The sequence below is a fragment of the Microcoleus sp. Pol7_A1 genome (assembly GCF_036701085.1).
Lineage (GTDB): Bacteria > Cyanobacteriota > Cyanobacteriia > Cyanobacteriales > Microcoleaceae > Microcoleus > Microcoleus asticus.
Genome location: NZ_JAUBQD010000003.1, coordinates 57,672 through 101,977 on the forward strand (window position 1 = coordinate 57,672; position 44,306 = coordinate 101,977).

Consider the following 44,306-nt stretch of genomic DNA (forward strand, 5'->3'; position numbering starts at 1 on the left):
AACCACCAGCCCAACCCCCAAAAAAACACCAGCCAGAGTCCCCACAAACGAGCCCCAGACGGCCCCCAAATACCCTCCCCGCCGGCCCCACACCCTCCCCACAGGCAGCGCCAGAGGAGGCTGAAAACTCGCCCAAACACAGCCCCAGACAGCACCAACCCCCGCCCCAGCCAAAATCCTCTCCCCGACTCCCGGAGTGCTATTAATCGCGCCAAACACCGCACCGCCGATCGCCGCCAACAAAAAAGCCCCCCAAGCCGCCCCCACCAAAACTCCGCCCCACTTCCGCCAAATCTGGTTCGGCGCCAAAGTAAAAACGCCCCACATCATCCCAAAAAAACAGCCCCAAATCGTACCAACAAAAATAGCCCCCAAAATAGCCCCACCGCCCTCAGCTATTACCGAATAAATCCCCCCGATCGCCGCCAAACACAAACTCCCCCAAACACCTCCCCAAGCAGCATCCTGAAAAATGCGCTCAAACTTGCCCGCGGGAACCCGAGGCGCGGGAGTCCGACTCCGAGAAGACATCGGCAGCGGTAGCAACGGCACTGCGTACTGGCCGAGTTGACGCGGCAGCCCCGTGGCGGGCTGTAGCCGGCGCGCTGCGGGCTCCCTCACGACGGGCGGTGGTTGGGGCTTTTTACGCTTGATTTTCGCGGGCTGCAAGTGCAATCCGTTGCTGACTGCTTGCCGCGAAGGAAACGGATCGCGGCCTTTGAGGAGTTTTGCCCGATCGCACCAAGGGCAGCGATTCAGATGATTTCCGTATTTATGCTGACTGTTTTTGCTGCAAGTAATTAAAGAATCTTCCGCTTCCCGAATCGCATTCACCCAAGTTTTCGCATCCGGGCGCGCCGAAGGATTGGCGTGCCCTTCCTCAAAACAGCGGACAAACATCTGTCGCAGTCGGGGATGCAGCATCTCGAAAGGAGGCGCAGCCGGCATCGGGCGGTAGGGAATCCGCTTCGTACCTGTAGGGAAATGGCCCGATCGAATTCTCGCTTCCAAAGCCGGCGGTTCGTCGCTACCGAGATAAACTCCCGAAAACGGGTGCGTACCTTCCATCAGCAATTGAAAAATTAATACAGCTAAACCGAACAAATCGTGCTCTGGAGCTCGATCGATATCGCGGAAAGTCTGGCCCTGCAACTCCGGCGGCGTAAACTCGGGTTTACCCACGGGACACCGATAAACGTAACCCGTATAAGGATCGCGCACTTGAAACGAATCCGTGTCTACCAGCGTTACCAAGGCCGTATCCGTGACGAGAATGTTCGACTCGTTTACGTCGCCGATGACGTAACCCCTGACGTGGAGGGCGTTTACAGCCGAGGCGAGATTTCTGGCGGTACGGTGGAGGTAAAGATAGTTAAACAGCGGTTTTTGTTCGCGCCTGGTTTTGGGAGTGTAGAAAGTGTGTACCGGCATCACTTTGTTGACGCGCGGCATCACAAAACCGACAATTTTTTCTCGCCCGCCGACAGTATGCAGCAAATCGATCGGCCAAGCAATTGAAGCGTGTCCCGGTTCCGCGATCGGCGCATCCGGCGGCATACTGAACATGACTGTGAGTTTGTCGCCGTCTTCGTCTGTCGGTTTGTGGTAGATTTTTGCTACAAGGGACGAGTCTTGGGCGATCGGGTAGATGCGACCTTCACCGCCACTGGCGATCGCGGTTTTGGTGTCGATCGCAATCAGTTGTCCGCTAAATTGGCGCTGCAACTGCATAGAATTCCGTTATGGGATAGAGGATTTGGAAGCCATCACTCAATAAACTTGACTTGCACATTAAATCTTACCTTTGTTCTGACTTAGGCACGGGTGCGTCGAAACCGGGTTTTTCACCAAAAGAGGGGTTGCAGCCCGCAGATTCGGTAAAAAACCCGGTTTCTTGGGTCGGAGTGCGTCAGCCCTGTTTCTGTTGGTGGGATGGGCGTCCCGCCCGTCCGTCCATTGGTGGGATGGGCGTCCCGCCCGTCCGCCCTATCAAAATTAAATGTGAACCAGCTTCAAATCCACCGACAATAACAACATTTTATCCTCAATTTTTTGCCTGACGGCCGGTGTCACCTGACAATTATCGCTGTTGAGGCATTCCACCAGCAAGTTGTGGGCGTAGTAATACTGTTTCAGCAAAGTTTTCTGTTGGGGGCAAAAGTTTCGATTGTAGCCGATCGCAGTTTTGAATTTTGCCAGCCAACAGCGACCGCAATCTTTTCGCCACTTTTTCCAATGTTGCAAATCAGGCATTTGAGTCTGAAATTGTGCCAGCAGTTGTTTAAGTTCTGGTTCAATATCCAGCGCCAAAATGCCAACCAAGATATCCACCGCATCATTATCAAAAGCCAATTTCAGAGACTCGTTAACCGCCGCAAATTCTACATTTTTTCGCGCTTTGGCCAAACAATTCCGAAACTTGCGAACTTTCGATCTATCAAACTTCAGACTCGGATCGAGGACGCGAGTCAAAGCCAAATCGAGCACGCAAACTAAGGCAACATAAAAAGCGCGAATTTCCGCCGGTTTGAAATTCCTTTGCACTAACTGAGACTTGTGATTTGCCCAGATTAGCAACTGCTGCAAAGTTTCATCTTTAGCGGCCATACTGTCTATTTTTTGTTGCATCAGCAGCAAAAGTTCGTCAGCAGGTTGCAAAATGCTGACAACTCTCACAAATTCATTTTTCCACTTTTTGTCTGTAATCCGGCTGACCAATTCTGGCAGCGATTCTGGGTTGGCACTGTCTATCAGATATTCTGGTTGAGTGTCGGTTTCCTCTAGCAGTTCGTCAACTGCGCTTTTGATAAAGTTATCCACCAACCAGTCGCGGGTACGCGAGAAATTGCTCTCCAATTCCAGGTAATGACTGCCTAATTTTGCCTTAAAGTCTTTGGGAAAAATCTCTTTAGCCACCAACATATTTTTCCAGCGACTTAGCTGGCTGGCGTTGCGTTCGGGAAAGCGGTTGTACAGATAGTCGATCGCGATCGCATCTAGAATATCCGCACCCAGGATTTCCCGCCGTTTCACCTCGTTTTCGGGTCCTATTTGTCGCCGCCGCTGAGTTAGAGCCCGATGCTGGCTAACAGTTGGTTCAATCAAGTGCTGAATCAGCCAGTTTCCCCCACGGAAAAAATCGCGATCGAACTCCAAGTAAATCGCGCCAAACAAAGCCTCAAAAGTCTCCGCCAAAATTCTATTGTACTGACTTTCTTCTGTTTCTTTTCGATTCCAGACGCGCCTAGAGAGTTCCTTTAATTTCAAATTTTGTGCAAATTCCGCAACTTTTTTCGGGTCTGCTAAACAAGCTTTTAAGGTTGAGATAGCATCTGAATCGAGTTCTGGATATTCGCGGTACAGGTAATCGGTAACAACTGCACCGAAAATCGCTCCGCCTAAGAGTGACAGCCGTTTGTACTTAACCTCTTGCCAAGCGGGAGACTCTTCGGGGCGATCGGGGTAATCGCTGGTATAGTAACGGCAGTTCAAGGCGATTTCCAGCAGTTTTGTCTGCTGAAAGCTGCAAAGGTCGATCGCTGCTTTAACTGCGTCAATATCTACCTTTTTACTTTTTATTAGCTCTAATTCTTCTTCACATTTTCCCCACTTTTCCAACCAATCACCGCCAGCATCTTCAACATACCGATCCACAAAATCTACCCCGTAATTCATCCATTCATCCTGCATTTTTCTGGCGGCTTCCAGTTCTTCCCTGACTTTCTGCAAGTTATTTTCAACGGTGTTCGTACCTTGTACTGTCATAGTATTGATTTTGATGTATTTTGATTTTATTTCCAACAATTTCACCGCGATTAAATCAAATCTCAATTGAATTTAGGCCGTGTTGCTAGTTATTTTACAAGATTGATTTGTGCCGTAAATCTTCCCGTCGCTTAACCTTCGTATCAAACACCTGTTGCCGCCGTCTGGAAGAGCCCTCCCGGAACTCGAAAAGGGGGAGGAATAATCTTGGTCTGTTTTCCCTTTTGCGAGAAGCGGGCTGGGGGCTAGCTTTGTTGCATTGTCGAGAATTGTGCAATATGTGAGTTAGTCAAAATTTCTTTATTCACCGAGTTGGGAGCAGTCGAACTATTCTCAGCAGGATATCTGCTTGATTTACGGGAACTTGAGGTAACGACCTGCAGGCAAATTATCGCTATTATATAATGCTATGTTAACTAACTGGTTCAGGAAATTTTCATCGTTTCTATCATAACTTAAAAATAATCCTCTGTCAATCCCCCAACCTTGAAGAGTTTGTTGCCAATTTTGATATTTTTGTTCAGAGAACTCATCCGAAAGAGTAGTCACTTGGATGCAGAGGGGCTGCTGTTGGCGGTTGCTAACGATCGAATCGGTTGCCATAGAAAGATCGGCAACATATCGATACAAAACAGTGCCTTGGCGATCGACAATTCGGGCTGCGATCGCTCGAATGACGAGATCGTCAGCCGGATCGAATTTACCGGCTTTCAGTTTTTGTTTCCAGATGTAAAATTTGCGATCGTTTTCGCTCAGCCATTTAGGAAATAGATAGCTGTACCAATACCTTTCCCCCGGAGTCATTAACTCAAATGCGGCTTGCTGTTCTATTCCTGAAGGTAGAGATTGAACTGCCAGCCAAACCTGAGAATCTCGGATAAGCTGCAGCAAAAAAGCCATCACAAATTTTTTAGCAGTTAGCGAACCGGGTTTAACATCTTTCACCCAGCGATTGATTTCATCCAATCTTCTCGCCAAACTCGGATCTATTGGATCTGCTTCGCTAATTAGGGAGTTGAGCTTATCCTTAATCTCTTGTGCTTGCAAACGACGACCTACTGTACAGACTAAAGCAGAATTGTTGACACCTCGATTTTATTATAGAACCGCGCAAAATTTTCACCGCTGATTAGGTTGAACGCATTAGACTTGTTGCAAAATTCAGAATCGGAAATTTTTAACCGCAGATCGACGCCAATTCACGCAGATGGGTGTTGGCTTTGGCAAAATGTCTATTTTTAATTGTCCTGTGCCTCCGAACTCGAAAAAGTTGCTAACAATAATGTTAAGTCATCATCGGTGCGTTCGGAAACGCGAGGCGATCGCAAAAATGACTCTAATTGCTGTTTCGCATCTTCTTCTTCTTTCCACTCGCCAGAAAACCGAAACAAAGGCGCAAAAAACGGCTTGTGCGGCGTGCCTTCCGGGATTTTGAGAGCTAGCATTTGCAAGCCGTCGGAAAAAACTGCCAAGTGCCGCAGTTTTTCCCGCAGTACCTGAAATTGCGCTGTTTCGATCGCATTCGGCGAAATCAAAAAGATAGTTTCGTTGATGTATTCGCCGCAGGGAGGTACAGTCAGGGCGATCGCATTTCCTGCACTGTCACCTGCTACCGCCGCACCGTCGCCGATTTGAGCAACTGCGATTAATTCTGGCGTAGCAACAACCGCAATTAAAGTGCAGGCTAAATCTCTCGCAGCCACTTCCCGCGCAGCCGCTTCTGCTTCCACCTGCGCCCGCGCAACTTGCAGTGATGCTGTCAAGAATACCTGCCATTCGCCGTCATTTTGAGGCAGCCTTTCCTGTTGCTGGCAAATCGTTTCGACAACCGCTTCCACAGCAATTTTGGCCCCAACTTCTGCGAGTGCTGCCGAACCCGCGCCGTCGGCAACCGCTGCCGCTAAAACACCGTTTGGCAAGAGACGCCAGCAGTGGGCATCTTGACAAGGCTGCGATCTTTTTTCGTGGCTCGTACCTATCACCGATGCCGCTACAACTTGCCAATTAAAGGATGAATTCTGCATTAATTACTCTTTAACTCAAAACTTCGTAAATTCACAACTATGCAAAGTCTGAACGGGTTTATTTATCCCTAATTACAGCACTTTTCTGGGTTCGTAGGTACTAGCCCTTGTAGGGACACGGCAGTCCCGTGTCCCTACGGCACTCTTACTAATGACTAATGACTAATGACTGATGACTAATCACTAATGACTAATAACTAAACTGTTCCCCATCCGGGTGGCGGCAGTGCTACTTGTTCATCAATTTTTGAGTGAGAAACTCTCTGCATACTAGCCGATAGCCAGATGAACATCTCTCTAAAGTCTAATCCTCTCAATTTTACAGGCGTGCGCTCGACAATTTGCCCGAGACGGGCGATATTAGCACCTTCCACTCCGACTGCAAAAAATGCCACGCGCTTGTTAGTTTCTTCCTCTTTAATCCGCTGTGCTGCTATTTCCACAACATCGTCTGATTCACCTTGAGGTTCGCCGTCGGTAATCATAAATACCCACGGGCGGTAGTAGGTAATGCCGTTGTTGCGGTATTCGGATTTGCGGGCCGCAATGGTATCTAATGCTAGCTGAATCCCTGCGCCCATGTGGGTTTGTCCTTGAGCTGTCAGCAATGGCGTCTCGAACTGGTCGGCGGTCACGAAGTCTTGCACGACTTTGATATGATTGTCAAATGAAATAATCGCGACTTCGACTCGCTTTTTAGCTAGTTCGTCTTTAATGAGGTCATTCCTAAAAATTTCCAGCCCCTCATTCAAGGCATCTATGGGTGCGCCTTGCATGGAGCCGGAGGTGTCCAGCAGGAGGACGCAGGGACAGCGCGGCTCTGGGTTTTCGGCAAATTCTACGGCTTCGTCTAGTCTCATGGTTCGGGGTTGACCTGGGAGTGGCTCGATTTCTAGGTTTGTTACTTTACTGTATCAAGTCAGTAACAAATTTAAGTGCAAATTGCTAGGGCGATCGCATTTTACCATTTACCTGAATCGATTTAAGATTTTTAATTGTAGATTTGAGATTTTAGAATTGGATGTCTGCGGTCAAAAAACAAATTCATTCTTGCCTGTGGTAATATAGACTAATAGTATTACTGCAAAATAAGGAGAAATCTTATGATTGCAACAGTCAGGCAAAAATTAACCTTTGACCAATTCCTTGTAGAATGTCCAGAAGATGGACGTTATGAACTGGTAAACGGAGAAATTGTAGAGATGAATTCCACAAGAAATCATGATGATGTTGCTAATTTCATGTTATTTGGCTTCAATGATGAAATCCGGCGACTGAATTTGAATTATGTAGTCAACACTACAACCGTTATCAGAACTGTAAGTAAAGCCGGCATCGAACAAGGGCGGAGACCGGATGTCAGCGTAGTCGATCGCGATTTGTGGCGATCGAACCGTTCGGCTTATGCTGCGTTACGGGAACCAATTCAACTGGCAGTGGAAGTAACATCAACAAATTGGGAGGACGATTATGTAGACAAATTGGACGAGTATCGGCGTTTGGGAATTGTAGAATATTGGATTGTCGATTATTTAGCAATTGGCAGCAGGGAATTTCTGGGAAATCCCAAAGTTCCAACTGTATTTGTTCACCTTTTGGATGCAGAGGGCAACTATCAAAGAAGCGCGTTTAAAGGCAGCGAACGAATTGTGTCGCGGACTTTTCCAGAATTAACGCTGACAGCAGAAGAGGTGATGAATGTTTAACTTCGGTTAATCCAGCTAGCCAGACTATTCTCCATAAAAAATTACTGAAAACATGAAATCTATTTCTGATAAAAAAATTTCCGATCGAAAAGCTATTAGTCCTTGGAGTTACAAACCTTGGTGGTGTCAGCCTTGGTCGATTCTTTTAACTGGTACTAGCCTAATTAGCGGTAGTTGGTTTTTATTAAAAACTGTTTGGATAACTGTTTTAGTCGCGATTCCTTTATTAGCCTGGATGGGTTTTTTCTTGTTAGTATGGCCGAGGTTGATGCTGTCTAGCGGAGTTTTAGATTCCGATGCAGATTAGGTTTTGGTGGCGCGCACCCTATGTTTAGGGTAAGGTGGCGCGCACCCTATGTTTAGGGTAAGGTGCGCGGTGCACGCCCTACCTTTGAGTGTTTCGCAGTCTAGGTTTGCGGGTAATAGTCTTGAATTGCTTTTACTTGCATCGGGTGGGATTTGAGCGATCGAATTCCCGCTGCTGTCGCTTTGGCACCGGCTATTGTTGTAATAATCGGGATTTTGTAAGTCAAAGCTGTGCGGCGGATAAATATGCCGTCGGCCCGGGATTCTTCACCCGAAGGTGTGGTGATAATTAGTTGAATTTTCTCATTCTTGATCGAATCCAACAAATTCGGCCGCCCTTCGTGCAGTTTCAATTCCAAATCTACCTCTAAACCTTGTTCTCGCAAAACTTTGCGTGTCCCGTGGGTTGCGACTACTCTGAAACCCAATTCTAAGAATTCCTTGACAACGGGTACAACTGCTAGTTTGTCCCGATCGCGCATCGAAACCAGCACTGTTCCAAACAGCGGCATCATTTGTCCCGCGCCGAGTTGAGCTTTGGCAAATGCTTTGCCAAAATCGGTGTCAATTCCCATTACTTCACCGGTCGATCGCATTTCTGGCCCTAACAAGGTATCAGTTCCCGGGAACTTAGCAAAGGGCAATACTGCTTCTTTTACCGAAACATGAGTGGGTATAATCTCTTTAGTAAAACCCAAAGCTTCTAGAGTTTTGCCAGACATGACGCGCGACGCCATTTTTGCTAAGGGAACTCCGATCGCCTTGGAGACAAAAGGCACTGTTCGAGAAGCGCGCGGGTTAGCTTCCAAAATGAAAACTTGTTCCCCTTGAACGGCAAATTGAATGTTCATCAACCCGATTACTTTCAGGGATTTTGCTAATTCTACAGTCCAGCGGCGGATTGTTTCTAAAGCAGCGTCCGAAAGCGTTTGATAAGGGATAGAACAAGCAGAGTCGCCGGAGTGGATTCCCGCTTCCTCGATGTGTTCCATAATACCGCCGATCGTCACATTGCCAGTAACATCAGCGATCGCATCGACATCCACCTCGATCGCGTTCTCCAAGAACTTATCAATTAAAATCGGATGATCGGGTTCTACCAGCACGGCATAGGTCATGTAACGTTCCAATTCCGTATCGGAATAAACAATTTCCATTGCTCGCCCGCCCAACACGTAACTCGGCCGCACAACTACCGGATAACCGATCCGTTGAGCTACTATCAAAGCATCCTCATAACTGCGCGCCAAACCGTTAGCAGCTTGCTGAATATCCAACTCCCGCAGAATCTTTTCAAATCTCTCCCTGTCTTCAGCAGTATCAATGGAATCCGGCGAAGTTCCCCAGATTTTTGTTTGTACGTCGGGGTGATTTTCCAGGGATTTTTGTAAAGGAACCGCTAATTTCAGCGGCGTTTGGCCGCCAAACTGAATAATTATTCCCTCTGGATTTTCGGCTTCTATGATGTTTAGAACATCTTCTTTTGTTAGCGGTTCAAAATACAGGCGATCGCTCGTATCATAATCCGTCGAAACCGTCTCCGGGTTCGAGTTTACCATAATTGTCTCAAAGCCGTCTTCTCCTAGAGAATAGGAGGCGTGACAGCAGCAGTAATCAAACTCAATTCCCTGTCCGATCCGGTTCGGCCCGCCGCCTAAAATCATCACTTTTCGTTTGGTAGAAGGCAAAACTTCCGACTCCGGCGCGAGACTGTGGCCTACAGGCGAAACTTTCTTTTCTTCATCGCCCAATTCCCAAATTGCCGCTCCGGCTTCGTAGGTGGAATAATAATACGGTGTAAACGCTTCAAATTCAGCGGCACAAGTATCGACTGTTTTGTAAATCGGAATTATGCCTAACTGTTTGCGGTAAGCGCGGACTTGATCTTCCGATGTTTTGGTAGCGTAAGCAATTTGGCGATCGCTAAATCCCAACTGCTTTACTTCAAACATTGTCTCTTTTGTCAACTCATGCAACTGCGTCCGTTTCAAGAACTTCTCAGTTTCCAGCAATTCCTGCATTTTATCCAAAAACCAAGGGTCGATTGCTGTGAACTCGAAGATATCTTCCACCGACATTCCCATCATCATCGCGTGGCGGACTGTAAAAATGCGATCGGGATTTGGCGTCCGCAATCCGGCGCGAATTTGTTCCAAACTCGGCAACTTTTCCGGTTTGTCGCAGCCGAAACCCGCGCGGCCAGTTTCTAATCCCCGCAGGGCTTTTTGGAAAGATTCGTTGAAGCTGCGCCCGATCGCCATTACCTCTCCAACTGACTTCATTTGCGTTGTCAGAGTGGGTTCGGAACCGGGGAACTTCTCAAAGGCAAATCGGGGAATCTTGGTCACCACGTAGTCAATTGTCGGCTCAAAAGACGCCGGAGTTTTCTTGGTGATATCGTTGGAAATTTCGTCTAGGCTGTAACCTACCGCTAATTTTGCCGCCATTTTTGCAATAGGGAAACCAGTTGCTTTCGAGGCCAAGGCGGAGGAACGGGAAACCCGAGGGTTCATTTCAATAACGATGAAATCTCCGTTGACTGGATTGACTGCAAATTGAATGTTGGAACCGCCGGTTTCAACTCCGATTTCGCGAATAATTTTCACCGAAGCATCCCGCAGGCGCTGATATTCTTTGTCTGTAAGAGTTTGCGCCGGGGCGACGGTGATAGAATCCCCGGTGTGAACGCCCATCGGGTCGAGATTCTCGATCGAACAAATAATCACCACATTATCTGCCAAATCTCGCATTACTTCCAGTTCGTACTCTTTCCAACCAATCAAAGATTGTTCGATCAAAATTTGCGATACTGGACTGGCATCAATCCCGCCTTGTGCCATTTCTTCAAACTCTTCTTGATTGTAAGAAATACCGCCTCCCGTGCCGCCCATTGTAAAAGCAGGACGAATAATTAACGGATAACTGCCGATTTGGTGACCAATTGCTTTGGCTTCGTCGAGAGTGTTGGCAATTCCAGAAGGGCAAACGGCGACGCCAATTCGCGCCATCGCTTCCTTAAATAATAGCCGATCTTCTGCCATTTCAATTGCTGGCAACTTAGCACCAATCAACTCGACGTTGTATTTTTCTAAAACGCCATTTTTAGCGACGGCAACTGCTAAATTTAGCGCCGTTTGACCGCCCATAGTCGGTAAAATTGCTTGAGGTCTTTCTTTAGCGATGATTTGTTCGAGGATGGCCGGCGTTAGAGGTTCGATGTAAATGCGATCGGCAGTTTCCGGATCGGTCATAATCGTTGCTGGGTTGGAATTCACCAACACTACTTCAAAGCCTTCTTCTCGCAAAGCTTTGCAAGCTTGTGTCCCTGAATAGTCAAATTCGCACGCTTGACCGATAACAATGGGGCCGGAACCAATCAGAAGAATTTTTTTTAAGTCTTGACGGCGGGGCATAGGTTCGTAATTGGTAATTGGACAACGTTGAGGATTAATTTGATATTTTGCATCAGTCTTAGAAACAGGCTTTCTGAGCTGTTCCCCCAAAAGCTTACTCAAAATAGTGCAAGTTTTGTTGTTAATTTGAAATTGTGCACCATTATCAGCATTTTGGAAGCAGAACCTCGCAACTCCGGCTGACAGACACCCGCAGCCAACCAGAAATATTCATGAGAAAAGGGTGCAGTCGATCGGTAAATCAAGACTATTTTAAGTGTTGCAGTGAAATCGTGTTCTAAAATACACAATCCCTGTATTCCGCACGATTAATCATTGTAGAGACTTCGACCAAGGCGTGTCCTGACTGTGGGGAACGAGTAGAATTAACCGGGTTGGATGATGAAATTTCCCGTAGCTTGCGGGGCGGGACGCCATCGCCCTCCAAGGATGTGACAATCAGATATCCAGCCATGTAGACGCGGCGATGGAGGACAAGGCAATGCCTTGTCCCTAACGTATTTCAGCCTATTTTTAGGCTTTGCGCGATCGGCGAATGAGTACGCTTATCACTTGTCCCGGCTTTGCACCTCGCTGCGGCGGGCTCCAATCCCCGACGGCGGCAAATCCCAGTCGGTACAAGGTGTGGATGGTTTCTAACACGGCTGCGCGGGAACCGACAACCGCGATCCGCACGACTTCCTGTTCGCATACTGCTGAGTCGTCATTTGGACGCGCGGAAAAGTTATCGTCAGGCACGAATTCCTGTGACATAATATGGTCTCCTGGTTTTTGGTTTTCTAGGAAAACCCAAAAACCCAGCCGCCCCGCACGTTAACACCGAGCAGGGCGGCGACAGAGAGTGTTAAAATTCTCCATTAGCCTCCAGACTGGCGTAATCAGTTTGGCGGTTAGCTGTCCATTGCTGTTGGTAGCAGCTTTGGGCAGTGCAACTAGATTTTTGAGCGACGCGGGCTGCTTCCTCTTTGAGGAAAGCAGCCTTAATTTCACAGCGTAGCCGCAGATGGGGGCCGCCGTCAATCGATTTTAGATTTTAGATTTTAGATTTTAGATTGGGGTTTTCCTGCAATAACTCTATCGATTTTAGATTTTAGATTTTAGATTTTAGATTGAGATTTTCCTGCAACAACTCTCCGGTCTCTCCGGTCTCTCCCCTTCTCCGGTCTCTCCGGTCTCTCCCCCTCTCCGGTCTCTCCGGTCTCTCCCCCTCTCCCGTCTCCCCCTCTCCCACTCTCCCCTTCTCCCACTCTCCCCCTCTCCCTCAACCCAACCTACTAGATGAGGGAATGCGCCGAGGAAGATGTAAAATATGGAATCGTTCCAAAAGCTTAAAATCAAAAAACTAAAATACAGATATGCCTAGAACACAAGTGCGAATATTCCTTGCACCTGCTGCTTGAGGGCAACCACATCAATTTTAGATTTAAGATTTAAGATTTAAGATTGTCCTCCAACAACTCTCTCCATCTCCTATGCCTAGAACACCCAGCGAATATTCTGTGCACCTGCTGCTTGAGGGCGGCCACCGCGAAGAAGTGCGTTTCGCAACGCTGCAAGATTTTCAAAAATGGTACAGCAGTACCCTGGTGCCGAAACAAGATTCAAGAGAATTTCTTAACGTCCCGATCAAAAATATTCAAGGCGAATACATGGTAGTTCGGCCTACCAGCGTTCTCGCAATTCGCGTAGAACCGATATTTACTTCTAGCGTCGAGAGATACGATGAATAAGGAAAATCATCAATTGAGTAGGGAAAATTGGAAATTGAACAAGATTTTTCGCTATCAGCTATTAGCGATCGCCTGTTGCGTTTTGGCGATCGCTTTTTCGGTGCCCGCCGTTGCAGTTGCGCCGCTGCAACCAATTAGTCTAAATCAATTGCAAGCTGGCGAGTCGGACGATCTCGCCTTTGACTCTCAAATCTGGGGCGAAAATGGCAAACCGGGCGATCGGGAATTGCTGTTAAAGTCGATCGACAACAGCCTCCGCTATCTCGATACATCGGCCGCCGGTAGTGCTTACAGCCGCTATCCAGTAGCAGGAGTTACGCGCGATCGAGTCCGCCGTTCCCTCGATCGGTTCCGCCAATTAGTTGTCAGTTCCACAACGCCATCACAACTTCAGGAATCTGTCAAGCGCGAGTTTGTATTTTACAAATCCACGGGCAAAGACGGCAAAGGAACAGTAGCATTTACAGGTTATTTCGAGCCGACTTACGCAGCATCTCGCACGCCGAATTCCGAATACCGTTATCCCCTGTACCGGATGCCGCCGAACATGGCATCTTGGCCGAAACCTCACCCGACAAGATTGCAATTAGAAGGCGAAGATGCTTTGCAGGCAAGTAAAGGATTGCTGCGAGGATTAGAATTAGTTTGGTTGCGCGATCGATTCCAAGCATTTCTCGTGCACGTCCAAGGTTCTGCGAGATTGCAGCTAACAGATGGTAGCGTCATGACCGTCGGTTTTGCAGGCAAAACCAGTCACAGTTATACAGGAGTTGGACGAGAATTAGTTAAAGACGGAAAGTTTACTTTAGAACAGTTAAATTTGCCGAAACTAATGGAATATTTCACCAACTTTCCCGCAGATATGAACAAGTATTTGCCTAAAAATGAAAGTTTTGTATTCTTCCGGGATACTAACGGAGTTCCAGCTACAGGCAGCATTGGAGTGCCAGTAACTGCCGAAAGGTCGATCGCCACCGATAAAGCCTTAATGCCGCCCGGCGCACTAGCATTAATTACTACGAAACTTCCCTATCCGAATGCGGCGGGACAACTCGAACAAAATGCCGTGAATCGCTACGTTTTGGATCAGGATACTGGCGGTGCAATCAAAGGTGCGGGGAGAGTTGACGTATTTATGGGAACGGGGAATTTAGCGGGCGATAGGGCAGGTTATATCAACTCAACAGGAGAACTGTATTATCCGCTTTTAAAGTAGATTAATTCTACTTCATGTGATTGTTCGCTGTGCGTCGCAATCCCGGACACGGCACTGCCGTGTCCCTACAGATATCGCGGACAATCTATATGTAATCCTACTTTTGATAATTGCTATAAAATAGAAAATATCCCCCCTCCAAACCCCACAAATGCTAAACAAAATTCTGCAATTCTTCAAGCGACTATTTCAGCGAATATTCGGATACCCAACCCCACCCACCCCACCGCCGGGAAATACCGCCATCCGCCCCACCCTAACTGACGCGGAATACGAGTCAAAATTCATGGAAATTCTCGAAGGGGTGAATGCCGGCTGGAGTCGAGGGGATGTAGCGGGATTCTTAATCGCAAAACGCCTTAAAGATGGTGAATTGGCTGCTTGGTTGCGACGGTTTGGGCAAAGATTGTTAGAGGGCGAACATGATGACACCGCTGCTACGGATGCCGTGGCATCGCTTCAGGAATTGGCGCAGCGGCTGGTATTGTTAGGTAGAATTGGCAGCGGGGAATTGTCAGAGGTTGCGAGGCAAATTGGGCGGGAGATATTGACACGGTTTCCGCTGCCGGAGGTTGAAGAGGAGGATACAAAGGGGAGGGTTATTGAGGCGGTTTTTGTTGGGGATGGTTTGGGTTTTTCTGGGGAAGTGAACCGCACAGGCGCTGAGGCTGCGGAGGAAGCATCGGAAGTTAATGCAGATGCTGAGGCGTGGTGCGATCGAGGGAATGAGCAGTATAATTTAGGAAGATTTGAAGAGGCGATCGCATCTTATAACCAGGCAATTGCTCTCAAACCAGACTATCACGATGCTTTGCACAACCGAGAGGTAGCGCAACGTAAGTTAGGCGAAATTAAATAGACCAACTCGCTGGTATCCATAATTTTTGCTAAGTATTGCGATCGAGATGATACTATTAAGAATTAAGCGCAGTTTCCGTCGCTAATTATTATACACTAAAATAGGACTTCCAGGATTTAAATCCTCACTACAAGCTTAATTGATAAGGTGTACAATCCGCACCCTACAATAGGTTTATACTATTAGGATTAATCCCAAATTCTTGCATCCAAAACCCAAATCGAATGACACAAGTAATCGGCATTGACTTAGGCGGAACCGCAATTAAACTCGGCAGGTTCAGCGAAGACGGCATTTGTCACCAATCCTTAACAGTCCCAACCCCTCAACCCGCAACACCAGAAGCCGTTTTAGGCACGATGACGGATGCTATTTTACAACTGAATCCGGTCGAAAATGCTGTAAGTGCGATCGGCATCGGCACTCCTGGCCCCGCAGACGCCGCAGGCCGCATAGCCAGAGTCGCAATTAACCTCAAAAACTGGCACAATGTCCCCCTCGCTGACTGGTTGGAAGCTAAAACCGGACTGCCGACTATATTAGCAAATGATGCCAACTGTGCCGGATTGGGAGAAGCTTGGTTGGGTGCAGGAAAGCACTTTAAAAACCTAATCTTACTAACTTTAGGTACAGGAGTCGGCGGTGCAGTTATCCTAGACGGCAAACTATTTGCAGGCTATCAAGGCGCGGCCGGAGAACTAGGATTGATTACTATAAATCCCGACGGCCCGGAGTGCAACAGCGGCAATCGCGGTTCTTTAGAACAGTATGTTTCGGTGCAGGCAATTCGCCGGGAAACAGGTTGGGAACCTGTAGAATTAGCAAATTTAGCTAAGTCTGGAGATGCCAAAGCTTTAGAATATTGGCAAAATTACGGGCGCTATCTGGGTATAGGTTTGGCAAGTATAATTTATATTTTAACGCCGGAAGCTATTATTATCGGCGGCGGAATTAGTGCTGGTGCAGAATTTTTCTTACCGCAAGTTCAAGCAGAAATTCAGCAACGTGTACTGCCGAGTTCTCGCGAAGATTTGCAGTTATTGGTTGCTGAATTGGGCAATCAAGCAGGTATGGTAGGGGCAGCCAAATTAGCTTGGCAGCTTGTTCAATAGTTAAAATAAAAAAAAGCAGCGCATTTTACTGCGCTTTTTTAATATCTAATCTTAGGGTGCAACCTAAGCATTTTAGGTCAAATAAAATAAAATGAATGTGAGGAGTTACTAAACATAGTCTCCTTCATTGTTCATGCTTATAACTAAGGACTAATGACTTCTTCATGGCAGAGATTGTCCAGTCGTATTTTTAATGTAGTCCTGAATTTCTTGATAAGCTTCCGGGTTGCTTTGGCGGAGGATAACAATATTAGTTGCGCTGTCAGGCAGGCTAAAGCTTAGCCGACCGTTCTGCTCGCAAGCAAAAGAGCTTATTCGACTCATATCGATCGCAAATTCTTTGCGGTCATAATTAATTTTAATCCACGAGCCTCTAGAATTGCGGTCAATAGTTTTTTTGAGGTAATCGAGAACTTGCTTGTAAGCCTCATAATTGCCTTGGGGATTGAGGATAATCGGCTGACTGCTATTAGGCAGCCAAAAGGTGAGACGCTTGTTATCCAGTTCGCTAGAAAAAGCACTAATAGTGTCAAGGTCAATTATGTATGTACTTTTCTCATAAGTAATTTTGCTCCAATAAGCCACAAAGCCTCCTCAAACCTGTGTGTCCTGGTATTTTAGGATAGTTTGACAACTCATACCATTTTAGATTTTAGATTTTAGATTTTAGATGGGGCATGACTGATGACTATCGGGGTTTGGAACTTGCCTAAAGTTGCATTTTTTTGTGAAACTGGTATCACCCTTAAAATCAAAGCTAAAAAGTTAACTAAAAATATCAGCATTTTTACCTTCTGCTCAATGCCTTTTGCCTTCTCCCTTCGGGTACTAGCCCCCCCAACCCCTATGCTAGGGCTGGGGGATGAGGTTTTTCACTGCTTGAGAATGCTGCCCGATATCTAGTCCGGTAAGTGCGACCCGAATCCAATCCGATTGTTGGGTTGGGCGGGTGAGAGTACGATCGATAGTCTGCCTGATTTGAATGTTGTGTACTCTCACCTGCCCCTACAGACATCTAATATATCAGAACTAATCGATCGGACATGATATCAGATCAGTTTCCTGCAAGTTTCCCGGCCACCAAGTCGCGCCCCTCAACTTCTAATAAATCCTGCTTTCCCTGGAGGCTTGCTGCCTCGATAAACCCCTGAAACAAGGGGTGGGGGGCGCTAGGTCGAGATTGGAATTCGGGGTGAAATTGACAGGCTATGAAAAAGGGATGGTTGGGCAATTCGATCATTTCTACCAATCGGCCGTCGGGAGATGTCCCGGAGACTGCATAACCTGATTCTAAGAAAAGATTGCGGTAGGCGTTGTTAAATTCGTACCGGTGGCGGTGCCGCTCGTAAATCACTTCTTTCTGATAAAGTTTGAAAGCGAGGGTGTCTGGGTTGACACGGCACGGATACAAACCCAGCCGCATTGTACCGCCCAAATCGACTACATCGAGCTGTTCTGGCAATAAATTAATTACCGGATTTGCGGTATCTGGGTCAAATTCAGCGCTGTTGGCATCCTGTAGTTGGGCGATGTTGCGGGCCCATTCAATCACAGCACACTGCATCCCCAAACACAATCCCAAAAAAGGTATTTTATGGTGTTTGGCATATTCGATCGCCGCTATTTTGCCGTCTACTCCCCGAATCCCAAAACCTCCGGGTACAAGAATGCCGTTGATATCTTTGAGATAATTTTCGAGGTTTCCCGATTCTAAATCTTCTGAGTTAATCCAATGCAAATTCAGGTCGCAGCCGATCGAGATTGCTGCGTGCCGCAAAGCTTCCACCACCGAAAGATAAGCATCGTTCAACCGCACGTATTTGCCCACCAAAGCAATATCAATCTTGTGGTTGGGACTGTAAAGCCGCTTGACTAAGGTTTGCCACTGAGTCAAATGGGGTTGCCGCGGTTCGAGTTGCAGCAAATTGATGCTTTGTTCCGCTAAACCTTCCTGTTCCATCATCAGCGGCACTTCGTAGATACTTTTGGCATCTTGAGCGGTGATGACACATTCTTCGGGCACGTTACAGAATTCTGACAATTTCTGTTTCATGCCCAAAGACAGCGGGCGATCGCACCGACAGACTAAAATATCTGGTTGAATGCCGATCGACCGCAATTCCTTCACCGAGTGCTGAGTCGGTTTAGTTTTCATCTCCCCAGCCGAAGGAATCCAAGGTATCAGCGTGACGTGCATATACACAACATTTTGCCGCCCCACATCCTTGCGAAACTGACGAATTGCCTCCAAAAACGGTAAAGATTCAATATCTCCCACCGTTCCGCCGATTTCCGTAATCACCACATCGGGATTAGTATTTTTTGCTACTCGGTGAATTCGCTCTTTAATCTCGTTAGTGATGTGCGGAATCACCTGCACCGTACTCCCCTGGTACTCGCCGCGGCGTTCTTTGTTGATCACCGCTTGATAAATGGAACCCGTGGTGACGCTGTTGAGGCGAGACATGGAAGTATCGGTAAAACGCTCGTAATGCCCCAAATCCAGGTCTGTTTCCGCACCGTCTTCAGTCACAAAGACTTCTCCGTGCTGAAACGGGCTGAGAGTGCCGGGGTCAACGTTAATATAAGGGTCTAGCTTCAAAATAGAGACAGAATAGTCCCGCGACTTCAATAGGCGGCCCAAGGAAGCAGCGACAATTCCCTTGCCGATACTGGAAACCACGCCGCCGGTCACAAACACAAATTTGCTCATAGGATTTTCGACTTTAGATGTTTTAATGCCAGGTCAGACTCAAATGTGACATAGGTAATCCATAAGGGCAACCACGGGGGATTGCCCCTACACCCATTTGACCCATCATTGACGATTGTTATGTGCTTGCAACCAAGTTGTCAAATCTGACACACTGGCAAAGTCTAATAGTGCCTCTCCTAGATTCTCTAATTGCTGAGCGGATAACTGAGCGATGCGGGTTTTGATCTCCGGCGACAGCAGGCCGACACTGCGCTCCAACTGACGAACAATTAATGTCACATTTCCTTGTTTGATGCCTTGTTCGATGCCTTGTTCGATGCCTTGTTCGATGCCTTGTTCGATGCCTTGTTCGATGCCTTGTCTTATTCCTTGTTCTATCCCGATTCTGGTAGCTTTGGTAATTGCCCCGCGCTGGTCTTGAATAAAAATTTCTCGCCTTTCTAAATCCTCCAATTCATCAGGATCGAGATTTGCTTCATTGGCAATTGTAAAAGCTTTGCGGAGTTCGGGTACATTTCCCAACTCTTCCGGCACAGACCTTAACGTCCGAGCTGTTTTCATGAAATATATCCACTTATCAGTCAGAGTTTCTAATTCTGCTAAAGTCTTGTCAAATTTGGGCAACTCAACAAATACAAATTCTAATTCATCCGCCAAATAATCGACCAAGTTGTTTTTCTCTTTGATACAAAACCGCGAAATTACTGTTTCCAGATGCTCAAACATTTGGAAATCTGTAATCGTCAAGGCAATCACGGGATTTAACAGGTTGTAGTTTTCTCCGCTTTTCAATTGCACTGAGTAAGCTTTGGTAGCATTGTATAAAATTCGCTTTTCAAATGATTCTACATTCAACACCTGCATTTCAATGATCACAGTTTTGCTGCCACTAATTTTAGCTTTTACATCCAAATAAGTATCTTTGACTCCTTTGATTTTGGGAGCTAAATAAGGGTCAATAATTTCTAAATCTTCGATGACTGGCTGCGCTTCGTAGAGGATGGCATTCAAGAAACTAATCAAAATGTCCTTACTGTCAGCAGATCCGAAGATTTTTTTAAAGGCAAAGTCGGTTTTGGGGTTAATAAAATTCATGGCTTTTTCAATTTATTAGAGGTTGAGAGGTTGAGGTTAGAGTTATTTAATTATTTAACTATCATACAATTTTGTAGTTTGGCTTCGCGGACGATCGCCCCAACCGACATCACCCCAATACGGATGCAAGCCGACAGCAGTCGCCCAGAGCAATCATGGCTTAGACAAAAGTGCCAGCCCCCAGTCCGCCCCTCTGGAGTCAATCTAAAATCTCAAATCTAAAATCTAAAATCTCAACTCGACCCTACCCCCCTCAGCCATTTTTCCCAAAAAGCTAACTCAGGAACGTTTCGCGAATCGTAAGGTCATGGTAAAAAAAGCACCTCAAGTCTGCCAAAAAAACAGCTATGAAGTTTGTCTGCGTTCTATCCTCCCAACGGTTGCTTTCTGCTGGTATCGCATTGCTCGCTGCGATCGAGTGTGGCGCGTGGCTCGCTCCAAATGCGGCGCGGGCAAAAGCTCCTGGGGAAAATTATTTGTCTCTGTCGCCGAAAATCCTCGCTAGTAACGATGTTAAGTGCAATGGGGCGCGATCGCCACAAAATCGGTGTCCAGTCGGCGGTTTGTTCGTCACAACTCAAAATACGGCCAGAGAACAAGTCTTTCCTCTCAAGCAGACTGAAGTTAAAGCCAAAATTGCTGGCAATATCTCCCGCGTCGAAGTTGTTCAGAAGTTTGAAAATCCTTTTCCCGAATCTTTAGAAGCTGTTTATGTATTTCCTTTGCCCGACGAAGCGGCGGTGGACGATATGGAAATTAAAATAGGCGATCGCACTATTAAAGCTGATATCAAACTCCGCGAGGAAGCTTTGGCAATTTACGAACAAGCCAGACAGCAAGGTCGGACTGCGGGTTTGTTGGAACAAGAACGCGACAATATTTTTACTCAGTCTCTGGCGAACATCAAACCCGGAGAAAAAATTGAAGTTACGATTCGCTACACCGAAAGTCTCAAGTTTGCCGGCGGCGATTACGAATTTGTGTTTCCAATGGTGGTTGGGCCGCGCTATATTTCGGGAAATTCGACCGATGCCGATCGCATTAACCCGCCTGTCTTGCCTCCGGGAACGCGATCGGGTCACAATATCGCTGTTTCGGTAGAAATAGATGCCGGAGTGGCGATCGGCGATGTCCGATCTACTTCCCATCAAATTACAACTGACCGCAGCGGCAATATTGTGCAAGTCCAATTAGCCAATTCTGACACAATTCCCAATAAAGATTTAATTTTGCGCTATCGAGTGGCGGGCGAAAATACTCGGGCAACTATTTTGACTCAATCCGACAAGCGGGGCGGTCATTTTGCTACTTATTTGATTCCGGCATTAAACTACAAAACTAATGAAATTGTACCTAAAGATGTCGTGTTTCTGATGGATACTTCCGGTTCTCAGCAGGGCGAACCGCTGGCAAAATCTAAGGAGTTGATGCGCCGCTTCATTCAAGGGCTGAATCCTAACGATACTTTTACTATTATTGATTTTGCCAACACGGCGAAAGCACTTTCAACAACTCCTTTAGCAAATACGGCTGCCAACCGACAAAGCGCCATTAATTATATCGACAAGTTGCAGGCTAACGGTGGCACTGAACTGCTTAACGGCATTCAAGCAGTGATGAATTTTCCGGGTGCGGCAACGGGAAGGCTGCGGAGTATTGTACTAATTACTGACGGTTACATTGGTAATGAAAATGAAGTGCTGGCTCAGGTTCAGCGGAGTCTGAAACCGGGAAATAGACTTTATAGTTTTGGTGTTGGCAGTTCGGTGAATCGGTTTTTGCTCAACCGTTTGGCGGAAGTGGGAAGAGGCACGTCTCAAGTAATTCGTCAAGATGAACCGTCGGCAGAAGCGACAGAAAAGTTTTTTCGTCACATTAATAGTCCGGTATTGACTAATATTCAAATTAGTTGGGAAGGAGTGGGGGAAAAACCGGAAATTTATCCGATCGCACCTCCAGACTTGTTTGCGAGTCAGCCGCTAGTTTTGTTTGGGAAAAAGACCGATCGATCTAACGGTCAACTTCGCATCCGCGGCACTCTTGCGGGCGGCAAAGCTTACGAGCAGATTTTACCTGTCAATTTTGCTCAATCCGGCGGACGGCAGCGAGAGTCTACTTCAGTCGCAGCAACCGCTACGGATTTTGGCAATCCGGCGGTAGCTCAACTTTGGGGTCGATCGCGCATTAAAGATTTAATGAATCAAATGTTTGGTGCCGAGACTAAATCTCTGGTAGAAGCTGTAACTAATACTGCTCTGACTTATCGCTTGCTGTCGGAATACACGGCTTTTGTGGCTGTGAGCGAAGAAGTGCGAGTCGAACCAGATGGAACTCGTCGTCGCGTGCAAGTACCTGTGGAATTGCCACAGGGTGTCAGCTATGAAGGTATTTTCGACTCGGGAGGGGCAGAGTCAACTAGGGGCGGCATTAGGAACGCTACTCCGACTCGCGCCCAGGCGCCGGTGATGCCAGCTCCTGTTATGCCACCGCCGCCGCGGCAGCGAGGTAACGGTGAGTTGCAACCCTCGGAGCCAAAGGCTTCTCGCTGGGAAGTAGTTAGCGCCGAAGGGTTGGATGCCGGGGCGATCGCCGCTTTGACTCAATACCTGCAATCTGTTAATCTCCCGGCGGGGGTTAGCGGTGAAACGGTGTGGGAGTTATCGGTACAAGACGGCCGCGTTGCCCGAGTGGGGATACATACTCAAACCTCGACGCTGCAAGCAACAGACGCCGTAGAGACTCTCAAGAGGGCCTTGAGTTCCTGGCAACCTCCCGCAGGATTAAAGGGCAAGCTGCGTTTGAAGTTGCGAATTACGGTCGATCGTTAAGGAATGACTATCTATGTCAAGAAACATTAACTTTTAATTCAAAAATACCGAAAGGGGGATCGCTACCACGAGAAAGATATAAAATCTTTATTAAGAGAGCGCCTTAAAACAGAAACTAATGTTAACAGAATTTAACAGTGTGAGGCAAACGCTGAAACAGTCTAATTTCTGAAACAGTCTAATTTCTGAAACAGCCTTAAGATTAGAGATTTCTCGCTCGAAACCCCCCAATCATAGAAGGTATCACGCCCTATGGAAGTTAGCGAACTACTCAACAATTACGAAAAAGGACAAAGAGACTTTGCTGGAGCCGACCTCAGCGGGGCCAACCTCAGCGGATCAATCTTAATCGGAGTCAACCTTTCGCGAGCTAATCTTTCCGGGGCCAACCTCAGCAGGGCGTTTCTCACCAAAGCAACACTCAAAGGCGCACAGATGCAAAGAACAAATCTGAGTTTTGCCAAAATGGGCGAAACCAAACTCTCAGGCGCAGATTTGACAAAAGCGAATTTGAGCGGGGCTTTTTTGGTAAAAGCAAAATTGCCGAGGGTAAAATTAAGCGGCGCAACTTTAACGGGCGCAAACCTGCGCGGTGCTGCGTTGTGGAATGCGAATTTGTGCAGCGCCGACTTGCAATTAGTTAACTTGCTGGGCGCTAATCTGACAGGAGCTAATTTTAAATGGGCAAACCTTTACGGTGCAAGGCTCAACAGTGCAAAACTTTTTGGAGCTCAATTAACCGGAGTCAGTCTGCGGCGAGCGCAATTGACAGGGGTGAATCTCTGCGGTGCAGATTTGAGCGGCGTCAACGTGAGCGAAGCTAAACTAATGGGAGCTAATTTGGAAGGCTCGAATTTGGCGGGGGCGAATTTCAGCGCGTCTCAGTTGCGGGGGGTAAAGTTGGCGGGTGCAAACTTAACCGGGGCTAAGTTGAGGGGAAGTTGTTTGAGAGAGGCAAATCTGAATTGGGCGAAGCTGTGTCAAGCTGATTTGATGGCTGCAGATTTGAGTGAGGCGACGTTAATAGGAGCTAATTTAGATAATGCTTTATTGGCGGGAGCTATTTTGCCGGAATCTACTAGGCGCTACTTTTCCTTAGCTGGGGCGGGCCAAGTCAATTCTTGGGAAGTTAATGAGATTTCAAATGGGTAATTGGTAATTGTTGGTTATCAACCAATGACAACTAAAAACTAATATCAATTTTAAAAAGTCTTCTGACAATCCTCAATTTTATACGAATTTAGTTCGCGATCGCACTCGCCCATAAAGAAACCGGGTTTTTTAACTTTTATTGAGGCTTTTAACGGCGTGTATTTGGATTAAAAAACCAAGGTGACGGTCAACCGCGCGATCGCAAACTAGAATTATTAAAAGTGGCAGATATCCGCGCCCGAGACGGCCTTGCCCTCTCCTGACAAGAAACTACGCTCAAGGTTTTCTGTTGCAATCTATTCTTTAATCTCAAATCTAAAATCGTTATGACTGTTAATTATGGGGTGGTGCTGGTAACTGCGGCATCGGAGGCGGAGGCGGAGAATCTCGCTAAATCTCTAGTTGAACACAAGCTGGCTGCTTGTGTGAGCTTGTCGCCAATTCGCTCGATTTATACTTGGCAAGGCGAGATTCAAGCCGAGTCAGAGTGGCAGTTGGTAATTAAAACTGATTTGGCTAAATTTGAGGCTTTAAAAACAAAAGTTCAGGAACTCCATTCCTATGAAGTTCCCGAAATTATTGCTATTCCTATTATCGCTGGCAGCAATGCTTATCTCAATTGGGTGGGACAATCTTTAAGTTTGTAGCCAAGACTTTAGTCCTAAATTATCCAATAAAGAGGGACTGAAGCCCCTACTAAAAATGGTCAGAAACCTACGAATTATGACTGGTAGGGCCGATGACGCCGATTTTGTGGCGAAAACTTAGTTCGCCGCCGAACCAGCCTGTAATGCCCAGCAAGGTTGCTACGACGATCGAAATTGCTAAACCTGTATATAAGATCGGCTCAGCCGGATTTCCTTGTCGCAACACCAGGTTAATCAGGGTAAGTACCATAACCGCCACATTGCCGCCCATGTGCAACCAACCGGCACTGCGATCGCGCACTCTTTTAACTTTGAAAAAATCTAAAAAGCCCGTGATTGCTGCCAAAATCCCCGCAGCAAAACCCACACCCATCAGCCAAACCGAAGCTCTCGCCCAAAACGGATCGCTTGTCAGCCAATAACCGATGTCCGTGCCGGCGGCTCCTACTAAAAAGGCTACCGGAAAGATGACGATGATGGGGTGGATGGGATGGCCTGCAACTGAAAGCGTACTCGTAATGCCGGCGTCGCGATACTCTGCGTCGTCACTTTCGAGAATCGGCGGCAGATTGGGATAGGGCGTACTATTTCTGGGATTTGTTTCCATGATTCCTACAGATAACTTTTGTACAACTAAGCCGTTTTTATTGGATTGAAATTAATCCCAAACCCGCTCGCCATTTTCGTCAACGCGGGCCTGCCGAATTACGTCAGAAATTTCGTCGGCGTCTTTGACGTGGTGCAAAGCTTTCTTTTCCCCATCCGGTTCTTCTACAACCACATAAGTTGGAACTGTAACAACATCTCCCGTGATGTCGGGCACGTGGTCTACCGCCAGTTGCTGGGCTTTTTCTTCGATGCTTTGCGGTTCCTCGGAAATCCGATCGCCCGGATTGACAGTGCGCTCCATATCTTTGCCTGGTTTGTCGATACTCATAAAACCCCTCTGGTGTTTCTAATTTTTTGCTGACGCTGGCTGTAATTCCTACTATTGAACGAAAAATCTCCCTGCACATACATCTCCCGAGGGGTGGAAGTTTCATTTATGCCGATCGCAGGCAGCCTCTTCCTGTAGGTAGAGGCTTTTCGGCTGGTTCGGAAAAAACCTAAGGTAAAATCTAAACATGATATTTTCCTTCCCTTTGAGTTGCCCATGAAAAGTTACGATTGGATTGTTGTCGGCGGTGGCATTACGGGTGCGTCACTGAGTTACGAACTGGCAAAAAAAGGTTTTGCTGTGCTGCTTTTGGAACGAGATTCTACCATGCAAAATGCTACTCGTTTTAGTTACGGCGGCTTGGCTTATTGGTCGGGGACGACTGATTTAACTCGGCAATTGTGTGGGGAAGGTATCGAACGCCACCGCAATTTATCGGCGGAATTAGATGCTGATACTGAGTTTCGCGAGCTGAATTTGTTGCTGACAATTGATGCGGGCAGTGATGCCGAAAAAGCGGCGGCTAATTACGCGCATTTTGCGATTGTTCCACAGCTTTTGAGCGTTGCAGAAGCTGGCGAGTTGGAACCTTTGCTGAATAAAAGTGCGATCGCCGGAGCTCTGACTGTGCGTCACGGTCACATTTCGCCGACTTCCACAAATAAAGCTTATTGTCAAGGGTTTCTGCGGTTGGGAGGAACGATAGAATTTGCTGAAGTAATGGGGTTGATAAAAGAGGGAAATCGGATTTCTGGAGTCAAGACGGCGCAGGGAATTTATCGTTGTGAAAATGCTGTTGTTTGTGCTGGAGGTTGGAGTCGGAGTTTCCTAAAAGCCGCTGGTGTTTCTGTGGGAGTTTATTTTACTCGCACGGAGATTTTGGAAACTGCACCTGTGGATTTGAAACTCAGGACTTTGGTAATGCCTGCGCTATTAAAACGTTTTGAATTGGAAGCAGAATCGAGTAGAATCGAGGTGGATTTTCTTTGGGATGAACCGGGTAAAGAGTTGCTGTCGCCGATTTTAGATTCTGGTGCAATTCAGTTTAATGATGGCAGTTTGCGGATCGGGCAATTGTCGCGCACTTTGAGCGATTTGAATGCTAAAGTCGATCGCGAAACCAGCGAAAGGGCAATTCGTGCAGGAATCGCCAAGGTTTTGCCTGCTTTGGCAGGTTTACCGGCAACTTGGCACGAGTGTATTGTGGCATTTAGCGCGGATAATTTGCCCGTAGTGGGGCCGATTGCCGATCGCCCTGGATTGCACGTTTTTTCGGGTCTCAGCAATCCTTTGGCTATTGTACCTGCTTTGGCTGAGCGATTTGCTAATTGGGCGGGCGGAGAAGAAGATAGGGCGATCGAGCTTTTATCTCCCGATCGATTTATCGCAGAAGGAAGAAGGAAGAAGGAAGAAGGAAGAAGGAAGAAGGAAGAAGGAAGAAGGATAGATGACTACTAACTAATGACTACTGACTAATGACTCATTACTAAAAAAGGCAGCGCGACAATAAATGTAGTACCTTTACCTAGTTCACTTTCCACACTTATTGTACCGCCGTGCAGGTCAACTATGTGTTTGACAATGCAAAGTCCTAACCCCGATCCTTTAATCTTGCCGACATTCCCACCCCGTTCAAACTGCTGAAATAATTTCCCCTGATATTCTGCTGTCATGCCAATCCCTTCATCTCTAACGCAAAAAACTACTTGTTTACCCTCACAGCTTAATTCTAGACATATATTCCCACCATTAGGAGAATATTTTATAGCGTTTGACAGCAAATTAGTGAGGAGGTGTTGCAGCAATTTTGCATCCAGATTGGCTTGGATTTTTTCTGTTCGATTGCGGAAAGCTACTAAGTGTTTTTGAGTAGCGAGGGGTTGCATTTCTTCTAAAATAGATTTGCACAAATCAATCACATTTACCGGATTTAAGTTCAAGGAAAGTTTTCCGGATTCGGCTTTGCTGAGCATTAAAATTTCCTCCAGCAATTCACTCATATTGCTGACGGCTTTTTTAATCCGCTCGACATTTTTATTGGTCGTTCCAGGGGTTTTATGCAATTCGCTATCTTCCAACATTTCAGCCGATAGCTGTATGGTAGTTAAAGGAGTGTTTAAATCGTGGTATGCCATTGAAATAAATCGAGACCTGTTTTCGCTTTTGGCTGCGGCCAATGCAATTAGTTGTTGCATTTTAACGGCTTCTTGATGTTTGCTCAGCGCTATCTTGATGGTGGCGTGCAGTTCTCTTTGTTTAAACGGTTTGAGGAGGTAGCCGTAAGAGCCAGTCTTTTCGGCTCGCTGCAAAGTTTCGTCATCGGCATAGGCAGTTGTATAGATAATTGGGATATCTAATTGTTGATTGATTATTACTGCTGTTTCTATGCCGTCAATGTCGCCTTTGATGACTATATCCATTAAGATTAAATCTGGTTCCAATTCGCCTGCGCGCTGGATGGCATCTGCTCCTGAAGAAACGATGTCTGCGATTTGATATCCCAATTTTTCTAATTTTTGGGATAAATTTTTAGCAATTAATAGTTCGTCTTCGACAATCAAAATATTAATTGCTTTTTCTGCTAAATCCATGATTTTAGAACCTTTGAGAATAGTTTAACTCGTTAAATTTTAGGTGGAAGGCTGTGCCATTTTGTCTTGACAGTTCGATGTTTCCTTCTAACTGCTCAGTTAAAGTGCAGACAACTTGAAAGCCCATTGAGTTAGTTTTCCGAAAATCTAAGTTTTGAGGAAAGCCGATGCCGTTGTCCTTAACTAAGAGGTTGATTTCTCCATCGCCCGTTTGATAACATTCTACACTAACTGTACCGCTAGTGCCATTAGGAAAAGCGTGTTTGAGGGTATTTGAAACCAATTCATTGGCAATTAAACCGCAGGGACTAGCAGTTTCAATGTTTAGGTAAATTGGTTCAGCTAATACCTGCAACTGAATGTGATTGTCACTAATATTGTAAGAGTGAAACAAGTTACTTACTAAATCTTCGAGATATTCGCCAAAATTGATTTGCGCCAGGTTAGTCGAGCGATACAGTTTCTCGTGAATCAGAGCCATAGAGTAAAGGCGACTCTGACTTTCTTCAAACATCTTGGCTATTTGCTGGTCGGCAACTGTGTTAGATTGCAGTTCTAACAGACTGGCAACTACGCAGAGGTTGTTTTTGACGCGGTGGTGAATTTCTTTGAGCAAAATCTCTTTTTCTTTGAGGGAGTTTTTCAAATTTGCTTCCGCTTGTTTGCGTTCGCTCAGTTCAGCTTGCAGTTGCTGGTAGAGTAGAGATTGCTGAATGGCGATCGCTAATTGATTCACCAACTGGTGAAATAAATTGATTTCCCATTCTTGCCACTCACGAGGGCCATCGCATTGGTGGGCAATCAGCAATCCCCAAAGCCGGCTGTGCTGAATAATCGGCACTACTAACTTTGCCCTAACTTGAAGTTCTTTCATAAACTCCATCACACAAGGTGTAATGCTGGGAGAATCTAGTTCGGAAATCGCAGAAATTCGCCCTTGCAAATAAAGCTGATAACTTTCAAGCGGAAAAACCTCTTCGCCAAAACATCTATCCAGGAGTTGGCTGCATCCTTCTGCCACGGCTTCAGCAATGACTCGCCCGCCCTTTTTGGGTAAAATTTGATAAACCAAAACTCGATCGGCTAACAATACTTGCTGGAGTTCGGCAACCGTAGTGTTGAGAATTTCTTCTAATTGCAAAGACTGGCGGACGCGACGGGCGATCGCCTCCATGAGCCGTTCTCGCTCGAATTGCTGTTGCAGCGCGATTTCGGCATATTTAGAATTGGTGATCTCGGCGGCGTAACCAATAATTTCGATCGGAATGCCCCTGCTGTCAACCAATAGTTTCTGTTCCGTCCGCAGCCAGCGGTAAAGTCCATCTCGGTGCAGAAAACGGTACTCGCAAATGCAATTTTTACCCTCGGACAAATTAGAAAACTTTTCTAAAAATAGTCGTCGGTCTTCAGGGTGAATCCGGCTCGACCAAATTTGAGAATCTGCTAACAGTTCTTGGGGATCGTAGCCAACGATTGCCTTAACGTTGTCGCTAATGTAAGTAGTACAAAAATCTCCTGTAGGTGCGGCAGTAAAAATTACCGCCGGATTAGAAGCCAGTAAAAATTGCAGGCGTTCTTTTAACTGCTGAAATTCCATTTCTGCCCGCTTGCGATAACTGATATCTTCGATCGCCCCCATGCTGTAAAGAGGAATTCCCTCGCGGTCGCGGATCAGCGTCACCGTCAAGTTTGCCCAGATCAGCTCGCCATTCTTCTTAATTAAGCGTTTTTCGATCCCGAAGCGAGAAATATTGCCGCAGACCAACTCCTTGACTTGCTCCAATTCTGCTTGTAAATCTTCTGGATGCGTCAGTTGAGTAAAAGTCATCGTCGCCAACTCCGAATCGCTGTAACCCAACATCTGGCGGTGAGCTTCATTCACTTTGATAGTGCGGTAGTCGCGCACGCTTGTCAAACCGATCGCGATCGGAGCATCGTCAAATAAGTTGCGAAACTTTTCCTCGCTCTTTTGCAGTGCTGCTTCTGCGTGTTTGCGAGCGGTAATGTCTCGGGCTACCCACATCACCCGATCGAGATCTAGGGGCGAAATACTGGCATCAAACCAGAATAACTTGCAGCCAATTTCCATGCTGTATTCAACTCTGTGGGTTTGCCTAGATGCCAATGTTTGGCGAATGTGGCTCAGCACAAAATTAGCTTCTGCTTCTGGGAAGATTTCGGCGAGGGTTTTGCCCAGGACTTCATTAGCCTGTTTGTACAGCAATTCGGGAGCCGTGGGGGCAATTTTGAGGTAGCGGCCTGTTGCGTCAAAAACCAGCACGATATCCGTCATGGCATTAAACAGCGCCAGCAGTTCGGCTTCGGAGTTTTGGAGTTTTTCTTCGGTCAATTTGCGATCCGTAATGTCGGTGTCAGTGCCAGTCAGCCGGTAGGGCTTGCCGGAAGCCGATCGGATCGCGCTGCCGCGGGCAAGTATCCAGCAGGTGCTGCCGTCTTTGCGCAGCATCCGGTGTTCTACTTCATAAATTTCTGTCACACCCTCTAGATAAGCCTTTACTGCTTCCTCGACTGCAACTCGATCGTCGGGATGAACGTGAGACACCCAATTTTCCATGCGGTTGGGAATCTCTGCGTCCTGATAGCCCAACAAAGCTTTTAAAGACGGAGCAATGTAGATTTCGTCGGTTTCCAAATTCCAGTCCCAAACCCCCACTTTGCCTGCGGATACTGCCAGTTCGTACCATTGAGTCCGCTGCTGGACTCGCAGTTCTAACTCTGCATTGAGCTGCTGCAAAGCGATTTCTGCTTGTTTGCGCTCCGTGACATCGCGGCCTGCTGCTTGATACTCGACGATTTGTCCGCTCTGGTTGAATATAGCCCGATCGATCCACTGCTGCCAGCGAATTTCCCCGCTCGGCACAATGACTCGGTGTTCGCACGTAAAAATAGGCTTGTCGGGAGACACAAAAGTATATTGCTCTTGAAAAAGTTCTCGGTCTGGTTCTGGGATCAGGGTCATGAAGCTGTTGCCGAGCAAGTCTTCTGGTTGCAAGCCGAAATAACGGCAGTAAGCTTGATTGACAAATGTGATTTTACCGTCGGGCAGGTAGCGGCAAATCAGTTCGGTTTGGTCTTCCACAATCGCCTGGTAGCGCGCCTCGCTTTGCAGCAGGGCATTTTCGGATTTTTTGCGATCGCTGACTCGTTTTTCTAGTTCACAATTGCCGTCTAAAAGTTCGGATTGTTCCGGGAGTTTAGCCGCTTCCTTGTGCAGTGCCTCCATCCAGCTATACATTGCTGGGCGAATCCTTTTTTCGCTTACTAAACCTACGGGCTGACCCCGTTCATCCACAATTGGCAAGCAATCAATCGAGTTTTGACAAAATAGCTTAAATGCGGTGAAAATATCTCTAAATTCTGATTCTTTTAAGACAATTAAATTCCGTGTCATTGCATCGGCAACTTTCATGTCTTGCCATTCGTATTCGGCGGCTAAGTTCAGCACATCTTCCGGGCTTAACAGTCCGACTAGCTGATTTTCATCAACAACTAAGACGGAACTAATCGATGGTTTTACCGTTTCGTTTGAGTGCGGCGGTGAATTAGACAGCGGACAAGGGTCGATCGCCCCACGCATCAGGGCGATCGCATCCCCGAGGCAAGTGGAGGGCGCAACCGTCACAGGGTGGCGCTCCACAACTTGGTCGGGCGATCGTAAATTTGCCGGCAAATTAGCAAGTTGCATCAGTTTTGGCCAAAAAGTATTGCTCATTAACTTTAGCAACACTTTTTGTCATCAGCCAGAGGACTGATGACAGATGAGTTATGACCGATATTATTTTTGCCGAAGGAGAATATAAGTTTTCATTTCCCCTTTGCCTTTAACTTCAATAATTCCCCGCTCCTGAAACAAATATTTGTCTGCCACTAACTTATAAGTTGTTTCGCTGACTTGAATCCGCCAAGGCAAACCCTGAGATTCCATGCGGGAAGCAATATTTACCGTGTCGCCCCACAAATCGTAAATAAACTTCTTGATGCCAATTACTCCGGCAACAACCGGGCCGCTGTGAATGCCAATGCGGATGCTAAAATATTTATTATGGCTAGCATTAAATCGGGCTATTTCTGCTTGCATATCTAGGGCCATTTTGGCGATCGCGTCTGCGTGATCTGCCCGGGGATTGGGCAGCCCTCCAACCGCCATGTATGCGTCGCCGATGGTCTTGATTTTTTCTAACCCGTGCCGTTCGCACAAAAGGTCGAATCCTGAGAAAATCTGATTGAGGATCTCCACGAGTTCGATCGGATTCATGACGGCAGACAAAGCAGTAAACCCCACAATGTCGGCGAACAAAACAGTCACTTCCGGAAAGTATTCGGCAATAGTAGTTTCGTTTTGCTTGAGGCGTTCTGCTATTGCCTTGGGTAAGATATTTAACAGCAGGTTTTCTGATTTTTCTTGTTCTTCCCGCAGGGCATCTTCTGCTTGCTTGCGTTCCGTAATGTCATGGTAACTCCAGACTCTGCCGATAATTTTCTCTCCGAGCCGCTGCGGTTGAGAATAGCGTTCAAAAAATCTGCCATCTTGAAATTCTAACAAGTCGTAACTTTCGGCTTTTGGCTGTTCGTAAAGCGATTCTATTCTCTCTTGAAATGCTTGGGGATCTTTGAGTTGGTTCAGGACAAAGGCGATCGTTGCGGCGTCGTCTCGGAGTGCCATCACTTCATTAGGTATGCCCCACATTTCCACAAATTCTCGATTAAAAGTGACTATTTTTCCTCTGCTGTCAATAGCTAAAATACCGTCCCCAGTAGAATCAAAAGTTGCTTGCAGCAGGGACACAGATTTTGCGAGGGCGTCTTCTGCCATCTTTCGAGCAGTAATGTCTCGCAAAATAGCGCGAACCGCTACTAGCGAACCTTCCGCAAATTTACAGCTTATGCTACCTTCCAACAAAATTTGTTCGTGATGTTTAGTAATAAATATTGCTCGAATTGAGTCTGGACAAAGTGTATTTTCATTTACGTTTTTATTGATAATAGCTTGATACAATATATCCAGAGATTCTTGGGAACTGTTGGGATGAATAATATCAAACACAGTCATTTGAGCAATTTCTGCTTCGCTGTAGCCCAGAGTTTCCCGCCAAGCCCGATTTACATACAAAAAATGACCGTCGGCTCCAATACTTTGAATTAAGTCAGTAGCATTTTCAAATAAGTCTCGCAGTTGTTCTTCGCTTTCCCGCAAAGCTATTTCCGCTTGCTTGCGCTTGATAAATTGACCCAGTTGGCTGCCGATAGTTGCCATTGTCTGAAGCAATTCTTCATCAAAACACTGCACTTCCCGGCTAAAAAAAATCATTACCCCCAACACAGACCTAGCAGAATTTTCCTGCTCGTAGTCGCCCAAAATTGGGAAGCCAAAAGCTCCGTGCAGTCCTTCTTGGGCGGCGATTTCTCGGCGCAGACAACTGTCGCTTTCTGTGACATCTGCAATCCACTGAGAAGAACCGCTGGCCCAAATGAGACCGGGCAATCCTTCACCAAACGCACAGGTCATTTGTTCGGTAAATTCGGCAAATTTGGGGATAGAAACTGAGCGTTTTGTCCAACTGGCGACGCACCGCAAATTGGGGTCTAAAACCGCAGTTATTCTCTTAGTTTCTGACAGCAGTTTTTCCCCAGCTTCTGGCATCCAAAGTTCGGCGGTATCCCATCCCAAGCTGTCGCAAATTGCGGGGAGAATTGCTGCTAGAGCTTTTTTTATTGTTTCGGATGCCGACAGGATGCGGGTGGTTACGTACTGAACTATTTGTCGCTGGCGGGCGCGCTGTCTATCTGTCACATCGCGGCCGATGTACACGAAATCTTGAACGGCTGCTCTTGCTTCAAAAATGCCTTTAATGTCAGTCGAAATCGCCGTACAAGAAAACGAAACTGTTAGTTTTTGTCCGTTTTTGGCCCGGCAAATTACCTCGGTGTTAGTTTGAGATTGTTGAGGCGGATCTTGGCTGACTGCTTGCAAAGAGGAGCCAACAGCAGCAAGAGCGTCTATTTGCTGGCCTACTAATTCTGATTCGCTGTAACCGAACAAATCTTGAGCCGCTTGATTGACTTTTTTAATTTTTCCCGAGGCTGTTATTACCAATAAAACTTCGACCATTGAACTAATAATTTTTTCAACATAATTATTAGTAGCGGCTAAGGTAGTCAACAAAATATTCATTTCATTGGTAGCTTGGACTAGAGTTTGTTCCAAACCCATCCTGTCGGTTACGTCTTCAAAAAATATAATTAATCTCTGATAATTATCGTCATCGGTGAACTCGACGATATACATATCAAAATAAAGCTGCAAGCCATTTCCTAATACCCGCGCGATCGCTTTTAATTCAAAATTGGGCAAACGTCTTTCAAAAATCTCGATTAAAATTTCTTCAGCTCCCACCAATTCGGGAAAGGGAATGCGGACATCGTTGCCGGCGACTACTTCCTCGGGACTATCGGCAAACCGCTGCACTTTGAGAGAGATTTCTTGGATTAAAAAGTCTTTATCCAGTGCTAGGTACTCCAAGTGGTGGGGAACTAACAGTTTTTTTAATAAGGTTTTCATGTGAGATTTGTAGTAATGAATGCGCCCTCTGTACCGAATTATCTGAAATTAATCTATTTATCTCTGTTTGTAAAATGGAATTTTGACTGCAAAGGTAGTGCCTAACCCTGTGTCGCTGGAAAATTCGATTTGACCTCCGTGCAAGTCTACACACAGTTTCACTATGGATAAACCCAGTCCTGTACCTGGTATTTTTCCGACATTTTGCGCTCGGTAATAAGATTCAAAGAGTTGTTCTCTGTCTTCGATAGGAATGCCAATGCCTGCGTCTTTAATTTGAAATTTAGCTTCTTCATTGTCACAATTTAATTCAAAATAAATATTGCTGCCGATCGGCGAATATTTGACAGCATTTGACAGCAAATTTGTCAAGATATGCCGCAGCAATTTTGCATCAAGTGCGGGCCAGTTTTGCGTTTCCTCCGACTCGTTCTCTATTTTTTTCCCGGGCGGAACTAACTCGGGGCAAATAAAATTAATTGTATGATTTTTTGCGTAACTAATTTTAATTGATTCTACTAACTCGCTGCAAAATTTTTGTAAGTCAACTGGTGCGGGATTGAATTCGAGTTTTCCGGCTTCGGCGCTGCTGAGCAACCGCACGTCATCTAATAGCTGAGCCATGTGTTTAGATGCTGATTTAACGTGTTCGAGGTATTCTTGTTTTTCCTCGTGGGTGATTTGGTCGCCGTAGTCTTGGAGGATTTTAGTAGCAAATAATATTGTATTTAAAGGATTGCCAAATTCGTGAGCGAGCATCGAAAAAAAACGAGATTTTACCTGTCTGAGTTCTTGCTCTTTTGCCAAGGAGCGGCGAATTTCTATTTCTTGTTGCTTGCGTTCTGTGATGTCCCTGCCGATATAGATGAAATCGTAAAGTTCCTGTAATTCTGTCTGAATTGCCGCACAGGAAAATTCTACCCAAATTTCTTCTCCTGCTTTAGTAGTGCAGATTACTTCCAGTTCTTTTAGCAGCTCTTTATGAGACAAAATATAGCGGTGGCGAGCTTGGTAAAGCAATTTTTCTTCGACTACTATTGTGGAGAGGGGGCTGCCGATCAATTCTGCTTCGCTGTACCCAAATAACCATTGTGCTGATTGATTGACTGTTTTGATAGTTCCTAATGTTGTTGTCACCAACAAAGCATCGCCCATCGAGCGAATAACTTTATCTATATAATCGTTAGAAGCGGCTAAGGCGCTCACCAAAAGATTAGCTTCATTCGCCCTCTGAATCAACGATTGCTTCATCACCATCTTTTCGGTGGCATCTTCAATCAAAATTAGCAACTTACTGGGCACATCTTCTTGTTCGTCTTCATGTTTGATAGCCAACATATCAAAGTATAAAGGGCGGTTGTGGTCGGCAAACCGAGCGATACCTTTGAGATCAAAACTCGGCAGCCGTCCCATAATGATAGACATGAGGATATTTTCAATGCCAATCAGTTCTGGAAAACTCGTGCGAGCATCTGCACCGGGTATCGCGTAGCCCGGAGTATCGGCATAATGCTGCACTTTGGCGGAGGTTTCCTGAATGATGAAATGGTGATTTACTACAAAATACTCGGTTTTTCGCGGCTCCAACAGCTTTTTCAAAAGGGGGTTCATACTTGTTCTACCATTGTGTAAGCTAGTTTATAGAAGATTTCGTCAACGTCTTTGCCTGTTTTAGCAGATGTCGCGTAAACTGCTATTACTTTGTCTTGACCTATCGAATGGGATATTTCCACTAGCACCCCCAATTTTTCCTCGTCAATCAAGTCTACTTTGTTCAAAGCAACGATTATTGACCCTTTAGGATTGACTGAAGAAAAAAGCTGAATGTGTTCGGAGATTCGCTCAACTGTTTCGGATCGGCTGACATCGGCAACGATTAAAACACCGCTAGCTCCCTGCAAGTAAGTTGGTGCTATTCCTTTGAATTTTGTATGCCCTTCTAAGTCCCAAATTAGCAACTGTGCAGTCACGTTTTCCCGCTGTTTTACGCCTTCTAATTCTACGCTTTTGCGGGAAATTTTTACTCCCACAGTGGACAGGTACTGGTCGCTGAATTGCCGATCGACAAAACGGCGGATCAGGCTGGTTTTGCCGACGCCAAAATCGCCGATCATGCACATTTTTTTAGATATAGTAACTGACATAATTATTTACTGTTTGCGGTCTTAGTTATTGGTTCAAATACCACGCATCTGCTTAAAAGTCGCGGTTGATTCTGTTCCACGTCGGCAGGAGGATTGGGGTTGCCGACGGTTTGGAGGCGCTTCGGGTCAGCACCTTGTCGCACTAAAGCATCTCGCACTGCTTCGGCACGCTTTAGCGACAACTGTTGATTTGTAGCAAGTTCCCCAGTTCGATCGCTGTGTCCAATTATCTTAATATGTTTTTGAGGATATTGAGCCATGAAATTTTTTACACTGGCGATGATTTCTCCATATGTAGAGTCTAATTTTGTGGTTCCTGGCTCGAAGTAGATGCGGGTTGTAATTTTCAGGGGATCTAATTTAACCGTACTGATGACCGACTGAACACCGGGAATTTGCTTCAAGGACTGAGCTATTTTCTGTGTGTCTGCTAGGTCCATAACTGTGCCATCTACTGTAACTTTGCGATCGCCATACCGACTAGAAATAGAAACGCCCGACAAGCGGTTCAAAACAGCGGTGATCCGCTGCACTTCCGCCGCTGCCAAAACAGGATCTGGGGGTACATCTACAGCAACAATTTTATTTTCTAATTTCAGATTGGGTGCAGTTGATGCAGCTATTTTTGCAGCTTTTGCCCGCAATTGTGCATTTGGCAACTGTCCGGTTAACTTGAGAGTGTTGCCTTCAACGTCGGCATTTAAGCGGTAAACCGCTAATTCTGGGGTCGATGCTAAAGCTAAAGCGGCATTTGCTTCGAGGCGGCGGTCAATGCTGCGGTGGTACTGATAAATTCCCCAAGGTACTAAGATTAAGCTCAGGGCTGTTAAACTGATAGCCGCTAGGGCGATCGGGGGTTTTGTTGATTTTTCTTTGTGAAGCGGGTCGAATAAATTTTTTAGGAACGGGTGTAGCGACTCCGGTATAGTACCGGGATCGCCGTTAAACTCGTGGATTTCTTGAGCGTAATTAAGGATCAGATCGCTAACTGTTTGCCGCAGTTTTTTGATAAACAAATGTGGCGGTTCTCCTTTAATCACGACTGCCATGTAGCAGTATCCCGCTACTTCTAGCATAATCTTGGAGTCGCCGTATTCAATTTGATTGAGTTCGGAAGCTTCTCCTGGTTCAACGATGCACTCGTTAACAAAGCTGCGAATAGCTGTGAGCATTCCTGCTACCATTTCTGATTCTAACTGGTAGCTTTCTGAGTTTTGAACTTCGGAAATTATCAAGCCAGATGCTTTGTGAATTAAGAATGCTGCTTGGACGGTAAAGGGTACTGATTCTTGGAGGATTAATTCAGCTTCGGAGACTCGTTGTACTTTGGAGCGAATTTTTCTCTGGAATCCTTCGACGCTGATGGCATTGGACACTTTTTCATTGATTGTCTTGATAGCTTCTGCCATGTATCGGGCAATTGTACTGCCAATTACGGGATAGAGGGCATCCACCATAGAGTCGCGTTCGAGTTTTATTTGGGCTGTAATCGCTTTACCCATTTCCGGGGCGAGGGCCTGGGCGATCGACTCTTGGTCGAGGCGAATTTGCTCTTTAATTGCCAGACCGATTTCTGGGGCGATCGCGCGAGCAATATCCGCTGGCGAATTGACTATTTGTTGAGCAAGTGCGTCGGGAAGCAGCTCAGCTATTGCCGCACTCATTGCCGACTTGTTTTCCTGAGTTTTTGCCCTAATCACTTCGTCAATAATTGGCCCGATCGCCTTGACAACTTCTTCTCTGGAATCGGCAATTTTGCGGCTGAGAATTTCTGCGATCCAAGGCAGCATCAACTCAATCAACTCTTGGGGCTCGTAGATTTGGTGCTCCAATTTTCCTAATTTATCGTCGATTGTTGCCATCAGGTGGCGCACCCCCGGCAAGTCGTTTTCTGCCAGCAGATTTTTGACTTGCTCGATATCTGATATTTTTGAGCCGAAAATCAGATTTTGCAGCGTTTCCATCGCGCTGTCGGCTTGATTTAAGTCTTGTTTAATTTGGCCTAATATTTCTGTCGGCTGTTCTAGTAAGTTTGGGATTTCTAAAGCCGAAGCCATCGCAGCATCTAAATATCCAGTTTCTGGTGGATTTGAGACTGGGGAAACTATGGGGTTATGGGGAATTACCGAGAATTTTGACTCGGTTTCGGGAGGGGAAACATCCTGTAAATGCCGATCGACCCCGTGGGATTTTTGAGCCTGTACTTCCTGTAGAGAATCTTTCATTGTCAAGTTAGACAACTCTTGGAGTGGCTCTGATTGATCCTCCAAATCCGGCTGGACGATGGCTGAAACATCTATAGTTTTAGCTGATGAATAGTCTTTTTCCAGTTCTGAAGAGTTGAGTTTGTGAGTAGCGAACAGCAAATTTTTAAACTCGTCTGCAACAGCCAGGGAATCGCCAGACTCCGGTTTGCGATTGCCAGTTTCGGGCAGACTCGCTGGAACTTCCTCTTGCTTTTCTGAAGAAATACCTAACAAATCCATCAACCCGCCGAGAGCCCCAGCTCGATCGTTTTCGCTGCTGCTGTCACCTTCGGGCTCTGCATTTTGCTGGTTTGAACCAGCAATAATTTTGAGATCGACTAACAGATTCAGCAAGGGTTCTAGCTGGGTTGCTGCATCGGCAGCGGACTCGTCAGGTTTAGAAACAAAACCCTCTAACTCATCTTCGTCAGCCGGATTTTCTTTCGGTAAAGCCATGCGTTATTATCCGTGATGGTGGCGCTCCGGCAACAGAAATTCGGTATTTAACTTATTATCAGCAACGCCTTTAAGTTCGGGGACAAATTCTGTTCCTTTGAGCCTCATGCCGAGTTCAAACAGAATTTCTGCCATGTCGTCTCGGGAAACTTTAACATCTCTGAGCATGGAAAAGCGGCGATCTAGTTCTTCAAAAACCTGTGTTTTCAAAGTGCGGGTTTCTTCAGATAGTCGCTCTCTGGTTTGGGAGAGTTCGTCGCGAAGCGAACTGGTTTGATTGTCCATCGCCTCGTCCAGGGCTTCCATGCTGCTGGAGAATTTGCGGTTAACGCGATCGACTTGCTGACGGATGTCTGCGCTTTCTTCTTGGGTGTTTGAGGTGAGCGATTTAACTTTCTTTTCTAACGAATCAACTGCCGCCTTCATTTCTGCAGACAGAACTGTTTTTACTTGTTCGATGCGAGCTTGCATATCTTGCTGCATCATCGACAAGTCTGAATCTATTTTATCGAAGCGATTGTCGTATTCTCTAAGCTGCGCTCCAAAAATTATATCGCGAATCTGGTCGATATTTCCCAGCCGTTCGCGCATTTCTTCTTTAGTTATTTCTGCCATGCTTGTACCTGGAATCTCCAGAGATTGTGAGTTTAAGAAGTGTGCTAGTGATTTACGACAGTTGTTAGTGGCACTAGCTTTTTTGAGTGGGGGGGCTTTTATTGTTTGAACTCTCACCCCTGCGTCGGGGATGGAATTTTTGAGAATATTGACTCTAAATATCCTGAGATTCAAATTATTGAGCCAGGTTTTGTCACCCAAAATGGGGGTTTGCTATCCTTGCCTTGCAGCAAGCTCAGAGTAGCGTAGACTTCCCTGCTATACAGCGGGTGGTTTTAATGTCTTGTACCGACATCTTCAATGATATCGCATCTTGAGAGTGCCTAATACCACAGCGCTTGGGCCGCGGCAAAAAGCTGCGGCCGCGATCGCACAGGTCTTATGTATAAGATATAACTCAAAAGCTGCACCGATCGATCGCCGATCGGCTCCGAGGAAAGTTTCTTTTGAGCAAAAAGCATTTATGCCGTCGAACTCTGCCCTCTTTCCCTCTCTAACCCTCTCCTCTTGCGATCGCCCTATAACAATTCATAGGGCCCGATCGACAGCGACCAGACCCAATAATAGGAGAGCTTTGTTTTTTTTAACAAACGAGATGTGTTTCCGATTGAGAACTGTTACTTACTAGGGTTTACAACTTGTGCAGCTTTACTTTTAATTTGCAACTACAACTAAGTCTGACTCGACTGCGGTTTGGCTTGACTGCTCGATCGGCAGTTCGCCACTATTCCAAGTTGTGTTCGGTTAATTTCTGCTGCGCCTGGGAATCTAGACCGGAGACACCATGCCTATATCCTCGAACTTTCTTTCTAAATATAGCGACCTCCTTTCTCTTTCTGTCCGGGTGTCTATTATTAAGTTAGCACGAGCTTTCCGAGCAGTAAAGCACTATTTGCAAAACTTGATAGGTCTTTACATTACTAAGTATAATGATATAAATATCCACATAGATGTAAGTTCTATTGCTGCTACATCTTTACATACTTAACTGTTTTTGTCATGTCTATTTCTCCTAAGTTTCTCAGTGGCAGCCAAATCCGCCAAACATTCCTCGACTTTTATGCTCAGCGGGGACATAAAATCTTGCCGAGTGCTTCTTTGGTGCCCGAAGATCCGACTGTGTTGCTGACGATCGCCGGAATGCTACAATTCAAGCCGATATTTCTCGGACAGCGCGCCGCCGAATCACCGCGCGCCACGACTTCTCAAAAGTGCATCCGCACCAACGACATCGAAAACGTCGGCCGCACCGCCCGCCACCACACGTTTTTTGAAATGTTGGGTAACTTCAGTTTCGGGGATTATTTCAAGAAACAGGCGATCGCCTGGGCGTGGGAACTTTCCACCGAAGTTTTCGGTTTACCAGCATCCAATTTAGTTGTTAGCGTTTTCCGAGAAGATGACGAAGCTTTTGCGATTTGGCGCGATGAAATTGGCATTCCAGGCGATCGGATTCAGCGCATGGGAGAAGATGACAATTTCTGGCAATCCGGCCCGACTGGCCCCTGCGGCCCGTGTTCCGAGATTTACTACGATTTTCACCCAGAAAGAGGCGACAATATTGACCTCGAAGATGATAGCAGGTTTATTGAATTCTACAACCTGGTTTTCATGCAGTACAATAAAGATGCAGAGGGCAATTTAACACCGCTGCAAAATCAAAATATTGATACTGGCATGGGACTGGAACGGATGGCGCAAATCCTCCAGAAAGTCCCCAATAATTACGAAACAGATTTGATTTTTCCGATCATTCAATCGGCGGCGGAAATTGCCGGGATTGATTACCACAATAGCGATGAAAAAGTCAAGGTTTCGCTGAAAGTAATTGGCGATCACATTCGGGCTGTGGTGCACATGATTGCGGACGAAATTCGCGCGTCGAATGTTGGTCGGGGTTACATTTTGCGCCGGTTGATTCGCCGGGTGGTGCGCCACGGGCGACTGATTGGAATTCAGGGCGAATTTACGGTGCGGGTGGCTGAAAGTGCGATCGCCCTTTCGGAAGCAGCTTATCCGAACGTGCGGCAGCGGGAAGCTCAAATTAAGGCGGAATTGGCAAGGGAAGAAGCGCAGTTTCTCAAGACTTTGGAACGCGGAGAGAAGCTGCTGGAGGAAATTGTCGATCGTACAAAACAGCAAACCAACCAACAAATCAGCGGTCAAGATGCTTTCACTCTTTACGATACCTACGGTTTCCCCTTAGAACTGACTCAAGAAATTGCTGAGGAACAGGGAATTTCGGTGGATTTGGACGGCTTTGAAGCGGCGATGAAGGAACAGCAAACTCGCGCTAAAGATGCTCGCCAAACAATTGATTTGACGGTGCAGGGTTCTTTGGATAAGTTGGCTGAAACAATCCAGGGAACTGAGTTTGTCGGTTACGATGAATTGTCGAGTTTAGCTGAGGTGGAAGTTATCTTGGTTGACGGCAAATCTGTGGAGGAAGCAGCCGCCGGCACTGAGGTACAAGTTGTTTTGAACCAAACGCCGTTTTATGCTGAATCCGGCGGACAAATTGGGGATAAAGGTTATTTTAACGGCAGCATTCAGGGAGAGAATAGAGAGGGTTTGTTGGTAAGAGTTGATGATGTGAAGAAGGAATCGGATTTCTTCGTGCATTTCGGCTTTGTGGAACGGGGAACGCTGAGAGTTGGCGATAGTATTACGGCGAAAATTGACAATAGCGGTCGCCGCCGAATTCAGGCTAACCACACAGCAACTCACTTATTACAATCAGCTTTGCGAAAAATTGTGGACGATTCGATTTCGCAAGCTGGTTCGCTGGTATCGTCTGAGAGATTGCGGTTTGATTTCAATTCTCCGCGCGCTGTCACAGCAGAAGAGTTGCAGAAAATTGAGGATTTAGTTAATAGTTGGATTGCTGAGGCGCACGCTGCGGTCGTTGCAGAAATGCCGATCGCCCAAGCGAGGGAAAAAGGCGCGACTGCGATGTTTGGCGAGAAGTACGGCGATGTGGTGCGGGTTATCGATTTTCCCGGCGTTTCGATGGAATTGTGCGGCGGGACTCACGTCAGCAATACGGCAGAAATCGGGCTGTTTAAGATTGTTTCGGAAGCGGGGGTAGCGGCGGGAACTCGCAGGATTGAAGCGGTTTCCGGTCAAGCTGTTTTGGACTATTTGAATGTGCGCGATAAGGTGGTGCGCGATTTGGGCGATCGATTTAAGGCGAAGCCTGAAGAATTGCCGAACCGGATTACTAATTTGCAGAATGAGTTGAAGGATACTCAGAAACATTTGGCTGCTGTGAAGTCGGAATTGGCGATCGCGAAATCCGACCAGTTGCTGAGTGCGGCTGAGGCTATCGGCGAATTCAAAATCATTGTAGCTCAATTGGGTGATGTGGATACGGAAGCGCTGAAAACAGCGGCGGAAAGGTTGCAGCAAAAGTTAGGAAATGCTGCGGTTGTTTTGGCATCAATTCCTGAACCGGACAAGGTAAGTTTGGTTGCAGCTTTTAGTCCTGAAGTTAATAAGAAAGGATTGCAAGCTGGCAAGTTTATCGGGGGAATTGCTCAAATTTGCGGCGGAAAAGGTGGCGGGCGGCCGAATTTGGCGCAAGCTGGGGGACGCGATGCAAGTAAGTTGCAGGAAGCGTTGGAAAGTGCTCGCAATCTGTTAGTTGAAGGGTTGGGGTAATTCATCCCCGCGCCGAACCCAGAAACCGGGTTTTTTCGACAATCATCGCCCAACACCCGAAAACTCCCAAAAACCCGGTTTCTTCATCCCCGCGCCGAACCCACAAAAAATGTACAATATCCCAAATATGGGTAGTAAAAAATGAACGAAGAACGCCACCAAGCCTATCTCACCCTGATTCAATCTCTCCTCACCTGTCCCAGCGACGAAGAAACCGCCATCCTGCAAGCCAATCTCGAATTATTAGACGATGATTTTGCCCGATATCTGCGAGAGTGGGCAACTCAAATTCTAGAAAACTTGGATGCAGACCAAGCATACTATCTTGCTAATATTTTATACAATTTAAATCAAACATTTTCAAGTTTTCAGCAAGGCAGTCGGGCAAGCAACATAGAGATTGTTATTGCTTGTCTGGATATAGGATTAACTATTTGTACTCGCGAAGCTGACTCAGAAAAGTGGGCCATGTTTCAAGATAGTATAGCAAGTGCTTACAGTAACAGAA

At 46.4% G+C, this 44,306-nt stretch carries 32 protein-coding genes and 1 pseudogene (1 of these 33 only partly in view); 12 read left to right on the forward strand and 21 right to left on the reverse strand.

Translation table 11 applies throughout. The annotated features are described in order from the left end of the window. The 5 genes from QUA20_RS03120 to QUA20_RS03140 form a co-directional block, all read right to left on the reverse strand. Positions 1–1,731, reverse strand: partial view of a DNA-binding protein gene (locus tag QUA20_RS03120; RefSeq protein WP_333185316.1) — the 5' portion only. Its footprint begins 387 nt before the window's first position; only the first 1,731 of its 2,118 coding nucleotides appear in the window; the start codon lies at positions 1,729–1,731; its stop codon lies off the left edge, out of view. Positions 1,732–1,995: 264 nt separating this feature from the next. Further along, entirely contained in the window at positions 1,996–3,765 is a 1,770-nt protein-coding gene (locus QUA20_RS03125; protein WP_333185318.1) for an NACHT C-terminal helical domain 2-containing protein, read from the reverse strand. Positions 3,766–4,119: 354 nt separating this feature from the next. Then, positions 4,120–4,812, reverse strand: a complete 693-nt coding sequence (locus tag QUA20_RS03130) for a hypothetical protein (RefSeq protein ID WP_333185320.1) — start codon at positions 4,810–4,812, stop codon at positions 4,120–4,122. Positions 4,813–5,003: 191 nt separating this feature from the next. After that, a complete protein-coding gene (locus QUA20_RS03135) occupies positions 5,004–5,789 on the reverse strand; it encodes a PP2C family serine/threonine-protein phosphatase (RefSeq protein ID WP_333185322.1) in 786 nt (261 codons plus the stop codon). A gap of 197 nt (positions 5,790–5,986) precedes the next feature. Then, positions 5,987–6,649: a vWA domain-containing protein gene (locus QUA20_RS03140; RefSeq protein ID WP_172192353.1), complete on the reverse strand. Its 663-nt coding sequence runs from the start codon at positions 6,647–6,649 to the stop codon at positions 5,987–5,989. 243 nt (positions 6,650–6,892) lie between these two features. Between QUA20_RS03140 and QUA20_RS03145 the strand changes: the two genes are divergently transcribed. Together QUA20_RS03145 and QUA20_RS03150 are read left to right on the forward strand one after the other, a co-directional pair. Then, positions 6,893–7,495 carry a Uma2 family endonuclease gene (locus tag QUA20_RS03145; protein ID WP_333185324.1) on the forward strand — a complete coding sequence of 201 codons (603 nt, stop codon included), beginning with the start codon at positions 6,893–6,895 and terminating at the stop codon, positions 7,493–7,495. Positions 7,496–7,547: 52 nt separating this feature from the next. Continuing rightward, positions 7,548–7,802, forward strand: coding sequence for a DUF6737 family protein (locus QUA20_RS03150; RefSeq protein ID WP_333185325.1), 255 nt, complete (start codon positions 7,548–7,550; stop codon positions 7,800–7,802). A 100-nt stretch (positions 7,803–7,902) separates the two neighbouring features. Here QUA20_RS03150 and carB read toward each other — a convergent pair whose 3' ends face one another. From carB to QUA20_RS03165, 3 genes are all read right to left on the reverse strand, one after another. Beyond that, positions 7,903–11,214: a carbamoyl-phosphate synthase large subunit gene (gene carB, locus QUA20_RS03155; RefSeq protein WP_333185635.1), complete on the reverse strand. Its 3,312-nt coding sequence runs from the start codon at positions 11,212–11,214 to the stop codon at positions 7,903–7,905. A gap of 513 nt (positions 11,215–11,727) precedes the next feature. Further along, complete coding sequence (locus QUA20_RS03160; RefSeq protein WP_333185327.1) at positions 11,728–11,967, reverse strand: hypothetical protein; 240 nt, start codon at positions 11,965–11,967, stop codon at positions 11,728–11,730. A gap of 60 nt (positions 11,968–12,027) precedes the next feature. Beyond that, on the reverse strand, positions 12,028–12,234 hold the full coding sequence (locus QUA20_RS03165; RefSeq protein WP_333185329.1) for a hypothetical protein: 207 nt from the start codon (positions 12,232–12,234) through the stop codon (positions 12,028–12,030). Between the two features lie 452 nt (positions 12,235–12,686). On the opposite strand from QUA20_RS03165, the gene QUA20_RS03170 reads away from it, so the two are divergent. The 4 genes from QUA20_RS03170 to QUA20_RS03185 all read left to right on the forward strand — a co-directional run bounded on the left by QUA20_RS03170 (position 12,687) and on the right by QUA20_RS03185 (position 16,131). After that, on the forward strand, positions 12,687–12,944 hold the full coding sequence (locus QUA20_RS03170) for a hypothetical protein (protein WP_172192361.1): 258 nt from the start codon (positions 12,687–12,689) through the stop codon (positions 12,942–12,944). Continuing rightward, a complete protein-coding gene (locus QUA20_RS03175; protein WP_333185331.1) occupies positions 12,937–14,160 on the forward strand; it encodes a murein transglycosylase A in 1,224 nt (407 codons plus the stop codon). The genes QUA20_RS03170 and QUA20_RS03175 overlap by 8 nt, the downstream gene beginning before the upstream one ends. 151 nt (positions 14,161–14,311) lie before the next feature. After that, positions 14,312–15,019, forward strand: a complete 708-nt coding sequence (locus tag QUA20_RS03180) for a tetratricopeptide repeat protein (protein WP_333185333.1) — start codon at positions 14,312–14,314, stop codon at positions 15,017–15,019. A 224-nt stretch (positions 15,020–15,243) separates the two neighbouring features. Further along, entirely contained in the window at positions 15,244–16,131 is an 888-nt protein-coding gene (locus QUA20_RS03185) for an ROK family protein (RefSeq protein WP_333185335.1), read from the forward strand. A gap of 162 nt (positions 16,132–16,293) precedes the next feature. Here the strand turns inward: QUA20_RS03185 and QUA20_RS03190 are convergent, their stop codons facing one another. The 3 genes from QUA20_RS03190 to QUA20_RS03200 all read right to left on the reverse strand — a co-directional run bounded on the left by QUA20_RS03190 (position 16,294) and on the right by QUA20_RS03200 (position 19,942). Next, on the reverse strand, positions 16,294–16,716 hold the full coding sequence (locus tag QUA20_RS03190) for a hypothetical protein (protein ID WP_333185336.1): 423 nt from the start codon (positions 16,714–16,716) through the stop codon (positions 16,294–16,296). A 469-nt stretch (positions 16,717–17,185) separates the two neighbouring features. Beyond that, complete coding sequence (locus tag QUA20_RS03195) at positions 17,186–18,844, reverse strand: CTP synthase (protein ID WP_333185338.1); 1,659 nt, start codon at positions 18,842–18,844, stop codon at positions 17,186–17,188. Between the two features lie 105 nt (positions 18,845–18,949). Further along, positions 18,950–19,942 (reverse strand): Rpn family recombination-promoting nuclease/putative transposase, encoded by a 993-nt coding sequence (locus tag QUA20_RS03200; RefSeq protein ID WP_333185340.1) that lies wholly within the window; start codon positions 19,940–19,942, stop codon positions 18,950–18,952. A gap of 347 nt (positions 19,943–20,289) precedes the next feature. Between QUA20_RS03200 and QUA20_RS03205 the strand changes: the two genes are divergently transcribed. From QUA20_RS03205 to cutA, 3 genes are all read left to right on the forward strand, one after another. Further along, positions 20,290–22,770 (forward strand): VIT domain-containing protein, encoded by a 2,481-nt coding sequence (locus QUA20_RS03205; protein WP_333185342.1) that lies wholly within the window; start codon positions 20,290–20,292, stop codon positions 22,768–22,770. 252 nt (positions 22,771–23,022) lie between these two features. Further along, complete coding sequence (locus tag QUA20_RS03210) at positions 23,023–23,922, forward strand: pentapeptide repeat-containing protein (RefSeq protein ID WP_333185344.1); 900 nt, start codon at positions 23,023–23,025, stop codon at positions 23,920–23,922. 326 nt (positions 23,923–24,248) lie between these two features. Further along, on the forward strand, positions 24,249–24,569 hold the full coding sequence (cutA, locus tag QUA20_RS03215) for a divalent-cation tolerance protein CutA (protein ID WP_333185346.1): 321 nt from the start codon (positions 24,249–24,251) through the stop codon (positions 24,567–24,569). A gap of 67 nt (positions 24,570–24,636) precedes the next feature. Here the strand turns inward: cutA and QUA20_RS03220 are convergent, their stop codons facing one another. Beyond that, on the reverse strand, positions 24,637–25,176 hold the full coding sequence (locus tag QUA20_RS03220; protein WP_333185348.1) for a DUF2231 domain-containing protein: 540 nt from the start codon (positions 25,174–25,176) through the stop codon (positions 24,637–24,639). 51 nt (positions 25,177–25,227) lie between these two features. After that, positions 25,228–25,506: a hypothetical protein gene (locus QUA20_RS03225; protein ID WP_172190183.1), complete on the reverse strand. Its 279-nt coding sequence runs from the start codon at positions 25,504–25,506 to the stop codon at positions 25,228–25,230. Positions 25,507–25,722: 216 nt separating this feature from the next. Here QUA20_RS03225 and QUA20_RS03230 point away from each other — a divergent pair, with 216 nt between their 5' ends. Next, on the forward strand, positions 25,723–26,964 hold the full coding sequence (locus tag QUA20_RS03230; protein WP_333185351.1) for an FAD-binding oxidoreductase: 1,242 nt from the start codon (positions 25,723–25,725) through the stop codon (positions 26,962–26,964). A 14-nt stretch (positions 26,965–26,978) separates the two neighbouring features. Here QUA20_RS03230 and QUA20_RS03235 read toward each other — a convergent pair whose 3' ends face one another. From QUA20_RS03235 to QUA20_RS03270, 8 genes are all read right to left on the reverse strand, one after another. Further along, a complete protein-coding gene (locus QUA20_RS03235) occupies positions 26,979–28,097 on the reverse strand; it encodes an ATP-binding protein (RefSeq protein WP_333185353.1) in 1,119 nt (372 codons plus the stop codon). Positions 28,098–28,101: 4 nt separating this feature from the next. Further along, a complete protein-coding gene (locus tag QUA20_RS03240; RefSeq protein WP_333185355.1) occupies positions 28,102–31,803 on the reverse strand; it encodes a PAS domain S-box protein in 3,702 nt (1,233 codons plus the stop codon). Positions 31,804–31,893: 90 nt separating this feature from the next. Continuing rightward, positions 31,894–34,677: an adenylate/guanylate cyclase domain-containing protein gene (locus QUA20_RS03245; protein ID WP_333185357.1), complete on the reverse strand. Its 2,784-nt coding sequence runs from the start codon at positions 34,675–34,677 to the stop codon at positions 31,894–31,896. A 57-nt stretch (positions 34,678–34,734) separates the two neighbouring features. Beyond that, on the reverse strand, positions 34,735–36,288 hold the full coding sequence (locus QUA20_RS03250) for a PAS domain-containing sensor histidine kinase (RefSeq protein WP_333185359.1): 1,554 nt from the start codon (positions 36,286–36,288) through the stop codon (positions 34,735–34,737). After that, positions 36,285–36,821, reverse strand: a complete 537-nt coding sequence (locus QUA20_RS03255; RefSeq protein ID WP_333185361.1) for a Rab family GTPase — start codon at positions 36,819–36,821, stop codon at positions 36,285–36,287. The genes QUA20_RS03250 and QUA20_RS03255 overlap by 4 nt, the downstream gene beginning before the upstream one ends. Positions 36,822–36,823: 2 nt before the next feature. Continuing rightward, on the reverse strand, positions 36,824–39,523 hold the full coding sequence (locus QUA20_RS03260) for an OmpA family protein (RefSeq protein WP_333185363.1): 2,700 nt from the start codon (positions 39,521–39,523) through the stop codon (positions 36,824–36,826). A gap of 6 nt (positions 39,524–39,529) precedes the next feature. Next, positions 39,530–40,138 (reverse strand): hypothetical protein, encoded by a 609-nt coding sequence (locus tag QUA20_RS03265; protein WP_172190189.1) that lies wholly within the window; start codon positions 40,136–40,138, stop codon positions 39,530–39,532. A gap of 323 nt (positions 40,139–40,461) precedes the next feature. Then, positions 40,462–40,599 carry a hypothetical protein gene (locus QUA20_RS03270; protein ID WP_333185365.1) on the reverse strand — a complete coding sequence of 46 codons (138 nt, stop codon included), beginning with the start codon at positions 40,597–40,599 and terminating at the stop codon, positions 40,462–40,464. 538 nt (positions 40,600–41,137) lie between these two features. Between QUA20_RS03270 and alaS the strand changes: the two genes are divergently transcribed. Continuing rightward, complete coding sequence (gene alaS / locus QUA20_RS03275) at positions 41,138–43,798, forward strand: alanine--tRNA ligase (RefSeq protein WP_333185367.1); 2,661 nt, start codon at positions 41,138–41,140, stop codon at positions 43,796–43,798. 141 nt (positions 43,799–43,939) lie between these two features. Continuing rightward, positions 43,940–44,306 (forward strand): annotated as a pseudogene (locus QUA20_RS03280) (hypothetical protein); the annotation flags it as partial.

Excerpts from the sequence above, each read along its gene's own strand:
- QUA20_RS03145 (WP_333185324.1), top strand. The coding sequence starts at position 6,893 with ATGATTGCAACAGTCAGGCAAAAATTAACCTTTGACCAATTCCTTGTA.
- cutA (WP_333185346.1), top strand. The coding sequence starts at position 24,249 with ATGACTGTTAATTATGGGGTGGTGCTGGTAACTGCGGCATCGGAGGCG.
- QUA20_RS03245 (WP_333185357.1), bottom strand. The coding sequence starts at position 34,677 with ATGAAAACCTTATTAAAAAAACTGTTAGTTCCCCACCACTTGGAGTAC.
- QUA20_RS03205 (WP_333185342.1), top strand. The coding sequence starts at position 20,290 with ATGAAGTTTGTCTGCGTTCTATCCTCCCAACGGTTGCTTTCTGCTGGT.
- QUA20_RS03260 (WP_333185363.1), bottom strand. The coding sequence starts at position 39,523 with ATGGCTTTACCGAAAGAAAATCCGGCTGACGAAGATGAGTTAGAGGGT.
- QUA20_RS03265 (WP_172190189.1), bottom strand. The coding sequence starts at position 40,138 with ATGGCAGAAATAACTAAAGAAGAAATGCGCGAACGGCTGGGAAATATC.
- QUA20_RS03175 (WP_333185331.1), top strand. The coding sequence starts at position 12,937 with ATGAATAAGGAAAATCATCAATTGAGTAGGGAAAATTGGAAATTGAAC.
- QUA20_RS03255 (WP_333185361.1), bottom strand. The coding sequence starts at position 36,821 with ATGTCAGTTACTATATCTAAAAAAATGTGCATGATCGGCGATTTTGGC.
- QUA20_RS03180 (WP_333185333.1), top strand. The coding sequence starts at position 14,312 with ATGCTAAACAAAATTCTGCAATTCTTCAAGCGACTATTTCAGCGAATA.
- QUA20_RS03235 (WP_333185353.1), bottom strand. The coding sequence starts at position 28,097 with ATGGATTTAGCAGAAAAAGCAATTAATATTTTGATTGTCGAAGACGAA.
- QUA20_RS03250 (WP_333185359.1), bottom strand. The coding sequence starts at position 36,288 with ATGAACCCCCTTTTGAAAAAGCTGTTGGAGCCGCGAAAAACCGAGTAT.
- QUA20_RS03200 (WP_333185340.1), bottom strand. The coding sequence starts at position 19,942 with ATGAATTTTATTAACCCCAAAACCGACTTTGCCTTTAAAAAAATCTTC.
- QUA20_RS03185 (WP_333185335.1), top strand. The coding sequence starts at position 15,244 with ATGACACAAGTAATCGGCATTGACTTAGGCGGAACCGCAATTAAACTC.
- QUA20_RS03210 (WP_333185344.1), top strand. The coding sequence starts at position 23,023 with ATGGAAGTTAGCGAACTACTCAACAATTACGAAAAAGGACAAAGAGAC.
- QUA20_RS03125 (WP_333185318.1), bottom strand. The coding sequence starts at position 3,765 with ATGACAGTACAAGGTACGAACACCGTTGAAAATAACTTGCAGAAAGTC.
- QUA20_RS03225 (WP_172190183.1), bottom strand. The coding sequence starts at position 25,506 with ATGAGTATCGACAAACCAGGCAAAGATATGGAGCGCACTGTCAATCCG.
- QUA20_RS03140 (WP_172192353.1), bottom strand. The coding sequence starts at position 6,649 with ATGAGACTAGACGAAGCCGTAGAATTTGCCGAAAACCCAGAGCCGCGC.
- alaS (WP_333185367.1), top strand. The coding sequence starts at position 41,138 with ATGTCTATTTCTCCTAAGTTTCTCAGTGGCAGCCAAATCCGCCAAACA.
- QUA20_RS03230 (WP_333185351.1), top strand. The coding sequence starts at position 25,723 with ATGAAAAGTTACGATTGGATTGTTGTCGGCGGTGGCATTACGGGTGCG.
- QUA20_RS03270 (WP_333185365.1), bottom strand. The coding sequence starts at position 40,599 with ATGCTTTTTGCTCAAAAGAAACTTTCCTCGGAGCCGATCGGCGATCGA.
- carB (WP_333185635.1), bottom strand. The coding sequence starts at position 11,214 with ATGCCCCGCCGTCAAGACTTAAAAAAAATTCTTCTGATTGGTTCCGGC.
- QUA20_RS03195 (WP_333185338.1), bottom strand. The coding sequence starts at position 18,844 with ATGAGCAAATTTGTGTTTGTGACCGGCGGCGTGGTTTCCAGTATCGGC.
- QUA20_RS03240 (WP_333185355.1), bottom strand. The coding sequence starts at position 31,803 with ATGCAACTTGCTAATTTGCCGGCAAATTTACGATCGCCCGACCAAGTT.
- QUA20_RS03135 (WP_333185322.1), bottom strand. The coding sequence starts at position 5,789 with ATGCAGAATTCATCCTTTAATTGGCAAGTTGTAGCGGCATCGGTGATA.
- QUA20_RS03160 (WP_333185327.1), bottom strand. The coding sequence starts at position 11,967 with ATGTCACAGGAATTCGTGCCTGACGATAACTTTTCCGCGCGTCCAAAT.
- QUA20_RS03170 (WP_172192361.1), top strand. The coding sequence starts at position 12,687 with ATGCCTAGAACACCCAGCGAATATTCTGTGCACCTGCTGCTTGAGGGC.
- QUA20_RS03150 (WP_333185325.1), top strand. The coding sequence starts at position 7,548 with ATGAAATCTATTTCTGATAAAAAAATTTCCGATCGAAAAGCTATTAGT.
- QUA20_RS03220 (WP_333185348.1), bottom strand. The coding sequence starts at position 25,176 with ATGGAAACAAATCCCAGAAATAGTACGCCCTATCCCAATCTGCCGCCG.